The sequence below is a fragment of the Pseudomonas sp. AC193 genome, from assembly GCF_979258075.1.
This window is the reverse complement of record NZ_OZ409832.1, coordinates 4017450-4073170: the sequence shown is the minus strand read 5'-3', so window position 1 is coordinate 4073170 and position 55721 is coordinate 4017450. Positions and strand designations below refer to the sequence as shown.

Annotated in this window: 59 protein-coding genes and 3 pseudogenes (1 of these 62 only partly in view); 49 read left to right on the top strand and 13 right to left on the bottom strand. The window is 58.7% G+C overall.

What is annotated here, in order from left to right:
• The 8 genes from dnaE to ispD all read left to right on the top strand — a co-directional run.
• On the top strand, positions 1-844 hold the final stretch of the coding sequence (dnaE, locus tag ACZZ0D_RS18455; RefSeq protein ID WP_463553961.1) for a DNA polymerase III subunit alpha. 2678 nt of this gene lie to the left of the window's left edge; 844 of the gene's 3522 nt are visible here — the last part of the coding sequence; its start codon lies beyond the left edge, outside the window; it ends in the stop codon at positions 842-844.
• Between the two features lie 139 nt (positions 845-983).
• Positions 984-1931, top strand: a complete 948-nt coding sequence (locus tag ACZZ0D_RS18450; RefSeq protein ID WP_016985086.1) for an acetyl-CoA carboxylase carboxyltransferase subunit alpha — start codon at positions 984-986, stop codon at positions 1929-1931.
• Positions 1932-2063: 132 nt separating this feature from the next.
• Positions 2064-3392, top strand: coding sequence for a tRNA lysidine(34) synthetase TilS (tilS, locus tag ACZZ0D_RS18445; protein ID WP_463553960.1), 1329 nt, complete (start codon positions 2064-2066; stop codon positions 3390-3392).
• Positions 3393-3666: 274 nt separating this feature from the next.
• Positions 3667-5298 carry a CTP synthase gene (locus tag ACZZ0D_RS18440; RefSeq protein ID WP_053117648.1) on the top strand — a complete coding sequence of 544 codons (1632 nt, stop codon included), beginning with the start codon at positions 3667-3669 and terminating at the stop codon, positions 5296-5298.
• 5 nt (positions 5299-5303) lie between these two features.
• Complete coding sequence (gene kdsA, locus ACZZ0D_RS18435) at positions 5304-6149, top strand: 3-deoxy-8-phosphooctulonate synthase (protein ID WP_008081720.1); 846 nt, start codon at positions 5304-5306, stop codon at positions 6147-6149.
• A gap of 156 nt (positions 6150-6305) precedes the next feature.
• The gene (gene eno, locus ACZZ0D_RS18430; protein ID WP_007908839.1) at positions 6306-7595 is read left to right on the top strand and encodes a phosphopyruvate hydratase; all 1290 of its coding nucleotides are present in this window, start codon (positions 6306-6308) and stop codon (positions 7593-7595) included.
• Positions 7596-7766: 171 nt separating this feature from the next.
• A complete protein-coding gene (gene ftsB / locus ACZZ0D_RS18425) occupies positions 7767-8045 on the top strand; it encodes a cell division protein FtsB (RefSeq protein WP_003222158.1) in 279 nt (92 codons plus the stop codon).
• Positions 8042-8749 (top strand): 2-C-methyl-D-erythritol 4-phosphate cytidylyltransferase, encoded by a 708-nt coding sequence (ispD, locus tag ACZZ0D_RS18420; protein ID WP_053117650.1) that lies wholly within the window; start codon positions 8042-8044, stop codon positions 8747-8749. Before ftsB ends, ispD begins: the two co-directional genes overlap by 4 nt.
• A 131-nt stretch (positions 8750-8880) precedes the next feature.
• Here the strand turns inward: ispD and ACZZ0D_RS18415 are convergent, their stop codons facing one another.
• Positions 8881-9777: a LysR family transcriptional regulator gene (locus ACZZ0D_RS18415; protein WP_212549600.1), complete on the bottom strand. Its 897-nt coding sequence runs from the start codon at positions 9775-9777 to the stop codon at positions 8881-8883.
• Between the two features lie 116 nt (positions 9778-9893).
• Here ACZZ0D_RS18415 and ACZZ0D_RS18410 point away from each other — a divergent pair, with 116 nt between their 5' ends.
• The 9 genes and pseudogenes from ACZZ0D_RS18410 (at position 9894) to ACZZ0D_RS18370 (ending at position 17350) form a co-directional block, all read left to right on the top strand.
• Positions 9894-11006 carry an S-(hydroxymethyl)glutathione dehydrogenase/class III alcohol dehydrogenase gene (locus ACZZ0D_RS18410; RefSeq protein ID WP_463553959.1) on the top strand — a complete coding sequence of 371 codons (1113 nt, stop codon included), beginning with the start codon at positions 9894-9896 and terminating at the stop codon, positions 11004-11006.
• Positions 11007-11071: 65 nt separating this feature from the next.
• Positions 11072-11917 carry an S-formylglutathione hydrolase gene (fghA, locus tag ACZZ0D_RS18405; RefSeq protein WP_463553958.1) on the top strand — a complete coding sequence of 282 codons (846 nt, stop codon included), beginning with the start codon at positions 11072-11074 and terminating at the stop codon, positions 11915-11917.
• 44 nt (positions 11918-11961) lie between these two features.
• Entirely contained in the window at positions 11962-12435 is a 474-nt protein-coding gene (gene ispF / locus ACZZ0D_RS18400; protein WP_463553957.1) for a 2-C-methyl-D-erythritol 2,4-cyclodiphosphate synthase, read from the top strand.
• Positions 12432-13490, top strand: a complete 1059-nt coding sequence (gene truD, locus ACZZ0D_RS18395) for a tRNA pseudouridine(13) synthase TruD (protein WP_053117657.1) — start codon at positions 12432-12434, stop codon at positions 13488-13490. The genes ispF and truD overlap by 4 nt, the downstream gene beginning before the upstream one ends.
• Positions 13478-14228 (top strand): annotated as a pseudogene (gene surE / locus ACZZ0D_RS18390) (5'/3'-nucleotidase SurE). The gene truD and the pseudogene surE overlap by 13 nt, the downstream one beginning before the upstream one ends.
• A gap of 41 nt (positions 14229-14269) precedes the next feature.
• Positions 14270-14905 carry a protein-L-isoaspartate(D-aspartate) O-methyltransferase gene (locus ACZZ0D_RS18385; protein WP_172680082.1) on the top strand — a complete coding sequence of 212 codons (636 nt, stop codon included), beginning with the start codon at positions 14270-14272 and terminating at the stop codon, positions 14903-14905.
• Between the two features lie 212 nt (positions 14906-15117).
• Positions 15118-15987 carry a peptidoglycan DD-metalloendopeptidase family protein gene (locus ACZZ0D_RS18380; protein ID WP_053117660.1) on the top strand — a complete coding sequence of 290 codons (870 nt, stop codon included), beginning with the start codon at positions 15118-15120 and terminating at the stop codon, positions 15985-15987.
• A gap of 190 nt (positions 15988-16177) precedes the next feature.
• Positions 16178-17104 (top strand): RNA polymerase sigma factor RpoS, encoded by a 927-nt coding sequence (gene rpoS, locus ACZZ0D_RS18375; RefSeq protein WP_371925982.1) that lies wholly within the window; start codon positions 16178-16180, stop codon positions 17102-17104.
• Between the two features lie 48 nt (positions 17105-17152).
• Positions 17153-17350: a hypothetical protein gene (locus tag ACZZ0D_RS18370; RefSeq protein ID WP_463553956.1), complete on the top strand. Its 198-nt coding sequence runs from the start codon at positions 17153-17155 to the stop codon at positions 17348-17350.
• A 398-nt stretch (positions 17351-17748) separates the two neighbouring features.
• On the opposite strand, the gene fdxA is transcribed toward ACZZ0D_RS18370, so the two are convergent.
• Positions 17749-18072 carry a ferredoxin FdxA gene (gene fdxA / locus ACZZ0D_RS18365; RefSeq protein WP_008077096.1) on the bottom strand — a complete coding sequence of 108 codons (324 nt, stop codon included), beginning with the start codon at positions 18070-18072 and terminating at the stop codon, positions 17749-17751.
• Between the two features lie 163 nt (positions 18073-18235).
• Positions 18236-20806: a DNA mismatch repair protein MutS gene (mutS, locus tag ACZZ0D_RS18360; protein WP_212549791.1), complete on the bottom strand. Its 2571-nt coding sequence runs from the start codon at positions 20804-20806 to the stop codon at positions 18236-18238.
• A gap of 209 nt (positions 20807-21015) precedes the next feature.
• On the opposite strand from mutS, the gene ACZZ0D_RS18355 reads away from it, so the two are divergent.
• From ACZZ0D_RS18355 to recX, 26 genes and pseudogenes are all read left to right on the top strand, one after another.
• Positions 21016-21744, top strand: coding sequence for a winged helix-turn-helix domain-containing protein (locus ACZZ0D_RS18355; protein WP_053117666.1), 729 nt, complete (start codon positions 21016-21018; stop codon positions 21742-21744).
• Entirely contained in the window at positions 21711-22202 is a 492-nt protein-coding gene (locus tag ACZZ0D_RS18350) for a hypothetical protein (RefSeq protein WP_463553955.1), read from the top strand. Before ACZZ0D_RS18355 ends, ACZZ0D_RS18350 begins: the two co-directional genes overlap by 34 nt.
• Before the next feature lie 501 nt (positions 22203-22703).
• Positions 22704-23222 carry a DUF1090 domain-containing protein gene (locus ACZZ0D_RS18345; protein WP_463553954.1) on the top strand — a complete coding sequence of 173 codons (519 nt, stop codon included), beginning with the start codon at positions 22704-22706 and terminating at the stop codon, positions 23220-23222.
• A 51-nt stretch (positions 23223-23273) separates the two neighbouring features.
• On the top strand, positions 23274-23456 hold the full coding sequence (locus ACZZ0D_RS18340) for a hypothetical protein (protein WP_426618240.1): 183 nt from the start codon (positions 23274-23276) through the stop codon (positions 23454-23456).
• Between the two features lie 75 nt (positions 23457-23531).
• Complete coding sequence (locus ACZZ0D_RS18335) at positions 23532-24269, top strand: LexA family transcriptional regulator (protein WP_463553953.1); 738 nt, start codon at positions 23532-23534, stop codon at positions 24267-24269.
• 552 nt (positions 24270-24821) lie between these two features.
• Entirely contained in the window at positions 24822-25244 is a 423-nt protein-coding gene (locus tag ACZZ0D_RS18330) for a tail fiber assembly protein (protein WP_463553952.1), read from the top strand.
• Positions 25245-25386: 142 nt separating this feature from the next.
• Complete coding sequence (locus ACZZ0D_RS18325; protein ID WP_053117676.1) at positions 25387-25725, top strand: phage holin family protein; 339 nt, start codon at positions 25387-25389, stop codon at positions 25723-25725.
• 204 nt (positions 25726-25929) lie between these two features.
• Complete coding sequence (locus ACZZ0D_RS18320; protein ID WP_463553951.1) at positions 25930-26514, top strand: phage tail terminator protein; 585 nt, start codon at positions 25930-25932, stop codon at positions 26512-26514.
• A complete protein-coding gene (locus ACZZ0D_RS18315; RefSeq protein ID WP_053117680.1) occupies positions 26511-26690 on the top strand; it encodes a DUF2635 domain-containing protein in 180 nt (59 codons plus the stop codon). The genes ACZZ0D_RS18320 and ACZZ0D_RS18315 overlap by 4 nt, the downstream gene beginning before the upstream one ends.
• Positions 26690-28187 (top strand): annotated as a pseudogene (locus ACZZ0D_RS18310) (phage tail sheath subtilisin-like domain-containing protein). Before ACZZ0D_RS18315 ends, ACZZ0D_RS18310 begins: the two are co-directional and overlap by 1 nt.
• A gap of 67 nt (positions 28188-28254) precedes the next feature.
• A complete protein-coding gene (locus tag ACZZ0D_RS18305) occupies positions 28255-28602 on the top strand; it encodes a phage tail tube protein (RefSeq protein WP_053117683.1) in 348 nt (115 codons plus the stop codon).
• On the top strand, positions 28599-28895 hold the full coding sequence (locus ACZZ0D_RS18300; protein ID WP_007908778.1) for a phage tail assembly protein: 297 nt from the start codon (positions 28599-28601) through the stop codon (positions 28893-28895). The genes ACZZ0D_RS18305 and ACZZ0D_RS18300 overlap by 4 nt, the downstream gene beginning before the upstream one ends.
• A gap of 130 nt (positions 28896-29025) precedes the next feature.
• Entirely contained in the window at positions 29026-30924 is a 1899-nt protein-coding gene (locus ACZZ0D_RS18295; RefSeq protein WP_463553950.1) for a phage tail protein, read from the top strand.
• Entirely contained in the window at positions 30911-32149 is a 1239-nt protein-coding gene (locus tag ACZZ0D_RS18290) for a DNA circularization protein (RefSeq protein WP_463553949.1), read from the top strand. The genes ACZZ0D_RS18295 and ACZZ0D_RS18290 overlap by 14 nt, the downstream gene beginning before the upstream one ends.
• A gap of 3 nt (positions 32150-32152) precedes the next feature.
• Positions 32153-33202, top strand: coding sequence for a phage baseplate assembly protein (locus tag ACZZ0D_RS18285; RefSeq protein ID WP_463553948.1), 1050 nt, complete (start codon positions 32153-32155; stop codon positions 33200-33202).
• Between the two features lie 134 nt (positions 33203-33336).
• Positions 33337-33846, top strand: a complete 510-nt coding sequence (locus tag ACZZ0D_RS18280; RefSeq protein ID WP_463553947.1) for a phage baseplate assembly protein V — start codon at positions 33337-33339, stop codon at positions 33844-33846.
• Entirely contained in the window at positions 33846-34244 is a 399-nt protein-coding gene (locus ACZZ0D_RS18275) for a phage GP46 family protein (RefSeq protein WP_212545318.1), read from the top strand. Before ACZZ0D_RS18280 ends, ACZZ0D_RS18275 begins: the two co-directional genes overlap by 1 nt.
• Positions 34234-35277 (top strand): baseplate J/gp47 family protein, encoded by a 1044-nt coding sequence (locus tag ACZZ0D_RS18270; RefSeq protein ID WP_282357811.1) that lies wholly within the window; start codon positions 34234-34236, stop codon positions 35275-35277. Before ACZZ0D_RS18275 ends, ACZZ0D_RS18270 begins: the two co-directional genes overlap by 11 nt.
• Positions 35265-35866, top strand: a pseudogene (locus tag ACZZ0D_RS18265) (YmfQ family protein). Before ACZZ0D_RS18270 ends, ACZZ0D_RS18265 begins: the two are co-directional and overlap by 13 nt.
• A gap of 10 nt (positions 35867-35876) precedes the next feature.
• Entirely contained in the window at positions 35877-37430 is a 1554-nt protein-coding gene (locus ACZZ0D_RS18260; protein WP_463553946.1) for a phage tail protein, read from the top strand.
• Between the two features lie 2 nt (positions 37431-37432).
• The gene (locus ACZZ0D_RS18255) at positions 37433-37900 is read left to right on the top strand and encodes a tail fiber assembly protein (RefSeq protein ID WP_463553945.1); all 468 of its coding nucleotides are present in this window, start codon (positions 37433-37435) and stop codon (positions 37898-37900) included.
• Between the two features lie 96 nt (positions 37901-37996).
• Positions 37997-38563 carry a glycoside hydrolase family 19 protein gene (locus ACZZ0D_RS18250; RefSeq protein ID WP_463553944.1) on the top strand — a complete coding sequence of 189 codons (567 nt, stop codon included), beginning with the start codon at positions 37997-37999 and terminating at the stop codon, positions 38561-38563.
• A complete protein-coding gene (locus ACZZ0D_RS18245; protein WP_159813146.1) occupies positions 38542-39060 on the top strand; it encodes a lysis system i-spanin subunit Rz in 519 nt (172 codons plus the stop codon). Before ACZZ0D_RS18250 ends, ACZZ0D_RS18245 begins: the two co-directional genes overlap by 22 nt.
• A 67-nt stretch (positions 39061-39127) precedes the next feature.
• Positions 39128-39628: a CinA family protein gene (locus tag ACZZ0D_RS18240; protein WP_053117718.1), complete on the top strand. Its 501-nt coding sequence runs from the start codon at positions 39128-39130 to the stop codon at positions 39626-39628.
• Positions 39629-39711: 83 nt separating this feature from the next.
• Entirely contained in the window at positions 39712-40764 is a 1053-nt protein-coding gene (gene recA, locus ACZZ0D_RS18235; protein ID WP_159813148.1) for a recombinase RecA, read from the top strand.
• 8 nt (positions 40765-40772) lie between these two features.
• Positions 40773-41243: a recombination regulator RecX gene (gene recX, locus ACZZ0D_RS18230; protein ID WP_463553943.1), complete on the top strand. Its 471-nt coding sequence runs from the start codon at positions 40773-40775 to the stop codon at positions 41241-41243.
• A 53-nt stretch (positions 41244-41296) separates the two neighbouring features.
• Here recX and ACZZ0D_RS18225 read toward each other — a convergent pair whose 3' ends face one another.
• Positions 41297-42415, bottom strand: coding sequence for an LOG family protein (locus ACZZ0D_RS18225; RefSeq protein ID WP_463553942.1), 1119 nt, complete (start codon positions 42413-42415; stop codon positions 41297-41299).
• A gap of 349 nt (positions 42416-42764) precedes the next feature.
• Between ACZZ0D_RS18225 and ACZZ0D_RS18220 the strand changes: the two genes are divergently transcribed.
• On the top strand, positions 42765-42959 hold the full coding sequence (locus ACZZ0D_RS18220) for a hypothetical protein (RefSeq protein WP_053117727.1): 195 nt from the start codon (positions 42765-42767) through the stop codon (positions 42957-42959).
• Here ACZZ0D_RS18220 and ACZZ0D_RS18215 read toward each other — a convergent pair whose 3' ends face one another.
• Entirely contained in the window at positions 42960-43385 is a 426-nt protein-coding gene (locus ACZZ0D_RS18215; protein ID WP_053117728.1) for a PA3611 family quorum-sensing-regulated virulence factor, read from the bottom strand.
• Positions 43386-43574: 189 nt separating this feature from the next.
• On the opposite strand from ACZZ0D_RS18215, the gene ACZZ0D_RS18210 reads away from it, so the two are divergent.
• From ACZZ0D_RS18210 to ACZZ0D_RS18200, 3 genes are all read left to right on the top strand, one after another.
• Complete coding sequence (locus tag ACZZ0D_RS18210; protein WP_400754903.1) at positions 43575-44321, top strand: tRNA-uridine aminocarboxypropyltransferase; 747 nt, start codon at positions 43575-43577, stop codon at positions 44319-44321.
• A 223-nt stretch (positions 44322-44544) separates the two neighbouring features.
• Complete coding sequence (erdR, locus tag ACZZ0D_RS18205; protein ID WP_053117733.1) at positions 44545-45195, top strand: response regulator transcription factor ErdR; 651 nt, start codon at positions 44545-44547, stop codon at positions 45193-45195.
• Positions 45196-45269: 74 nt separating this feature from the next.
• Positions 45270-45632 (top strand): diacylglycerol kinase, encoded by a 363-nt coding sequence (locus ACZZ0D_RS18200; protein ID WP_463553941.1) that lies wholly within the window; start codon positions 45270-45272, stop codon positions 45630-45632.
• Here ACZZ0D_RS18200 and ACZZ0D_RS18195 read toward each other — a convergent pair.
• Positions 45629-46555 carry a LysR family transcriptional regulator gene (locus ACZZ0D_RS18195; RefSeq protein WP_053117737.1) on the bottom strand — a complete coding sequence of 309 codons (927 nt, stop codon included), beginning with the start codon at positions 46553-46555 and terminating at the stop codon, positions 45629-45631. The two genes, ACZZ0D_RS18200 and ACZZ0D_RS18195, sit on opposite strands and share 4 nt — an antisense overlap.
• A gap of 133 nt (positions 46556-46688) precedes the next feature.
• On the opposite strand from ACZZ0D_RS18195, the gene fpr reads away from it, so the two are divergent.
• Positions 46689-47468 carry a ferredoxin-NADP reductase gene (gene fpr / locus ACZZ0D_RS18190; protein WP_007908723.1) on the top strand — a complete coding sequence of 260 codons (780 nt, stop codon included), beginning with the start codon at positions 46689-46691 and terminating at the stop codon, positions 47466-47468.
• A gap of 174 nt (positions 47469-47642) precedes the next feature.
• Here fpr and tsaA read toward each other — a convergent pair whose 3' ends face one another.
• The 6 genes from tsaA to rimO form a co-directional block, all read right to left on the bottom strand.
• The gene (gene tsaA, locus ACZZ0D_RS18185; protein WP_178124181.1) at positions 47643-48341 is read right to left on the bottom strand and encodes a tRNA (N6-threonylcarbamoyladenosine(37)-N6)-methyltransferase TrmO; all 699 of its coding nucleotides are present in this window, start codon (positions 48339-48341) and stop codon (positions 47643-47645) included.
• Positions 48342-48523: 182 nt separating this feature from the next.
• A complete protein-coding gene (locus ACZZ0D_RS18180; RefSeq protein WP_159813158.1) occupies positions 48524-49294 on the bottom strand; it encodes an SDR family oxidoreductase in 771 nt (256 codons plus the stop codon).
• 168 nt (positions 49295-49462) lie between these two features.
• Complete coding sequence (locus tag ACZZ0D_RS18175; protein WP_463553940.1) at positions 49463-49930, bottom strand: YehS family protein; 468 nt, start codon at positions 49928-49930, stop codon at positions 49463-49465.
• A 72-nt stretch (positions 49931-50002) separates the two neighbouring features.
• The gene (locus tag ACZZ0D_RS18170; RefSeq protein WP_463553939.1) at positions 50003-50713 is read right to left on the bottom strand and encodes an rRNA pseudouridine synthase; all 711 of its coding nucleotides are present in this window, start codon (positions 50711-50713) and stop codon (positions 50003-50005) included.
• Positions 50714-50902: 189 nt separating this feature from the next.
• Positions 50903-51376, bottom strand: coding sequence for a GNAT family N-acetyltransferase (locus ACZZ0D_RS18165; RefSeq protein ID WP_463553938.1), 474 nt, complete (start codon positions 51374-51376; stop codon positions 50903-50905).
• Positions 51377-51599: 223 nt separating this feature from the next.
• The gene (gene rimO / locus ACZZ0D_RS18160) at positions 51600-52937 is read right to left on the bottom strand and encodes a 30S ribosomal protein S12 methylthiotransferase RimO (protein ID WP_463553937.1); all 1338 of its coding nucleotides are present in this window, start codon (positions 52935-52937) and stop codon (positions 51600-51602) included.
• 355 nt (positions 52938-53292) lie between these two features.
• Between rimO and ACZZ0D_RS18155 the strand changes: the two genes are divergently transcribed.
• Entirely contained in the window at positions 53293-55134 is a 1842-nt protein-coding gene (locus tag ACZZ0D_RS18155; RefSeq protein ID WP_400649148.1) for a potassium transporter Kup, read from the top strand.
• 161 nt (positions 55135-55295) lie between these two features.
• Here the strand turns inward: ACZZ0D_RS18155 and ACZZ0D_RS18150 are convergent, their stop codons facing one another.
• A complete protein-coding gene (locus ACZZ0D_RS18150; RefSeq protein ID WP_463553936.1) occupies positions 55296-55607 on the bottom strand; it encodes a DUF3077 domain-containing protein in 312 nt (103 codons plus the stop codon).
• Positions 55608-55721 lie beyond the last annotated feature (114 nt).

Here is a 55721-nt window from a genome sequence, read left to right as displayed (position 1 = left end):
CCCGTTCTTCCATGAAGAGCAAAAGGCTTATCAGGCCAACATCGACCGCAACCGCGCGGTGCTGCTGGCCGCGATGGAAGAAGCGATCAAATCCGCCGAGCAGACGGCGCGCACCCACGACAGCGGCCACGCCGACCTGTTTGGCGGCTTGTTCGTCGAGGAAGACGCCGACGTTTACGCGGTGCATCGCAAAGCCAAAGAGCTGACCCTCAAGGAACGCCTCAAGGGTGAAAAAGACACCCTGGGCCTGTACCTGACCGGTCACCCGATCGACGAATACGAAGGTGAGATCCGCCGTTTCGCCCGTCAGCGCATCATTGACCTGAAACCGGCGCGTGACACGCAGACCGTGGCCGGGATGATCATTGCCCTACGGGTGATGAAGAACAAAAAGGGCGACAAGATGGGCTTCATCACCCTCGACGACCGTTCGGGGCGAATCGAGGCGTCGCTGTTCGCCGATGCGTTCCACTCCGCGCAGTCGCTGTTGCAGACCGACGCGATGGTGGTGGTTGAAGGCGAGGTCAGCAACGATGACTTCTCCGGTGGCCTGCGCCTGCGGGTCAAGCGTGTGATGAGCATGGAAGATGCGCGCACCAACCTTGCCGAGAGCCTGCGCCTGAAGCTGCAAACCCAGGATCTGAAAGGCGATCAGCTACGCTGGTTGGGTGATTTGCTCAAGCGCCATCGCGGCGCGTGCCCGGTGACCATGGAGTACACCAGCCCTGATGCGAAGACCTTGCTGCAGTTTGGCGAGACGTGGCGAATCGACCCGGCGGATGCCTTGATTCAGGCTCTGCGTGACCAGTTCGGGCGAGACAACGTCTTCCTCCAATACCGTTGACCGGCGAGCGCCATCATTGCACTTGCCCGAAACCTGAATTTTTAATCTCGACCTCAGCGCGCCTCTCCCTTAAGGTAGGGCGCGAATAGACAACCGGCCGGCCCAAGCTTATTTGGGACTCGACCCAAGACGGACGCCTATGAACCCGAATTTTCTAGATTTCGAACAGCCGATCGCCGACCTGCAAGCCAAGATCGAAGAGTTGCGCTTGGTCGGTAATGACAATTCGCTGAATATCGGCGATGAGATCTCCCGCCTGCAGGACAAGAGCAAAACGCTGACCGAGGACATCTTCGGCAAGCTGACCAGCTGGCAGATCGCACGCCTGGCGCGTCACCCGAAACGCCCGTACACCCTCGACTACATCGAGCACATCTTCACCGAGTTCGACGAACTGCACGGCGACCGTCACTTCTCTGACGACGCCGCTATCGTTGGCGGTATCGCCCGTCTGGACGACCAGCCGGTGATGATCATCGGCCACCAGAAAGGCCGCGAAGTGCGCGAGAAGGTTCGCCGCAACTTCGGCATGCCGCGACCGGAAGGCTACCGCAAGGCGTGCCGTCTGATGGAGATGGCCGAGCGTTTCAAAATGCCGATCCTGACCTTCATCGACACCCCGGGTGCTTACCCTGGGATCGACGCTGAAGAGCGCAACCAGAGCGAAGCGATCGCCTGGAACCTGCGCGTGATGTCGCGCCTGAAAACCCCGATCATCGCCACCGTTATCGGTGAGGGTGGTTCCGGCGGTGCGTTGGCGATCGGTGTCTGCGATCAGTTGAACATGCTGCAGTACTCGACCTACGCGGTGATCTCGCCGGAAGGTTGCGCATCGATTCTGTGGAAAACCGCCGAAAAAGCGCCGGATGCTGCCGAAGCGATGGGCATCACCGCTGAGCGTCTGAAAGGCCTGGGCATTGTCGACAAGGTGATTGGCGAGCCTCTGGGCGGCGCCCACCGTGATCCGGCGACTGCCGCTGCTTCGATCCGTGCCGAGCTGAGCTCGCAACTGGCGATGCTGAAGAAGTTCGATAACGAAGCGCTGTTGAAGCGCCGTTATGATCGACTGATGAGCTACGGCCTCTAAGTCGAACGCGGTACCCCTGTAGGAGTGAGCCTGCTCGCGATGAGGGCGTAACATTCAACCAATGTGTTGGCTGTCACACCGCTATCGCGAGCAGGCTCACTCCTACATTTGTTTTGGGGCAAAGAGTTGAATATGCGCCAGTCCATGATTGATTTGCCTTCACGGCTTCTGGTGAATCTTGAGCCCTGGCGCAATGCCGCTCATTGGCGTATCGCCTTCTCTGGTGGTCTTGATTCCACCGTCCTGCTGCATCTGCTGGCCTCTCTGGCAAAATCCGATTCCTTCCCGCCGCTAAGCGCTGTCCATATCCATCACGGCCTCCAGGCTGCGGCTGATGCTTGGCCACAACATTGCCAAGCCGTTTGCGATGCGATGGGTGTGCCCCTGCTGATCGAGCAGGTTACGGTGCAACCGGGTGCGAGTCTGGAGCGAGCAGCACGGGATGCGCGTTACGCGATGTTCAGTGCGCTGACGCAGACCAATGATCTGTTGCTGACCGGGCAGCATCGCGATGATCAGGCGGAAACGCTGTTGTTCCGCTTATTGCGCGGCGCCGGTGTACGCGGATTGTCCGCGATGCCGGCGCAGCGGCCAGTAGGGCAGGGCACGCTGGTTCGGCCGCTGCTGGACATCTCCCGCGCCGAACTGGAAGCGTACGCGCAGACACATCAATTAACCTGGATCGAAGACCCGTCCAATCAGGATCGGCAATTCTCGCGCAACTATCTGCGCCATCAGGTCATGCCGCTGCTGACCGGGCGCTGGCCGCAAGCGCAGGCGAGCATGGCCCGCAGCGCCGCGCATCTGCGAGAGGCGCAGGGGCTGCTTGATGAACTGGCGCAAATCGATCTGACACAGGCGAACACCCCGCACGATTTCGAATGGCTGGGTTTGCCGTCGCTGGAACTGGCGCCACTCGCCGCACTGTCTGCCGCCCGTCAACGCAACGCGATCAGTCATTGGCTCGAAGCCTTCACCCAACTGCCGGATAGCGACCATTGGTCGGGTTGGACGGATCTTTGCGAAGCGGCTTCCGATGCTTCGCCTATCTGGCGTCTGGCCAATGGCGAATTGCATCGCAGCGCCGGACGTGTGTGGTGGCTCAGCGGCCACTGGTTGCGCACGCCGATGATCGGCGCCGACTGGCAAGTGCCGTCTTCACCGCTACGCTTGGCCGATAATGGTCGTGTCATGTTCGACGTGCAGACGCCTTGCGGATCATTGCGTATCGCCTATCGTCAGGGCGGCGAAGTGATGCATCTGGCGGATCGCGGTCATCGTGATCTCAAACGCCTGCTCAATGAGCGCGCGGTGCCGGGTTTTGTGCGTGGCAGATTGCCGCTGCTGTTTCGCGGTGACGAATTGCTCGCGGTGGCGAACCTGCCGGGGCTTGATGGCAATGGGCAGTACGGCTGGAAATTGCATTGGCAGCCATCAGGCGAAGATCTGGGTTTGAGCTGAAAGGAGCATTCCGGTAGACTACGCTCCCTTCTTGATACAACTTCTGTGGATTCGCCTGAATTGCAGGAGTTGCCGATTACCAAGCAGTCTTTGCTGGGCGATTCCAAAAAATGTGTAGCGAGCAACGTACCGGTGTTTCATCTGCCGGTCTGTCCCAACGCGGCGGTTTTTTTGAAAGGTGCACTGTGATTAATGCAGGTGATCGGGGGCTTCGGCCTTCCTTCGCTTCCCCCGGCGGCTCGGACCGCTTTAACGCAGACTTCTAGGGTTTTTCATGACGCGCTACATATTCGTCACGGGCGGTGTTGTTTCTTCTTTGGGGAAAGGCATTGCATCGGCTTCATTGGCAGCCATCCTGGAGGCGCGGGGACTTAAGGTCACCATGCTGAAGCTGGATCCGTACATCAACGTTGACCCGGGCACCATGAGCCCGTTCCAGCACGGCGAAGTGTTCGTCACCCACGACGGCGCCGAGACCGACCTGGACCTGGGCCACTACGAGCGGTTCATCCGCACGACCATGACCCAGAACAACAACTTCACCACTGGCCGTGTTTACGAACACGTGCTGCGCAAAGAGCGCCGTGGTGATTACCTGGGTGCAACCATCCAGGTGATTCCGCACATCACCGACGAAATCAAGCGCCGCATCATCAAGGGTGCTGGCGACGCTGACGTGGCGATGGTTGAAATCGGTGGCACCGTCGGTGACATCGAGTCGCAACCGTTCCTCGAAGCGATCCGCCAACTGCGTTTCGAAGTCGGCGCCAAGCGCGCGATGCTGATGCACCTGACCTTGGTGCCGTACATCGCCACTGCCGGCGAGACCAAAACCAAGCCAACCCAGCACTCGGTGAAAGAGCTGCGTTCGATCGGCCTGCAGCCAGACGTGCTGGTGTGCCGTTCCGATCACCCGATCGACATCTCGTCGCGTCGCAAGATCGCTCAGTTCACCAACGTTGAAGAACGTGCGGTGATCGCGCTGGAAGACGCCGATACCATCTACAAGATCCCGGGCATCCTGCACTCGCAGGGTCTGGACGATTTCGTCGTTGAGCGTTTCGGTCTGCAGTGCGGCAGCGCTGATCTGTCCGAGTGGGAAGCGGTGGTTGACGCCAAGCTGAACCCGGAACACGAAGTGACCATCGCCATGGTCGGCAAGTACATGGAGCTGCTGGACGCCTACAAGTCGCTGATCGAAGCGATGAGTCATGCCGGCATCAGCAACCGCACCAAGGTCAATCTGCGTTACATCGATTCCGAAGACATCGAAAACCAGGGCACCGCGCTGCTCGAAGGTGTCGACGCGATCCTCGTACCGGGCGGCTTCGGTCTGCGTGGCGTGGAAGGCAAGATCACCGCCGTTCAGTACGCTCGTGAGAACAAGGTTCCATACCTGGGCATCTGCCTCGGCATGCAAGTGGCGGTCATCGAGTTCGCCCGTAACGTGATGGGCTGGAAAGACGCCAACTCCACCGAGTTCGACCGCGCCAGCGGCCACCCGGTTGTGGGTCTGATCACCGAATGGGAAGACGCGACCGGCGCTGTTGAAGTGCGTACCGAAGCGTCCGATCTGGGCGGCACCATGCGCCTCGGCGCTCAGGAATGCCTGCTTGAAGCCGGCTCCAAGGTGCACGACTGCTACGCCAAGGATGTGATCGTCGAGCGTCACCGTCACCGTTACGAAGTGAACAACAAGCTGCTGCCACAACTGATCGAAGCCGGCCTGAAAATCTCCGGTCGCTCGGCTGACGCAGCGCTGGTTGAAGTGGTAGAAGCGGCCGATCACCCATGGTTCGTTGCTTGCCAGTTCCACCCAGAGTTCACCTCGACACCACGCGATGGCCACCCGCTGTTCAGCGGTTTCGTCAAAGCAGCGTTGGCTCAACACCAGAAGAAGGCGTAACCCCGATGGCACAGAAGATCATCCGCGTCGGCGACATCGAGATTGCCAACGACAAACCCATGGTGCTGTTCGGCGGCATGAACGTGCTGGAAAGCCGTGACATGGCCATGCAGGTTTGCGAAGAGTACGTAAAGGTCACCGAAAAACTCGGTATCCCTTACGTGTTCAAGGCTAGTTTCGACAAGGCCAACCGGTCTTCTGTGCATTCGTATCGTGGCCCTGGCCTGGAAGAAGGCATGCGCATCTTCCAGGACATCAAACAAGCCTTCGGCGTACCGATCATCACCGACGTCCACGAGCCTGATCAGGCTGCGGTCGTCGCTGAGGTCTGCGACATCATTCAACTGCCGGCCTTCCTGTCGCGCCAGACCGATCTGGTCGTCGCGATGGCCAAGACCAACGCAGTGATCAATATCAAGAAAGCCCAGTTCCTCGCGCCTCAGGAAATGAAACACATCCTGAGCAAGTGCGTGGAAGCGGGTAACGACCAACTGATCCTCTGCGAGCGTGGTTCGAGCTTCGGCTACAACAACCTCGTGGTCGACATGCTCGGCTTCGGCATTATGAAGCAGTTCGAGTATCCGGTTTTCTTCGACGTGACCCACGCGCTGCAAATGCCTGGCGGTCGTTCCGACTCCGCTGGCGGTCGCCGTGCGCAGGTGCTGGATCTGGCCAAGGCCGGCATGAGCCAGTCGCTGGCGGGTCTGTTCCTCGAAGCGCATCCGGATCCGGACAACGCCAAATGCGACGGCCCTTGCGCCTTGCGTCTGGACAAACTGGAGCCATTTCTGGCCCAGCTCAAAGCTTTGGACGAACTGGTGAAGAGTTTTCCGACGGTAGAAACCGCGTAACACTCAATTCTCCGGTAAAGTACCGCACGATTTGTCGCACATGCCCTCGGGCATGTGCGTTGTCGTCTGCAAGCTGCCCGCTGCACACCACTTGCCGACGGTAAAAAGATTTCCTCTAGCTGCGTCGTTTTCGTCAACTTTGGAGTGTTTACAACAATGGCAAAAATCGTCGACATCAAAGGTCGTGAAGTTCTCGACTCCCGTGGCAATCCCACCGTGGAAGCGGATGTGCTTCTCGACAACGGCATCATCGGCAGCGCTTGCGCGCCGTCCGGTGCATCCACTGGCTCGCGTGAAGCGCTCGAGCTGCGTGATGGCGACAAGAGCCGTTATCTGGGCAAAGGCGTACTGAAAGCAGTCGCCAACATCAACGGCCCGATCCGCGATCTGCTGCTGGGCACCGACCCAAGCGACCAGAAAGCGCTGGATCACGCGATGATCAAGCTCGACGGTACCGAAAACAAAGCGACCCTGGGCGCCAACGCCATCCTCGCCGTGTCCCTGGCTGCGGCCAAGGCTGCTGCACAGGATCAGGATCTGCCGTTGTACGCACACATCGCCAACCTCAACGGCACTCCGGGTGTTTACTCGATGCCGGTGCCGATGATGAACATCATCAACGGTGGCGAGCACGCCGATAACAACGTCGACATCCAGGAATTCATGGTGCAGCCGGTTGGCGCCAAGTCTTTCTCGGAAGGTCTGCGCATGGGCACCGAGATTTTCCATCACTTGAAAGCTGTGCTGAAGGCCCGTGGCCTGAGCACTGCCGTTGGCGACGAAGGCGGTTTCGCACCGAACCTGGCCTCGAACGAAGACGCGCTGAAAGTGATCTCCGAAGCAGTTGCCAATGCAGGTTACAAGCTGGGCACTGACGTGACCCTGGCGCTGGACTGCGCGGCGAGCGAATTCTACGAAGATGGCAAGTACAACCTGTCCGGCGAAGGCCAGGTGTTCACCGCTGAAGGTTTCGCTGATTACCTGAAGGGCCTGACCGAACGTTATCCGATCATCTCGATCGAAGACGGTCTGGACGAGTCCGACTGGGCTGGCTGGAAAATCCTCACCGACAAGATCGGCGAGAAGGTGCAACTGGTAGGCGACGACCTGTTCGTCACCAACACCAAGATCCTGAAAGAGGGCATCGATAAAAACATCGCCAACTCGATCCTGATCAAGTTCAACCAGATCGGCACCCTGACCGAAACGCTGGAAGCCATCCAGATGGCCAAGGCTGCCGGTTACACTGCTGTGATCTCGCACCGTTCGGGCGAAACCGAAGATTCGACCATCGCCGACCTGGCTGTGGGCACCTCGGCTGGCCAGATCAAAACCGGTTCGCTGTGCCGTTCCGACCGTGTTTCCAAGTACAACCAACTGCTGCGTATCGAAGAGCAGTTGAATGGCAAAGCCAAGTACAACGGTCGCTCCGAGTTTCGCGGTTAAGCCGTAGATGGTAAAAAGACACCGGATTGTGTCGGAAAAGTCGTGACAGCGATGGATTTGCCACTAATCTGATGCCTTATATGCACAAGCCTGGATCTTCCAGGCTTCGTGCTATCAGATGCTTCAAAGTTTTGGCATGGCTGTCTTTTTTCACTGGATACCTGATATTCGATGCGCAGTCCCTACTGGTTGTTTCTCGTTTTGCTCTTGCTGCTGGCCGGTCTGCAGTACCGCCTGTGGGTGGGCAATGGCAGTCTGGCGCAAGTCGCCGAGCTGAATCAGCAGATTGCTGATCAACACGCCGAGAACGAAGCCCTGCTGGAGCGCAATCGGGTGATGGACGCTGAAGTCAGCGAGCTGAAGAAAGGCATGGAGACCGTTGAAGAACGTGCTCGCCATGAGTTGGGCATGGTCAAGGACGGCGAAACCCTTTACCAGTTGGCCCAATGATCAATTCCCTGCCGGCCTTCTGGGCCGTGATTCCTGCCGCGGGCGTCGGTGCCCGAATGGCCGCGGATCGTCCCAAGCAATACCTGCAACTGGGCGGACGCACAATTCTCGAACACAGCCTCGGCTGTTTCCTCGATCACCCAAGCCTGCAAGGGTTGGTGGTCAGTCTTGCTGTTGATGATCCTTACTGGCCGAACCTGGCGTGCGCAAGCGACTCGCGAATTCAGCGGGTTGACGGCGGGGCCGAGCGATCGGCTTCGGTGCTCAATGCCTTGCTGCACTTGCATGCGCAGGGTGCCGATGATGACGATTGGGTGCTGGTGCACGATGCGGCGCGGCCGAATCTGAGTCGCGATGATCTCGACAAGTTACTTGCTGAACTGATGGATGACCCGGTCGGCGGTTTGCTCGCCGTGCCGGCACGCGACACGTTGAAGCGGGTCGACAAGCACGGTCGTGTGCTTGAAACCGTCGATCGCAGCGTGATTTGGCAGGCGTATACGCCGCAGATGTTTCGTCTTGGGGCGTTGCATCGGGCGCTGGCGGACAGCTTGGTCGCAGATGCCGTGATTACTGATGAAGCATCGGCGATGGAGTGGGCGGGGCTGAAGCCGCGACTGATCGAAGGGCGGGCGGATAACCTCAAGGTGACGCGGCCGGAAGATCTGGAGTGGTTGCGGCAGCGTTGGGCGAATCGCCGCTGAGTGTTGTGGCGTTTGTCAGATTGCCTTCGCGAGCAAGCCCGCTCCCACATTTGACTGTGTTCGACAGGTAACTGCGATCAAATGTGGGAGCGGGCTTGCTCGCGAAAGCGATAGCCCAAGCGACGCATAACTCAGCTGCGATACTCCGGCCGCTCAGCCAACCCCTCCTTCAAAAAATCCACCAACTTGCGCACCTTCGGCGACAAATGCCGCTGCTGCGGATACAGCGCCCACACCGCCGTATTCGGCGGCTGATGCGCCTCCAGCAGCGAAATCAACGCGCCACTGTGCAAGTGCTCCAGCACGTAATAATCCGGCAACTGACACAACCCGACGCCCTGCAACGCCGCGTCCAGCACCGCTTGCCCACTGTTGCAGCGCCAGTTTCCCTGCACCCGCTGAGAAAATTCCCGCCCGTTCTGTTCCAGTTGCCAGATGTCCGAGCTGCCGATCAGGCAATTATGCCGACTCAATTCCGACAAACTGTGTGGGCGTCCATACCGTTCGAGGTAGGACGGGGATGCACATAGGTACATGCGCCGGGGTGCCAGCCGTGCGGCGACCAAGCGCGAGTCCTGTAACCGACCCAACCGAATCGCCAGATCCAGCCCTTCATGCACCAGATCAAGTTGGCGATTGCTCAGTTCGATATCAATGCGCAACTGCGGATACAGCCCCATAAACCGCGTCACCAGCGGCACGATAAAGCGTTCGCCGTATGCCACCGCGCAGGTCATGCGCAGCATGCCTTTCGGTTCGCTGGTCAGGTCGCCGACCGCGCGCAATGCTTCCTCACGACCATCCTGCAAACGTTGGCAATGCTGGAGGAACGTCTGCCCGGCCTCGGTCAGCGTCACCCGGCGGGTACTGCGATAGAGCAGACGCGTCTGCAAACGCTCTTCCAGTCGTACGATTTGTCGACTGACGTGGGAGGAAGAAACCCCAAGGCGTTCGGCCGCAGCGGTGAATTGGCTGCACTCGGCGACGGCGACGAACTCGTCGATGCCTTCCCAGCGGTTCTCGGACATTGGATTATCCCTGTACGGCAATAATATTTTGCATTTGTCCGGATTATTCATCAGCCAGCGCTGAACTACACTCGCTGTCTGGTTTTTTTATTCATTGGATTCACTGGAGAGTCAGCATGATCAAGTCGCGCGCCGCCGTTGCCTTCGAGGCCAAAAAGCCGCTGGAAATCGTAGAAGTCGATGTCGCCATGCCCAAGGCCGGTGAAGTATTGCTGCGCGTCGTCGCCTCCGGTGTTTGCCACACTGACGCCTACACCCTGTCCGGTGCTGATCCGGAAGGCATCTTCCCGTCGATCCTTGGCCACGAAGGTGGTGCCATCGTTGAAGCGATCGGCGAGGGCGTGACCTCGGTTGCCGTTGGCGATCACGTGATTCCGCTGTACACCCCGGAATGCGGTCAGTGCAAATTCTGTAAGTCGGGCAAGACCAACCTGTGTCAGGCGATTCGCGCAACTCAGGGCAAAGGTCTGATGCCGGACGGCACTTCGCGTTTTTCCTACAAGGGCGAAACGATTTTCCACTACATGGGTACTTCGACATTCTCGGAATACACCGTACTGCCGGAGATCTCCGTAGCAAAAATTTCTAAAGATGCACCGCTGGAAAAGGTTTGCCTGCTCGGTTGCGGCGTCACCACCGGCATTGGCGCAGTGCTCAACACTGCCAAGGTGAAACCGGGTGACACCGTGGCCATCTTCGGTCTGGGCGGTATTGGTCTGTCTGCGGTGATCGGCGCTGTGAAAGCCAAGGCTGCGCGCATCATCGCCATCGACATCAACCCGGCCAAGTTCGAGATCGCCAAGCAACTCGGTGCCACCGACTGCGTGAACCCGAAAGATTTCGATCGCCCGATTCAGGAAGTGATCGTCGACATGACCGATGGCGGCGTCGACTTCTCCTTCGAATGCATCGGCAACGTGCAACTGATGCGCGCCGCGCTTGAGTGCTGCCACAAAGGTTGGGGCGAGTCGGTAATCATCGGTGTCGCCGGTGCCGGCCAGGAAATCGCTACCCGTCCATTTCAGTTGGTGACCGGTCGCGTCTGGCGCGGTTCGGCATTCGGCGGCGTGCGCGGCCGTACCGAGTTGCCAAGCTATGTCGACATGGCGCAAAACGGCGAGATCCCGCTGGATACTTTCATCACCCACACCATGGGCCTGGAAGACATCAACAAAGCGTTCGACCTGATGCACGAAGGCAAGAGCATCCGTACCGTCATTCATTTCTGATCAATCGCCGGGATATGGCGACACGTCGTTGAGGCGTGTTGCCGTGACCGCGTAGGAGTCTTTACATGAGCCTGGAAAACATCTCCTGTCAGAAAAGTTTTGGCGGCTGGCACAAGCGTTACCGCCATCGCTCCGATGTGCTCGGTTGCGACATGGTGTTCGCCGTGTACCTGCCGCCGCAAGCGGAGCAGGGCGGCAAATTGCCGGTGCTGTACTGGCTGTCCGGCCTGACCTGCACCGACGAGAACTTTATGCACAAGGCCGGCGCCCAGCGCATGGCCGCTGAGCTTGGTCTGATCATCGTCGCGCCCGACACCAGTCCGCGTGGCCCGGATGTGCCGGGCGATCCGGATGGCGCCTGGGATTTCGGTCTCGGTGCCGGCTTCTATCTGAATGCCACGCAGGAACCTTGGTCGCGTCACTATCGGATGCATGACTATGTCGTGCAGGAGTTGCCTTCACTGGTTGAAGCGCATTTCCCCGCGTCGGACAAACGCAGCATCAGCGGCCACTCCATGGGCGGCCACGGTGCGTTGGTTTGTGCGTTGCGCAACCCGGGACGTTACCAATCGGTGTCAGCCTTTTCGCCGATCAATAACCCGATGGATTGCCCGTGGGGGCAGAAAGCATTCTCGCGTTATCTGGGCGAAGACCGTTCGAAGTGGAAGGAGTGGGATGCCTGCGCACTGATCGCTGAAGCGGATGAACAATTGCCGCTGCTGGTTGATCAAGGTGATCGCGACGACTTCCTTGAAAAACAGCTGAAACCCGAAGCCCTGCAACAAGCGGCAAAACAAGCGAGCCATCCGCTGACATTGCGTCTGCAACCGGGCTACGACCACAGCTATTTCTTCATCGCGAGCTTCATTGACGACCACTTGCAACATCATGCACGCGCCCTCAAGGGCTAATGCGGGTAGAATCACGCCCTGACAAAAATCGGGGCGTTTTTTTTATGCGTATTGGCCACGGCTATGATGTGCATCGTTTCGCTGAAGGCGATTTCATTACTCTGGGCGGCGTGCGCATTGCACACAGCTTCGGGCTGCTCGCTCATTCCGACGGTGACGTCCTGCTGCACGCCTTGAGCGATGCCTTGCTCGGTGCTGCGGCGCTGGGTGATATCGGCAAACACTTCCCGGACACCGACCCGCAATTCAAGGGCGCCGACAGCCGAGCGCTGCTGCGGCATGTGGTCGCGCTGATCCACGCCAAAGGCTGGAAGGTCGGCAACGTCGACAACACCATCGTTGCCCAGGCGCCAAAAATGGCCCCGCATATCGAATCGATGCGCGCGCTGATCGCCGCGGATCTTCAAGTTGAGTTGGATCAAGTGAACGTGAAAGCTACCACCACCGAAAAGCTTGGCTTTGTCGGTCGCGAAGAAGGCATCGCTGTGCACTCCGTTACCTTGTTGCTGCGCGCATGAATGAACTGCAACTGCTCGGCCCGCGAGCCTATGGCGAACCCCTCGGCACGGCGGTACTGAAAGCCATCGCTGAAGATTTTCAGGTCGATGAAGTCCTCGACATCCCGTTCAGCGGCGACGGTGAACACCTGTGGATCTGGGTGGAAAAGCGTGGCCTCAACACTGAAGAAGCCGCACGGCGTATCGCCAAGGCTGCCGGCGTGCCGTTGCGCACCGTCAGCTATGCCGGCCTCAAGGATCGGCAGGCGCTGACCCGTCAGTGGTTCAGCGTGCAATTGCCCGGCAAGGCTGATCCGGATCTGTCGGCGGCGGAAAACGACACGCTGAAGATCCTCAAGACCACGCGCCACAAGCGCAAGCTGCAACGCGGCGCACACTCGGCCAACGGTTTCACCTTGCGCCTGACCCAGTTCGCTGGCGACAAAGACGCGATCGAACAACGTTTGCAACTGATCGCCAAGCAAGGCATTCCCAATTATTTCGGCGCCCAGCGTTTCGGCCATGACGGCGGTAACGTCGTTGATGCGCGTGGATGGGCGGCGCGCAAAGCCTTGCCGGAGCAGCGCAACGTGCGTTCGCGTCTGCTGTCGACCGCGCGCAGTTTTCTGTTCAATCAGGTGTTGGCGGCGCGTGTGGCCGATGGCACCTGGCAGCAAGCGCAAGTCGGTGATCTGCTCGCGTTCACCGACAGTCGCAGCTTTTTCCCCGCCGGTGAAGCTGAATGCAGCGACCCGCGTCTGGCGATTCTCGATCTGCATCCGACCGGCCCGCAGTGGGGCGAAGGTGACTCGCCGACCGCTGGCGTTGTCCATGAACTGGAGCAGGGGATTGCCGCGCGCGAAGCGGAGCTGCGCGATTGGTTGATTCACGCCGGCATGAGCCACGAGCGTCGCATCCTGCGGCTGCCCATTGGCGGGTTGACGTGGCATTATCCCCAGCCTGACATTCTGCAACTGGAATTCGTCCTCCCGGCCGGATGCTTTGCCACCGTATTGGTGCGCGAGCTCGTTGATCTGGTGCCGGTGGGGCAGACGGACAGCCCATGCGTATTCTGATTTCTAACGACGATGGGGTAACCGCACCCGGTCTCGCCGCACTTTATGCTGCGCTGGCGGATTACACCGAATGCGTGGTTATCGCCCCGGAGCAGGACAAAAGCGGCGCCAGCAGTTCGCTGACGCTCGACCGTCCGTTGCACCCGCAATACCTGGCCAACGGCTTTATCAGCCTCAACGGCACCCCGACCGACTGCGTGCACCTGGGCCTCAATGGCTTGCTGGAACGCCAGCCGGACATGGTCGTGTCGGGCATCAATCTCGGCGCCAATCTGGGCGACGATGTGCTGTATTCCGGAACCGTGGCAGCGGCCCTTGAAGGGCGCTTCCTCGAACGTTCGTCGTTCGCTTTTTCGCTGGTCTCGCGTCAGGTGGATAATCTGCCGACAGCGGCGTACTTCGCGCGCAAACTGGTCGAGGCCCACGCCGGGCTGGATCTGCCGCCGCGCACGGTGCTCAACGTGAACATTCCCAACCTGCCAATCGATCACATTCGCGGCATTCAGCTGACCCGTCTCGGCCATCGCGCCCGTGCAGCGGCGCCGATGAAAGTGGTCGATCCGCGTGGCAAGGCCGGTTACTGGATTGCTGCCGCCGGCGACGCCGAAGACGGCGGTGCCAGGCACCGACTTCCATGCGGTGATGCAGGGCTACGTTTCCATCACCCCGTTGCAGCTCGATCGCACCTTCAACGATGCCTTCAGAAGTCTCGACGGCTGGCTGGAGGGACTGCGCTGATGGCTCGCGAACACGACGACAGACTGCGCAGCGGCATCGGCATGACCTCCCAGCGCACGCGGGAACGCCTGATCCAGCGTCTGTATGAAGAAGGCGTGTCGAACGCCAAGGTACTCGAAGTGATTCGCCGCACGCCGCGCCATCTGTTCGTCGATGAAGCGCTGGCGCATCGCGCATACGAAGACACGGCACTGCCGATCGGCCACAACCAGACCATTTCCCAGCCTTATATGGTGGCGCGCATGAGCGAGCTGCTGCTCGAGGCCGGGCCGCTGGATAAAGTGATGGAGATCGGCACCGGTTCCGGTTACCAGACGGCGGTGTTGTCGCAACTGGTTGAGCGAGTTTTTTCGGTTGAGCGGATCAAGGTTTTGCAGGATCGGGCCAAGGAACGTCTAGTCGAGCTGAACCTGCGCAACGTGGTGTTTCGTTGGGGCGATGGCTGGGAAGGCTGGCCGGCGCTGGCGCCGTACAACGGCATCATCGTAACCGCCGTGGCCACCGATGTGCCGCAAGCCTTGCTGGACCAATTGGCCCCGGGCGGACGCATGGTGATTCCGGTCGGCTCCGGCGAAGTTCAGCAATTGCTGTTGATCGTGCGTGAAGAAAACGGTTTTTCCCGTCACGTTCTGGGGGCGGTGCGCTTCGTTCCATTGCTCAATGGGCCGTTGGCCTGAGCATTTGTTCGCCGCTGTTGAATTCCTTTCAACGGCTCCGGTCTTACTCCGGCGATAGCGGATTAAACGTAGCGTATTGCCAGCTGGCAAACGTGTGCGTGAAGCGATTTCGCTTCATTAAGGGTAAAGCCGAATCTGCCCGTTATACTTGCGACAGTTCATGCCGAAATCCGGCATTCCAAATTTTTCAGCCACCACAAAGGGAGCGGCGGGTGAGTCTCACAGTCATTGCGCAGCGTATGGGTAACACGAGCTTTCAGCGCCTGGTGACTGGCCTTGTCTTGAGCACCTTGCTGGTCGGTTGCTCCAGCACCAAATCGAGCAACGTGAGTGTCGTCGATCGCAACAAGGCGGTCGCCCAGCGTCCGACAGTGACGACCGGGCAGTACGTAGTCCGTCCGGGCGATACGATGTTTTCGATCGCTTTTCGCTACGGCTGGGACTACAAAGCCCTCGCGGCCCGGAACAATATTCCTACGCCGTATACGATCCATCCGGGTCAGACAATTCGCTTTGACGGGCGCACCGGTTCAACGTCGAGCGCGGTGGTAAGCAACTCGAGTTCTTCGCCTTCTTCGTCGAGCAAAACCACGGTAATCCGGCGCCAGGCGAATGGCACGACGACCACCACAACCACCGGTTCTACGGGCGCTGCACCGTCCGTCGCGAATAAGCAAACCCCCGCTCCGATGCCTCCTGCAGGCCCGGCCCCGACCGGCTGGGGATGGCCATCTAATGGCATTCTCATTGGAAAATTCTCTTCAAACGGTAGTTTGAATAAAGGAATTGATATCGCCGGGGATTTGGGACAGCCTGTTTTAGCTGCGTCTGATGGGACGGTGGTTTACGCCGGGAGTGGCTTAAGGGGCTACGGCGAATTAGTCATCATCAAACACAGCGAAACCTACGTCAGTGCTTACGGTCACAACCGCAGGCTGTTGGTTCGGGAGGGTCAGCAGGTCAAGGTCGGACAGACAATTGCCGAAATGGGGTCAACGGGTACAGACCGGGTGAAACTGCATTTTGAGATTCGCCGCCAAGGTAAACCTGTAGATCCACTGCAGTTCCTGCCACGACGTTGATTTGTCATCCAGCCTGTTCCGTCGCGTAGAGGGGACAGGCTCCAGCGTTGCCAAGGATAAAGGCGTCGCTTGAGCTTGGGGTCGAACTCACCAAAGGACTATAACAATGGCTCTCAGTAAAGAAGTGCCGGAGTTTGACATCGACGATGAGGTTCTCCTTATGGAGGCCGGCATCGATCCGGATTCTTCGATGTCGAATGATGAAGGGGCTGCACCGCCTTCCGTTCGTTCCAAATCCAGACAATCTGCGACACTCAAACAGCATAAGTACATCGACTACACGCGGGCACTCGATGCCACGCAGTTGTATCTCAACGAAATCGGCTTTTCCCCATTGCTCTCTCCGGAAGAAGAAGTTCATTTTGCGCGCTTGTCGCAAAGTGGCGACCCTGCCGGACGCAAGCGCATGATCGAAAGTAACCTGCGGCTGGTGGTTAAAATCGCCCGGCGTTACGTCAATCGGGGGCTGTCGCTGCTGGATCTGATCGAAGAGGGCAACCTCGGATTGATCCGCGCGGTGGAAAAGTTCGACCCCGAGCGCGGCTTCCGCTTCTCGACCTACGCCACTTGGTGGATTCGTCAAACCATCGAGCGCGCCATCATGAATCAGACCCGGACCATCCGGTTGCCGATTCATGTGGTCAAGGAGCTCAACGTGTACCTGCGGGCTGCACGGGAGCTGACGCAAAAACTCGACCACGAACCTTCACCCGAAGAAATCGCCAACCTGCTGGAAAAACCGGTGGGCGAGGTCAAGCGCATGCTGGGCCTCAATGAACGGGTTTCTTCGGTCGACGTCTCGCTGGGTCCGGATTCGGATAAAACCCTGCTGGACACCCTGACGGATGATCGTCCGACCGATCCATGTGAACTGCTGCAGGATGACGACCTGTCGCAGAGCATTGATCAATGGCTCTCGGAACTGACCGACAAGCAACGCGAGGTAGTGATTCGCCGCTTCGGCCTGCGCGGCCATGAGAGCAGTACGCTGGAAGATGTAGGCCTGGAGATCGGCCTGACGCGCGAGCGGGTGCGGCAGATCCAGGTAGAGGGCCTCAAGCGCCTTCGCGAAATCCTCGAGAAGAATGGCCTGTCGAGCGAGTCGCTGTTCCAGTAAGCGCCTCACACGACCGCCCGCAAAAAGCCCCGACTGGTTCGGGGCTTTTTGTTGCCGGCAGCTTTTGAAGTTGTTGCTGTTGCTGTTGCTGTTGCTGTTGCTGTTGCTGTTGCTGTTGCTGTTGCTGTTGCTGTTGCTGTTGCTTTTGTAGGAGCTGCCGAAGGCTGCGATCTTTTGACCTTGATTTTAAAAAGCAGAATCAAAAGATCGCAGCCTTCGGCAGCTCCTACACGGGAGGGTTTGTAGTTTGCTGCTGTAAGCCTTGGCTTACTCTTTCGTAGGTGTTCGTTATTTTTACACTTCGGCAGACGCCCATTCAGTCAGTCGACGATCACTAACCTGCTGACTAATAAGCTTATTTTGAAATATGAAGCGGTTATGACAAACGATTTCAGCACGGAAGGCCGATTGCCCCCGCCGCAGAACTCTCTAGTATTCAGGTTGTGTCGACGGACAGACACACCCTTCAAGGAAGAAGGGAATGGACATCGCAGGATGCGATTCATCAGGACGATGAAAAGGAATACAGGGATTAGGGAAAAAATGTGGGCGGGTCAAACCGCCCCTTTTTTTGTCCGCAGAAAAGTAAAACCCGGAAAAACAAAAAGGCCCGCAACGGGCCTTTTATTCGAGCGCGTGACAGATCAGCGTTCGAGGTCTTTGATCTTGCCTTTGACGCCATCCCACTCTTCGGCATCCGGCAGCGATTCTTTCTTCTCGGTGATGTTTGGCCAGATTTCAGCCAGATCAACGTTCAGCTGGATGAACTCCTGCATCTCTTCCGGAACTTCGTCCTCGGAGAAAATGGCCACGGCCGGGCATTCTGGTTCGCACAGGGCGCAGTCGATGCACTCATCCGGGTGAATCACCAGGAAGTTCGGGCCTTCGTAAAAGCAGTCCACCGGACAGACTTCTACGCAGTCGGTGTACTTGCACTTGATGCAGTTGTCGGTGACGACGAAGGTCATTTCTAATTTTCTCCTCAGGCGGCGGCAGCGTTGCCCCTTCACGGTTGGGGTCGCCAGGTTCGGGAGCGATACCTGCTGGCCAGGCTATTAGCCAGCAGCATCCCAAACCGCGCGAGATTCTAACAGCTTGAAGCCGTTTGCGTTATATCCGCTTCTTCAGTGCTTATATCCGGTTCTTCAGGGCATAGAGCATTTCGAGCGCACGGCGTGGTGTCAGGTCGTCCAGATCCAGTTTAGCCAGCTCATCGAGAACCGGGTGCGGCAGGCTGGCAAACATATCGCTTTGCTGCGGCGTCGCCGGTTTGCCCTTGGCCGCCGGTTTCGGCGCTTCATGGGGCAACGCGGTCTCTTCCAGTCGGCTCAGGTGCTCGCGGGCCCGCACGATCACTTCGCTTGGCACACCGGCCAATTGCGCCACCGCCAGGCCGTAGCTCTGGCTGGCAGGCCCCGGCAGCACGTGGTGCAGGAACACGATGCGTTCGTTGTGCTCGGTCGCGTTGAGGTGAACGTTGGCCACCAACGGCTCGGCTTCCGGCAGCACGGTCAGTTCAAAGTAGTGAGTGGCGAACAGCGTGTACGCGCGTAGATGCGCCAGACGCTCAGCCGCTGCCCATGCCAGCGACAGACCGTCGAAGGTGCTGGTGCCGCGACCGACTTCGTCCATCAGCACCAGACTGCGTTCGGTGGCGTTGTGCAGAATGTTGGCGGTTTCGCTCATTTCGACCATGAAAGTCGAACGACCACCGGCCAGGTCATCGCTGGAACCGATCCGGGTGAAGATGCGGTCGACCAGCGACAGTTCACAACTGGCCGCTGGCACGAAGCTGCCAATGTGCGCCAACAGCACGATCAAAGCGGTTTGTCGCATGTAAGTGGATTTACCGCCCATGTTCGGGCCGGTGATCACCAGCATGCGCGTGTTGTCATCGAGGCTCAGATCGTTGGCCACGAACGGCGTGGTCAGCACTTGCTCGACCACCGGGTGACGACCCTGAGTAATGCGCATGCACGGCTCGCTGACGAAACGCGGGCAGTTCAGATCGAGGTTCAGCGCACGCTCAGCGAGGTTGCTCAGCACGTCCAGTTCGGCCAGCGCCGCAGCGGTGTCCTGCAACGGTGGCAACTGGCTGATCAAATCTTCCAGCAACGCTTCGTAGAGCATTTTCTCGCGGGCGAGGGCGCGGCTCTTGGCCGACAGCGCCTTGTCTTCAAACTCTTTCAGCTCAGGCGTGATGAAACGCTCGGCGCCTTTCAGGGTTTGCCGGCGAATGTAATCCGCTGGCGCCGACTCGGCCTGCTTGCTCGGCAATTCGATGAAGTAGCCGTGAATGCGGTTGTAGCCGACTTTCAGGTGGCTCAGGCCGGTACGGGCCTTCTCGCGGGCTTCCAGATCGATAAGGAACTGGCCGGCGTTTTCGCTCAGCGATTGCAGCTCGTCGAGTTCGCTGTCGTAACCGGTTTTCAACACGCCGCCGTCACGGATCACCGCCGGCGGGTTGTCGATGATGGCTTTAGCCAGCAGCGCCGCCAGTTCCGGGTAAGTGCTGGTGGTGGTCGCCAGACCTTGCAGGTGCGGCGCTTCCAGATCGGTCATCGCCACTTGCAGTTCAGGCAGGGCGCCGAGGGCGTCGCGCAGACGCGCGAGGTCACGAGGACGGGCATTGCGCAGGCCGATTCGCGCAAGAATCCGCTCGATGTCGCCAATTTCCTTGAGCTGTGGCTGCAGCTTTTCGAAACGGTAGCGATCGAGCAGGCAAGTGATCGAGGTCTGGCGCGCCAGCAACACGGTCAGGTCGCGCAACGGACGATTCAACCAACGCGTCAGCAGACGGCTGCCCATCGCGGTCTGGCAACGATCAACCACCGATTGCAAAGTGTTGTCGCGGCCACCGGCCAGGTTAGTGTCGAGCTCGAGGTTGCGACGGCTCGCGCCGTCGAGCACCACGGTGTCATCAAGACGTTCGTGACGCAGGCTGCGCAAATGGGGCAGGGCGGTGCGCTGGGTTTCTTTGGCGTAGGCCAGCAGGCAACCGGCAGCGCCGATGGCCAGCGTCAGGTTCTCGCAACCGAAGCCTTTCAGATCCTGAGTGGAAAACTGTTGGCAGAGACTTTTCAGCGCCGAATCACGCTCAAAATCCCACGGCGCACGGCGGCTGACGCCACGGCGTTTTTCCGCTGGCAGGTCGCGTGGCCAGTCGTCCGGGATCAACAACTCAACCGGGTTGACGCGCTCCAGTTCCGCCAGCAGGTTTTCCCAACCTTTGATTTCCAGCACGCTGAAGTTGCCGCTGGTGATGTCCAGCACGGCCAGACCAAACAGACGCTCGTCCCCCAACAGCGCGGCGATCAGGTTGTCGCGGCGCTCATCGAGCAGCGCCTCGTCGCTGACCGTACCCGGCGTGAGAATCCGCACGACCTGACGATCAACCGGGCCTTTGCTGGTCGCCGGGTCGCCGACCTGCTCGCAAATCACCACGGATTCGCCGAGCTTGACCAGTTTCGCCAGATAACCTTCCGCCGCGTGGTAAGGAATCCCACACATCGGAATCGCCTGCCCCGCCGACTGCCCGCGCGCGGTCAGGGTGATGTCGAGCAACTTGGCAGCCTTCTTCGCGTCTTCGTAGAAGATCTCGTAGAAGTCGCCCATGCGGTAGAACATCAGCTGATCCGGGTGCTGATTCTTCAGCCGCCAGTACTGCTGCATCATCGGAGTGTGGGAGGACAGATCTGAAATTGCTTTATTCATCAGAGGTTTAGCTATACCGAGAAAATGTGTCGGGGCAGAGGTGCAGGCCCCTGAGTTGATTCAGTGGGCGGAGTATGAAGTTTTTTTGAGGTGGATGCAGCAACGCGCCGCCGCTCGGGTTGGCATTGTGTCCTATAGTGCCGAAAAGCTATCGAATCATTGGAGTTGGTGGGTTGAAGGTCAGTTGAGGAAGCGGCGTGGAACAGTCTGAAGGCATCGGCTCGGGATCGTCATCGAGCGATTGTTACTACGATGCAGAAAAAATGACCCTCACTCGGGCGCAGCAGTCGGTCATTCTGGGCAGTAATGAGAGTGATCTGTTGCTGGCGTTGATTGCCGGGGTGACGGACAAGGAGCAGCTGATTTCGCGGGTCTGGGGTGAGCGCGGGCTGGTGATTTCCGACAGCAGTTATTACAAGACGCTGCACATGCTGCGCACGCATTTTGCTGATGTCGGTTTGCCGCGTGACAGTCTCAAGACGTTGCCGCGCCGGGGCGTGGTGCTGTTGTGTGAGATCCGTTTGATCAGCGCAGAGGTGCCTGAGTCCGTACCGGCAGCGCCGGCGGTCATCTCGGTGACGAAGCCACCGCGCCGCTACTGGCGTTTTCTGCTGCCTGCATTGGTTGTACCGGCTATCGCGCTTCCTTTGTTTTACGCCTACCTGATGTTTAAAAAACCAGCCGACCTGGAAGAGTGGAAACTCATCTGGCAAGACGGTGATGCGCAGTTGTATGTGGAAGAAAGTGAAAAGATGTCCAAGGACGAGATTGTAAAAGCCCTCGGCGAGTTTGAACCGCCCATTGTGTTATCCGACATTAATTATTATGTAAGAAAGCCGCTCTCCCAGTTATTGATCAAGTGCGTCAAGCCTGAAAGTAAAGGGGAGGCCATATGCGTGAATTACCAGCTCGTTGGAAAAAAATAATCGCATTGATGGCAGTAGCCTCTGTGTTGGTTTTCGGTGGGCTGGTGGTCAGGTATTTCTACGTGATCAATCGTGATATTCCACGTGCACCGTGTTTTGCTTCTATTGACTTCGTTCATACCCATGATCACAAAGTCCGCTGGCATGGTGTCGGTGATATGACGATTGATCCAAAGGAAGGCGCTCTCTATGTGTATTACGTAGTGAAAACGCCAGAGGGGAAAGTTTATACCTATGATCGAAAGTTCGGTATTGCGCTAACGCATCTGGATACTTCAAGGTTTCTGTTCAAAACCCTTTCAGTAGTGAAATTCGATGCCGATACCGCTGGAGATGAACTGCCGTTTATGGAGCGAGGCTTTCAAGGCGGCATGGTCACCTTCAATTATTTCTCCGATGCCGAGTACTACTACAACATCAACAACCTGATCAATGGTGTCTGTCACGTCCCTCGCTGACTCAGCCCCCGGCGCGACTAAGTAAGACTGAGTAAGACGCCAGTAAGGCCACGACAGCCCCACATTGTTAATGTCATTCCCCGTAGGAGCTGCCGAAGGCTGCGATCTTTTGATCTTGCTTTAAGAAGATCAGGATCAAAAGATCGCAGCCTTCGGCAGCTCCTACAAAGGAAGCGATTCAAGCCAACAGCCTCTGCGACGGCACCGGAGAGTCCGCGCAGTCCGGCTGTTTTTATTGCCTTGAAGAATGTGACGATGTTTAGAGTGTTGAGGGGTTTTATACATGCTCTGGTTTTGTGTGCGCAGTGCATATGGCGTTCAGGCTCCAGTCTGGAAACGATCAATTGCGATAAACAGACAAGGCACTGTGTTTGTTGCGGCGGCGGTGGGTGGGAAAGAAAAAGAGGTGAGTATTTCCACACTGTCAGAACGGATCCCGGTATTGCTCTGTTTTGATCATGTTTATGTGCCGATGGCGTGGATGGTTGAACACTTTCCGATGTGCAAGGCACGTTGTCGCGACATGGTCATGGCAGCATTAACTGCGATACAAAGAAACTTGAATTGTCGCGATGCCTGGTCTCGCGTCAGCTATTTCGGTGGGCATTATGGCGAGAAAAGTTACTTGGGGTCTGCCTCATGAAACTGAGTCTTTTCTGCAGTCTGTCCCTCGCAGTCAGCGGCGTATTTATCATTGAAAACTCATTCGCCGACTCGCGACAAAGTTGCGCCGAGCGCCGCGCTGAACTTATTCGCCAAATAGACCGTGCAGAAGCGGCGGATAACGTTTATCGCCAGGCCGGACTTGAGCAGGCGCTGGCCAATGTCGAGCGTTATTGCCGAGAGCCCTCTGCCGAGGATGATCATTCAAGAGCGATTCGCAAGGCCGAAGCCGAAGTGCGGCGCCGTCAAAACCATCTGAAAGCAGCGCGTCAGTACGGTGATGTGAAAGTCATCAAGAAGCACGAAGCCAGGCTCGAACGCGCCGAGGAAAAATTGCAGCGGCTTGTGGATGAGTGACAGCCGCCGTTGTGAATGACGTATGAGTCAATGACATCAGGAAACCTTCCAATGAAAACCGCAGTGATCTTCGCTTCAATCTTTACCTCAGCCATTTTGCTCACCGGCTGCACCGCCACCGATTGGGTACACGCCGCCGGTGGCATCATGGGCGCCAAAGACGATTACGACAAAAAGGCGCGCAATGATCGGATCAAACGCGCCAACGCGGCGGCTCGACGCGTCAAATCTTGATTTATGCGTTTTGTATGCGCATTTTATGCAATTCGGCATTTGTCTTGAGATAAAACTTCAAGCACTATGCGCGTTATGCAAAAACGCAACGTAGCAACCGTCTTAAGAGCACTGCTTGATCAGCACGGGATCTCCCCCACGGAGCTTCACCGTCGCACCGGCGTGCCGCAATCCACTCTCTCGCGAATTCTCAGCGGGAAGATCGTCGATCCCTCGGATAAACATATCTCGAAGATCGCCGAGTACTTCGCCGTGAGCACCGACTTGTTGCGCGGTCGCGCGGATGCGCCGCCGGCGAGCGCTGGCGCGCGCAACACCGATGTGCACGCGGAACTCAAGGACATAAGCCTGTGGGACGACGACACACCGGTCGATGATGACGAGGTGTCGGTACCGTTTCTTCGCGAGGTTGAATTGGCGGCTGGATCAGGAAGATTCATCGTGGAAGAGAGCGAGCGCTCTAGTCTGCGCTTCGGCAAGCGCAGCTTGCGCCATAACGGTGTGCAATTCGACCAGGCCAAATGCGTGACCGTGCGCGGCAACAGCATGTTGCCGGTGCTGCGTGACGGCGCCACCGTCGGTGTCAACGCCGGCAAATGCGGCATTGGCGACATCATCGATGGCGACCTTTATGCAATCAACCACAACGGTCAATTGCGGGTGAAGCAACTCTATCGCCTGCCCACCGGTATCCGTTTGCGCAGCTTCAATCGTGACGAACATCCGGACGAGGACTACAGCTTCCAGGAAATCCAGGAAGAGCAGATCGTCATCATTGGTCACGTCTTCTGGTGGGGCATGTACGCCCGATAAGCAGATCGCCGTCAGATAAAACCCGCCTCTCGGCGGGTTTTTTTCGCCTCGAAAAGCCACCAGCGCCTTTAACCACGCGGCTTATCATGCATTAACGCATTTCTAGCGCATAAATAAATGCATTTATGCATTGACTGTATATGCATCCATGCATATTCTTGCCACCAAGCCGCTCGACAAAGCGGCTGGCAAGACAAGCTCTTTAGTTCGACAAGAACAGGCAGCGATGAACCGGCCTCAACGGTTCAGAGGGTTGGCAACTGACCCGGGTGTGCAGCGTAAAGCACCAGAAGCAGTTATCCGGCGGGCAGGGACAGCGGTCGGAAAAACAATCTGAATGGACTCGTACCGCGCCAGTAGCGCCGAAAAGTCAGCTTCCTTCCGGGTTTCAGGAATTGAAGGGAGGCGTAGGAGCGCATTACTGAAACGCCTGGCGGGTGACTGCCGGGCTTTTTGGAATGCCTGCCTGGTAAACATCGTCTGGCCGGTATCGCCGTACTCAAAAACATACGCAAGTCATTTCGCTCAAGATCTAACTAAAAGGAAATTTGAATGAATCGTTATGCACTCACAATTACTGCCATGGGTTACACCGTGGTTCTGCAGGTAGTGGACATTGATAGCGAGGCACCAGCCGTACCGGTAAGTGAACCAAGTGCCTCATGGCGCGATGTCACCGGTAACGACACTGTTCAACCGGGAATGAAGCTGGTGTGGGGGCCTTCTGGAAATGAATTCGCCGAAACTACGATCCAAGAGCAGCAGTTGATTACTACTGGTCGCATAGAACTTCGGTTAAACGACGCAACACGCTGGCTGATGTTCAACCCCCTGCAATACAAGTCGGATCTGGGTATCGCTACAGCAACAGATGAAGCAGCGTTAGTAGCCTTCAAGCAATACTTTATCGCTGTCGGCGAAGTGAAAAACCAGAACACCTTTCCAACCATCAACTGGCCTGTTGCGCCTTTTTGATTGCAGGAATTTCAGGATTGCACTTCAGGAGCGCATTACTGAAAAGCCCGGCCTCAGCGCCGGGCTTTTTGGAATGCCTGCCTCAAGAGAAATCGTTTGAATCCAACTCACATCACTCATCAAATCCTCAAGGAGGCGTGACATGACAAACGAGCAACAAGCATTGGCAGACATGCCGATCTGGCTGGTCATCCTCCTTGCCGTGGTGGGTGGGGTGTCCGGCGAAATGTGGCGCGCTGACAAAGAGGGCGCCCGTGGCTGGTCGCTGATGCGCCGCCTGGCCCTGCGCTCCGGCGCCTGCATGATCTGCGGTGTGTCGGCGATCATGCTGCTGTATGCCGCTGGCATGTCGATCTGGGCGGCTGGCGCTTTTGGTTGCCTGACTGCGATGGCCGGGGCCGATGTGGCGATCGGACTTTATGAACGCTGGGCGGCCAAGCGGATTGGCGTCTGCGAAATTCCGCCGCGCGATCCGCAGTAATTCTGCATTTTCTGCCGCCCTTCAATACTGAAGCTGCTGCCAAAAATTCCACAGCGGAGCAATTCCCGGTGGGAGCGGGCTTGCTCGCGAAAGGGCGGGCACATTCAAAATTGATGGTGACTGACACGGCGCCTTCGCGAGCAAGCCCGCTCCCACAGTGGATCTGCGTTTTTCCCCAATTGCACTCAACTCTGGAACACCCCCATGAAGATCACCCCGATCCTCACGCAATTGCGTGCGCAATGCCCCAGCCTGGCCGATCACATTTCGGCGGGGGTCGATCTGGCGTTGTTGCAGGGCAATTCCGCTCTGCCGACACCTTCGGCCCACGTGCTGCCGCTGGCTGATCTGGCCAGCAATAGCACGGCACAAAACCTCACCACCCAACCGATCCGCGACCGCTTTGAAATCGTCCTGGCACTTGATGCCAGCGACCCTACAAAAGCGCTGGATCTGTTGCACGACCTGCGCGCCGAACTGTGGCGTGCGCTGGTGGGTTTCAAGCCCGATACCGACTACAGCGCCATCGTCTACGACGGCGGTGAACTGCTGTCGATCAACAGCAGCCGGGCGTTTTACCGGCTGCGTTTTTTTGCCGAGTTCCAGCTTGGCCGCAATCTGCCGAGTCAGCCTGCGGAGAGTTGGCACGAACGCGAACTGGACGGCTTGTCGTCCTTCACCGGGGCCACCGTGCGGGTCGATGCGATCGACCCGGCCGACCCCAATCTGAAACGCCCGGGCCCCGATGGGCGCGTGGAAATGACTTTCTCTGGAGACGTAACCCCATGAGCAATCGCATCACCGTACTGCCGGCCGCCGGCCGCGTCGTACCTGACCCGGAGGCGGGCGATCTGCTGCCGCTGGAAGGCCGTGAAGTGCTGGACAGCGCCTGGTGGCGCCGACGTCTGGCCGACGGCGATATCACCCTCAAAACCGCAACCGCTAAACAAAAGGGAGCCAAATAATGGCGATCGGATTCAGTAACATCCCCGCGGACATTCGTGTACCGCTGTTCTATGCCGAAATGGACAATTCGGCCGCCAATAGCGCGAGCTCGACCCTGCGTCGCTTGATCGTCGCTCAGGTCAACGACAACATTGCGCCGACCGAGGTCGGCAAACTGGTGTTGGTCTCCAGCGTTGCGCTGGCCAAAAGCATCGGCGGTCAGGGCTCGATGCTCGCCGCGATGTACGAGACCTTCCGCAAGGCTGACCCGATCGGCGAGATCTGGTGCCTGCCGCTGCACAACGCTGAAGGCGCGGTCGCCAAAGGCGTGCTGACCCTGACCGGCGCCGCCACTCAGGCTGGCGTGTTGAATCTGTATGTCGGCGGTGTGCGAGTGCAAGCCACCGTGGTCAACGGTGCTACCGCAGCACAAGCGGCCACCGCGCTGGCGCAGAAAATCAACGCCACCGCCGATCTGCCGGTGAGCGCTGCCGCTGCCGAAGGTGTGGTCACCCTGAACGCCAAATGGACGGGCGACAGCGGCAACGACATCAGCCTGCAATTCAATCGTCTGGGCAAGAGTAACGGCGAAGAAACTCCGGCCGGTCTGACCGCCGCAATCACCGCCATGACCGGCGGCGCCGGTGTGCCGGATCAGGTCGAAGCCATCGCCGCACTGGGTGATGAGCCGTTCGAATTCATCGCGCTGCCATGGTCCGATCTGTCGACGCTCAATACCTGGCAAGCGGTCATGGATGACAGCACCGGTCGCTGGTCGTGGGCCAAGCAATTGTTCGGTCACGTCTACAGCGCCAAGCGGGGCACCGTTGGCACATTGGTTGCCGCTGGCCAGGCGCGCAACGACCAGCACATGACCATTCAGGCGCTGGAGCCGGGCGTTCCGCAACCGTTCTGGGTACAAGCCGCTGCATTGGCTGCACGCACCGCCGTATTCATCTCCGCCGACGCCAGCCGTCCGACGCAAAGCGGCAGTCTGCCGGGTGTCGACCCTGCGCCGGCGAGTGAGCGTTTCACCCTGACCGAGCGTCAGTCGCTGCTCAACTACGGCATCGCCACCGCGTACTACGAAGGCGGCTACGTGCGCATCCAGCGCTCGATCACCACCTACCAGAAAAATGCTTACGGCCAGGCCGACAACTCCTATCTAGACAGCGAAACCATGCACCAGTCGGCGTTCATCGTGCGCCGTCTGCAAAGCGTGATCACCAGCAAATACGGTCGGCACAAACTGGCCTCCGACGGCACCCGTTTCGGCGCCGGCCAGCCAATCGTCACCCCGAGCACCATTCGCGGTGAGCTGATTGCGCAGTACGCCAAGCTTGAACTGGAAGGCCATGTCGAGAACGCCGAGCTGTTCGCAGAGCACCTGATCGTCGAGCGCGACGTGCAGGACCCCGAGCCGCGTGAACGTGCTGTTCCCGCCGGATTACATCAACGGTCTGCGCGTGTTCGCACTGCTCAACCAATTCCGTCTGCAGTACGACGACGCGGCTTGATCCGCGCGTTTGACGGCAAGCATTCAGCCCACCTCGCGTGGGCTTTTTTATTCAAGGGAGTAACACCATGGGTCAACTGATTGCAGGCACCTGCTACGTCAAAGTCGACGGCGCACAACTGACGATCAACGGCGGCTGCGAAGCCCCGCTGATGTCCACCAAACGCGAAACCATCGTGCCGGGTTTTTACAAGGAAACCGACGTGGCAGCGTCGTTCAAAGTGACCGCGCTGCACACCCCGGACTTCCCGCTCAAGCAACTGATCGAAGGCGTCGACATGACCGTCACCTGCGAATTCAGCAACGGCAAAGTCTACGTGCTGGCCGGTGCGTATCTGGTTGAAGAGCCAGTCTCCAAAGGCGATGACGCCGCTATCGAACTGAAATTCGAAGGCATCAAAGGAACCTGGCAATGAGCGGCGCCGTGAAGCTTCAAGTCGCGATCGAAGCTCACGGCGAGCCCCTGACCGAACTCGTTCTGCGCCGCCCGACGGTGCAGGAAGTGCGAGCGATCAAGGCGCTGCCGTACAAGATCGACAAGAGCGAAGAAGTCAGCCTCGACATGGACGTGGCGGCCAAATACATCGCCGTGTGCGCCGGCATTCCGCCGTCGTCGGTCAACCAGCTGGATCTGGCTGACCTCAACGCGCTGAGCTGGGCCGTTGCGAGTTTTTTCATGAGTGCGGCGTCGGCGCCATCACCGACCTGATCGCAGTCGCCTATGACCTGGCCTGGTTCTGGAAGGTTGACCCCGAACAGATGATGGCCAGGCCACTGGATGTGCTCCGCGAATCGCTGGAGCACGCGCAACGGATCAATGCGATGCAGCAGGTGCAGTGATGGCAGACACAGAAAGCAAACCCAAAACATCGGTGCTGATCACTGGCATCGATGAGCTGTCGCCCAAGCTCGGTGCGCTTCGCGAGAAAGTCGACAGCTTCAAGAAAAACCTCGAACAGACCGGCCTCGGCAAACTCGACATCAGTGGCCTGTTCAAGGGCGGCAGCGTGATCACGCCGTTCGTGGACGGAATCAAATCGGCAGCGGCATTTCAGGGCAAATTGACTGAAGTCAGCGCGACGGCAAAAACCGTCGACCTGCCCGCTGCACCGAAAGCCGCTGCACAGAACATGAACGTGTTCAGTGCGTCGATGGAAAAGGTCTCGGCCGCCATCGACGCTGCATTGGTGCCGGCAGTCGGTGCCGTGGTGATCGGGCTTGAGCCGATGATGACGCAGTTCGGCAGCCTGCTCGCCGACAATCCGAAACTGGTCGAAGGGCTGGCCGCGGGGGCCATCGCCTTCTCGGCGATGCAAACCGCTGTCACCGGTGCCACACAGGTGTTCGATGTCATGAGCATGGTGCTCAAGACCAACCCGATCATGCTGATCGCCATGGGCATTGCCGTGGCGGCCGGTTTGATTGTCGCCAACTGGACGCCGATCAGTGCGTTCTTCAAGGGCATGTGGGAAAGCGTGAAAAATGCCGGAGCCAGTGCAATGGCGATCTTGCGCTCGGTGCTCGACTGGCGACCGCTCGATACGTTGGCAGCGCTTTGGCAACCGGTCACGGGATTCTTCTCGGGGATCTGGGACAAAGTCAAAGCGGTGACTAGTCCGTTGATCGACTTCTTCAAGAGCGTTTTTTCATGGACGCCGTACGGCATGATCCTGGACAACTGGGGGCCGCTGACTGGCCTGTTTTCGGCAATCTGGGAATTGCTCAAGGCCTTGAGTGTGCCGGTGATGTCGTTCCTGAGAAACCTCTTCGATTTCTCGCCGATGCAGATGATCCGCAGTGCCTGGGGCGGAGTGGTGACGTACTTCGAACCGATGTTCACCGGGCTGCGAAAAATGGCGCAGTCCACCAAGGATTTCCTGGCGGATGCGTTCGACTTCTCGCCGATGCAGATGATCAACAGTGCATGGGGCGGCGTTGTCACGTACTTCGAACCGACGTGGACAGCGCTGCAGTCCGCCGTGCAGAAAACCCGTGAAGCTTTCCAGACGCTGTTCGACTTCTTTCCAATGGATATGATCAGCAGCGCATGGGGCGGTGTCGTCGGGTTTTTTCAACCGATTTGGGCCGCTTTGCAAACGTCGGTGCAACAGGTCAAAGGCTTTTTCACAGACCTGTTCGACTGGTCGCCGCTGGAGCAGATTGCGCAATTCTGGCAACCGATCGGTGAAGTCTTTTCGGCGCTGTGGGGCGTGGTGCTGGCGGTGTCCGCGCCCGTCGTGGATTTTCTGCACACGCTGTTCGAATGGAAACCGCTGGATCAGATCATCGAGAGCTGGGGGCCGATCACCGAGTGGTTCGGCGAGTTGTGGCAAAAGCTGCAAACCGTCATCGCACCGATCAAGGAGCTGTTTGACGGTGGCTTCGCCGGGTTGATCGCCAAGGTCACCGGCAAGGTTGAAACCCTGACTAAAGCGCAGCGCCAGACCAATGCCGAAGGCAAGGGTGAGCTGGCGCCGGCGTTCTTTGGTGCAAGCCCGCAAGCTTCGGCGGACGGCGCGTTGTCGGCGGGTTCGCTGCCACAATCCTCCAGCGCCCTGATCCAGCAAAGCGCAATCAACAACCGCACGCAACTCGAAGGTGGCCTGACCGTCAGCTTCGTCAACGCGCCGCCGGGGCTGCGCACCGATCAACCACAAACCAATCAACCGGGCCTGGCGCTGTCGTCGCGCATCGGTTATCGCTCGCTGTCGGCCGGAGGTTCCAATGAACTGGCGTGACCGTTTATTGCCGGCATCCTTTCGCGGTGTCGGTTTCTGGATCGATCAGGCGAAAACCCCGGTCGGTCGCAAGGGGCAGTTGCACGAATACCCGCAACGCGACCTGCCGTTTTTCGAAGACCTCGGCCAACAAGCCAAGACCCACGACATCACCGCGTTCATCATCGGCGCCGATTGCCTGGAGCAACGTGACAAGTTGCTCAAAGCGTTGGAGGCGGGCAGCGGTGAGCTGGTGCATCCGTGGCTCGGACGCCTGCAAGTCAAGGTCGGCGAATGCGACATGACCCACACCCGCCAGGACGGCGGTATGGTCACGTTCACGCTGAAGTTTTATCCCGATCAGCCGCTGCCGTTTCCGACGGCGACCGTCAGCACGCAGAAAGTCTTGTTGGTGAAAGCCGACTCGCTGCTCGGTTCTGCGGTGGCGCGTTTCGAACAGGCGATGACGCTGATCAAGGCTGCGCGGATCGGCATCGCCAATCTGCGCAACAGCCTCATCGGGGTTTACGAGGTGATCAAAGAGCAGCTGAAACCGCTGATCGCGCAATACAAGCAGATCACTGAACTGGTGAAAGCGGTCAAGGAATTGCCCAAGGAAGTGGCAGCGGAATTCAAAGGCTTGCTCGGCGATATCAAGGAGCTGAAAGCGTTCGCGAAGGAGGGCTACCGTGGCGTGATTGCCGACGTCTCCCAACAACTTGAAGCGATCCGCAAAGCCGATGCGCCGAAGATCACCACCGGCAAAGACACCAACGCGGCGGCGCAAGCCATGGCCGATCTGGTGCAGGACACGCTGCTGGTCAAAGTCGCGCAATGGGTGGCGTCGATGCCGGTGGCGACCACGCCGGTGAAGCTGCAATCCACACCGTCGGTGGGCCAACAGGCGACCACGCCGGTGACCCGTCAGGAAGTGCCCGTCAGTGATGACATGCAGGCCCTGCGCGAAGCGGTGAGCGCGGCCATCGATCCGATGCTGGACAAGGCCGGTGCCGCACATTTTCAGGCGATCAATGATGTGAAGGAGGCGTTGATCAATCACCTCAAAGCGGTGGCGTCCTCCGGTGTGCGGCAGGTCAGCAAGTCGTTTCAGGAAAGTTTGCCGGCACTGGTGGTGGCCTACAAACAGTTTGCCGATGCCACCCGCGTCACCGAAGTGATCCAACGCAACGGTACTGTTCATCCGTTGTACCTGCCGCCCAACGACGTGAAAGTTTCCAGGGAGTAAGCCATGAGCGAGATGGATAATCGCGTCACGCTGACGGTTAATGACATGGAGTACGGCGGCTGGAAAAGCGTCGAAATCAGCGCCGATCTGGAGCGTCAGTTTCGCACCTTCAAACTGGATATCACTTGGCAGTGGCCGGGACAAACTGTGGATCAGCGGATCAAACCCGGTGACCCCTGCGAAGTGAAAATCGGTAAGGATCTGGTGCTCACCGGTTATGTGTTCAAAGCGCCTATCAGTTATGACGGACGTCAGATTAGCCTGAGCATCGAAGGCAGTTCCAAGACACAGGATCTGGTCGATTGTGCAGCCGCCAACCGGCCGAATCAATGGCAGGATCAACCCTTGCTGAGTATCGTCGAGGCGTTGGCGAGTGAGTATTCGCTGAAGGTGGTCAACGAAATTCCCGAGACGTCGCGGCTGGCCAAACACACGATCGTGCCGGGCGAAACGGTGTTCCAGTCGATCGACCGTTTGCTCTCGTTGTTGCGGGTTTTTTCCACCGATGACGAGCAGGGCCGGCTGGTGCTGGCCAAGCCCGGCAGCGGCGGTCGTGCCAGTGATGCGCTGGAACTGGGCAAGAATATTTTGTCTGCCAATGCGCCGATGGATCAGAGCCAGGTGTTCTCCGAATACCGGGTGATCGGTCAGCAAAAAGGCTCGGACACCCAGAGCGGGGCGGCGGTCAGCGAAGTTGAATCGACGGCGGCTGATCTGACCTTCAAACGTCGGCGCACCACGGTGATCAACGAGGGCACGCAACTGACCTTTGAGTTGGCGCAGCAGCGTGCCCAATGGGAAAGTGCCACCCGCCTGGGCCGCGCGCAAACCACCACGTATCAGGTGCAGGGCTGGCGTCAGGCCAATGGCGATTTGTGGCGTCACAACACGCTGGTGCGAGTGAAAGATCCGGTGCTTGGTTTTGACGGCGACATGCTCATTTCAAAAGTGACGTATTCATTGTCGGCACAAGGCTCGGTGACCACGCTGCAAGTGGCCCCGCCGCATACCTTTGACGCCAACCCAACACCCCCGAAAAAATCCCCGACCTGACACCGCCCCCTGTGGGAGCGGGCTTGCTCGCGAAGACGTCGGCAGCTGCAACATCACATTGCCTGACCCACCGCCTTCGCGAGCAAGCCCGCTCCCACATTGATCGCGTGACTGTCAACTTTGAAGGACACCCCATGAGCCTGATGACACGCCTGCTGGCGCGCGGCACTGTCGTGCTCGCCAATTCGGCCGCCAAGCTGCAATCGCTGCAAATGCGCCTCACCGCCGGTGAAGTCAACGACGACCTCGAACACTTCGAACCGTACGGTTTCACCAGCCATCCACTGGCCGGCGCCGAGGGCGTCGTCACCTTCATCGGCGGCGACCGTTCCCACGCCATCGCTTTAGTCATCGCCGACCGCCGCTACCGCCTGCAAGCGCTGGCCGCCGGCGAAGTGGCGATCTACACCGACGAAGGCGACAAGATCCATTTCAAGCGCGGACGGATCATCGACATCGAAACCGCCACGCTGAACATCCGCGCCAGCAGCGCGGTGAACTTCGACACGCCGGTGATCAATCAGAGCGGAAAAATCGTCTCCACCGGTGATCAGCTCGCTGGCGGTATCAGCCAGATCAAACACGTCCACGTCGGCGTACAAGCCGGCAGCGGCCAGACCGGTGTGCCGGCAGGAGGCAAGTGATGTTTATCAGCCAGAACCTCCACGCCGCACTGACCCGCGCCGTGCTTATCAGCCTGTTCACCTGGCGCCGCGCTGCCGATGACGACGCACTCGACGATGAAGAACGATTCGGCTGGTGGGGCGACAGTTTTCCTACCGTCGCTGACGATCGCATCGGCTCGCGGCTGTGGCTGTTGCGCCGGGTCAAGCTGACCCGACAAACCCAGATGGACGCCGAGTTCTATGCCCGCGAAGCCTTGCAATGGCTGATCGACGACGGCCACTGCAGCGCCATCGACATCCTCAGCGAACGCCTCGATGCCCAGCGTCTGAACCTGCGCACGGTGCTGACCCTGGCCGACGGCGAACGTCTGGACATCAACCCCGATAACAGTTGGCAGGTGATCTATGCCGTTTGAAACCCCTTCGCTGCCGGTGCTGATCAAACGCACCCAAAGCGACCTGGCCGGCGATTCGCTGCGCCAGTCCGATGCGCAAGTGCTGGCCCGCACCCTCGGCGGCGCCGCGTTTGGTCTGTACGGTTATCTCGACTGGATTGCCGAGCAGATCCTCCCCGACAAAGCCGATGAGTCGACCCTGGAACGCATCGCCGCGTTGCGTCTGAACCAGCCGCGCAAACCCGCGCAGGTGGCCACGGGCAGCGTCAGCTTCAGCGCTACGGCCGGTGCGATTCTGGACGTCGATACGTTGCTGCAAACCAATGATGGCCGTACTTACAAAGTCACCACTGCGCGGGTCACGGCCAACGGTGTCAACAGCACCACCATCGCCGCGCTTGACGCCGGCAGCCTCGGTAATGCCGATGCGGGCCTCGTATTGACGCCGGTGCAGCCGGTTGCCGGCATTGTCGGTAGTAGTTTTGTGGTGCAGGCGCCGGGACTCAGCGGTGGTGTCGCGCGGGAGAGTCTGGAGTCGCTGCGTTCGCGAGTGATTCGTTCCTATCGCGTGATCCCTCACGGTGGCTCGGCCAGTGATTATGAAACCTGGGCGCTGGAAGTGCCGGGTGTGACGCGGGCGTGGTGCCGTGCAAGCGATGTCGGCTATGGAATTGTCTATTTGTTCGTCATGCGCGATGACGATTTGCAGCCTATTCCCAACGCAGAACGGTTGGCCGAAATCCAGGCCTATATCGAACCCCTGCGTCCGGTCACAGCCGAGTTGCACGTGCTGGCGCCGCAACAAGTTTCGGTTACCTACAAACTACGTTTGAACCCTGATACCAGTGCGGTACGAGCTGCGGTCGAAGAGCAATTGCGCGACCTGCATAACCGAGAGGCAGGCATGGGCGATACGTTGCTGCTCAGTCACATCCGCGAAGCGATCAGCAGTGCAGCCGGTGAATACGACCACAGTCTGATTGAGCCAATCGGCGATGTTGAGGCTGCGGACAACCAGTTGCTCACCTACGGGGGGTGTGTATGGGTGGCATAAGGACGCCTGCTCAATATCAATCCCAGCTCCGCACTCTGCTGCCGAGCGGGTCGCTGCCTGGGATCCTGAACGAGTGCCGGAACTGGAGGCAGTTCTTGAAGGCATTTCGCAGGAGTTATCGCGTCTGGACGCGCGTGCGGTTGACCTGCAAAACGAGATGGATCCGGCTGGCGTCAGTGAACTTGTACCGGATTGGGAGCGGGTCATGAACTTGCCCGACCCCTGCCTTGGTCAGAAGCCATTGTTTGACGATCGTCGCCTGGCGGTACGTCGGCGCCTGCTCGCGGTAGGCAGCCAAACCATCGGTTACTTCATAGAAATCGCCCAGACCCAAGGCTATCCCAACGCCACCGTCACCGAGATGCAGGCACCCCGAATGGGGCGCTCACGTTTTGGCAGTGCGCACTTCGGCAGTTGGCGGGCGCAGTTCATGTGGACACTCAATACCGGTGGGCGGCAGTTCACCGGCCGCCGTTTCGGCGCCAGTTACTGGGGCGAGCGTTTCGGCGTGAATCCGGGCAGTGCTCTGGAATGCCTTATCCATCGCAGTGCGCCGGCGCATACCCGTGTGTACATCAATTATGACTAGAGGTTAGAAAATGGATTTCCCAAAAAATACGCCCGGCGTCGGCCTGGTGAACGGACAGTTTGCGGACGAAAATCCGGTGGCTGGAACTCCGGGTTCTTTGATTCCGGCAACGTGGGGCAACGCTGTCACGCAAGAAATTCTGAATGTGATTAGAGCAGCCGGGTTAGTCCCCAAAGAAGATGCTTCCACGCAATTGCTGGAGGCTATCCAGAGTTTCGCTGCCCACGATTTCAAGAACTCGGCCCGTGTTGCGACAACAGGCTCGATTGCCCTGAGCGGCTTGCAAAAAATCGACGGTGTGCAGCTCGCTGCAGCTGATCGAGTGCTGGTGAAGGATCAACCCAATGCATCGCAAAACGGTGTGTACGTGGTGGCTGCGGGGTCCTGGTCGCGAGCGGTGGATGCAACGCAAGACTATCAAGTAACCAGTAGTTTCATCATCGCGACCGATGAGGGCGTGGTGAACAAATCTCGCATTTGGCAGTTGACCACTCCGGGCCCGATCAAGGTCGGCACTACCGGTCTGACCTTCGAAATGTTTGCCGGCTACACCGGTGTGGCGTCTGGCGAATACCGCAAGGTCATGGTCAACGCGCGCGGGCAAGTAACCGCTGGCTCCAACCCGACCACGCTTGATGGCTATGGCATAACTGATGCCTACACAAAAGTGGCAGCGAACAATGCGTTCGTGAAGCAGGGCGGTGGCGCCGGACAGCTGGGCAACTCGGTGTCGATTGGCTGGGATGGTAAAAACATCCTTATCCAGGTGGACGCCACCAGTTTTGGCAACCTGTGGTGCTCTGCCAACTTTGACCCGGGCACCAAGGCCAACGTCGCCGATGTTTATTCAAAGACCGCGACGGACAGTTTTCTCGACAACAAGATCAGCGGCGATGCCTGTGCTATCGCGGGTTTCGCCAGCGGCAACTCCGCTGCGCCGTACATGCGAAACAGGAACAACAACGAAGTTGTCGTGCTGGCCAGAACCGCGACGACCTTGGGTGGCTATGGCATTACCGATGCGATGCCCCGCGCTGAAGCCAACAGTGCGATCAATGCTCGTGTGCTGAGTGACGGAATTACCTACGCAGGTTTCGCCAGTAACGATCTGTCCCAGCCTTATTTTCGTCGCGCCTCCGACAGCACTCTTCTGCTGCTACAGCCTCGACTTGGGTTTGTGCCGGTTCGTCAGGGCGGTGGCAATTTCCAGTCCACCAATACAGTCATGATCGGTTGGGCGGCGGACGGAACGTCGTTGCGGGCGCAAGTCGATGCCACGGATCTGGGCAGTATCTCGACCGACGGCATCGGCAATGTCAAAGCGATTTACGCGCAGTCAACGGCAGAAACCGGGATGGTCGGTTCGTATGCCTTGCTGGTGGTCGGTGGTGGTGGCGCGACGGGGCCGGGGGCACTCGCCGCAGGTGTCAATTGCCGCTTCACCGCCACCGATGGCTCTGCCTGGGGCGGCGCACCTGCCGGTACCTGGCGATTGATGGGTGCTATTCGTAACGCGGACGGCGCCAGTCCCGATTCCACCACCGTATGCCTGAGGGTTTCTTGAACATGATGAAAGTATTGAGTGCACGTAAGCCACGCTGGAATGACGTCGAACACACCTCGTTGAACCTGTTGGTCACCTTCGAAGAGTCCAAAGATACATTGGGGGAAATGCCATTTACGGCCTCTCCGAAAGATCCGGAATCGCACGGCCGTGAACTGTTTGAACGGGCGACGGCACTGGAGTACGGCGACATCGCCGAGCCCAGCGACGAGACTTTGAAAAATACACAGCGCATGAAATGCTCAGGCCTTTCAGCGTTGGCATCGTCGACGATCACAAAGTTGCAGGGCGACTTGAGTACGTTGCGGGACTCTATCGCCCTGGAAATGGCGACAGAGGAAGAGCTCGCTCATGTGCCAGTGGTTCAGGCGCAGCTGGATCTTTGGAGAAAGTACCGGGTATTGCTTTCAAGAGTAGAAACCCAGGCCGCTTTTCCTCGCACGATCGATTGGCCGCAGCAACCTGATTGATTGCTGATGTAAGCGCGGGAGCGTCGGTTCATGACGCTCCCGCCAGTCTGCGGTTTCTTGCTGATGAAGGTTCTTCTAAAGAGTGGTTGGATTGAAATGTCCGTTACCCAAGACCAACTGGTCAACATCCTCCCCAACGCCCGCACCCAAGCGGGCGTTTTTGTTTCTGCGCTCAATGCTGCCATGGAGCGCTTTCGTATCAATACCCCCAAACGCATCGCCGCGTTTCTTGCGCAAGTCGGTCACGAGTCCGGGCAATTGCGATACGTGCGCGAACTGGGCAACAACCAATACCTGAGCAAATACGACACCGGCACCCTGGCCTTGCGCTTGGGCAACACGCCCGAAGCTGACGGCGACGGGCAAAAATACCGCGGGCGCGGGCTCATCCAGATCACCGGGCGCAGCAACTATCGCCAGTGCAGCCTCGGTCTGTTTGGCGATGAACGCCTGCTGTCGCTGCCAGAACTGCTCGAACAACCGCAATGGGCGGCCGAATCTGCCGCTTGGTTCTGGGAGCAGAACGGCCTCAACGAACTGGCTGATCGCGACCAGTTCAACACCATCACCCGGCGAATAAACGGCGGGTTGAACGGCTTGCAGGATCGCCTGGAAATCTGGGCGCGGGCGAGGGCGGTGCTATGCCAATCCCCTGGCGAATGATTGGCTTACTCTTATTGGCCGTCGGCGCTTTTGTGGCGGCCTGGCAGTTTCAGGACTGGCGCTACGGCCGCCAACTCGCCGAGCAATCGCGTTTAAACACCGAAACGTTGAATCAACAGAATCTCGCCGCCGCCTCGGCGCAACAGGCCGAGCAGGATAAACGCCTGGCGCTCGAGCAACGGCTCGCGACCAGTGAACAAACTCACTATCGAGCACTGAGCGATGCCCAACGTGATCAGGATCGCCTGCGCGATCGCCTTGCCACTGCTGATGTGCGCCTGTCAGTCCTCCTCGACGCAGGCGATGTTGTCCACGGCTGCAACGTGCCAGCCACCGCCGGCCCCGGCGGCGTGGATCATGCAGCCGTTCGCGCCCGACTTGACCCGGCGCATGCTCAACGAATTATCGCCATCACCGACACCGGCGACCGCGGACTGATTGCCTTGCAGGCGTGTCAGGCCTATGTCAGAGCGCTCGCGCCCGAACATTTTGAATGACTCTGTGTCTTGAAAGCGCAACCGGCTCGTGTACGGTGGAGGCATTCCACACGATCCGGAGTGCGCCGTGAAAGAGATCACCCAATTGGCTGCTGAACTGGGCCGACGCCTGCAAGTGCTCAATGCCCATGTCACCACTGCGGAGTCGTGTACCGGTGGCGGCATCGCCGAAGCGATCACGCGGATTCCCGGCAGCTCGGCCTGGTTTGAAGCGGGTTACGTGACGTACTCCAACCGGCAGAAAACCCAGCAACTGAATGTGCCGACCGGGTTGTTCGAGACGGTAGGCGCGGTCAGTGCCGAGGTGGTTGAGGCGATGGTGCGTGGCGCGCAGGACAAAAGTCTGGCGCGATTTGCCGTGGCGGTCAGCGGTGTGGCGGGGCCGGACGGTGGTTCACCAAACAAACCGGTCGGCACCGTGTGGCTGGCCTGGGGCGTTGGCGAGACGGTCACCAGTGAGGTTCAACACTTCCCCGGTAACCGCGACGAAGTCCGCCGACAAACGGTGAAGGCCGCGCTAGAGGGGCTCCTGCGACTAGCGGCACGAGAAATCGAAAATCAGGGGTAGGCGATCCGCGAACGCTGTGGAATAATACTGGCTACTTATACAGGTGTTGGCCGTCAGGCCTTATTGATTACGTGAGGACTTTAATGGACGACAACAAGAAGAAAGCCTTGGCTGCGGCCCTGGGTCAGATCGAACGTCAATTCGGCAAGGGTGCCGTAATGCGTATGGGCGATCAGGACCGTCAGGCGATCCCGGCTATCTCCACTGGCTCTCTGGGTCTGGACATCGCGCTCGGCATTGGCGGTCTGCCAAAAGGCCGTATCGTTGAAATCTACGGTCCTGAATCCTCCGGTAAAACCACACTGACTCTGTCCGTGATTGCCCAGGCTCAGAAAGCTGGCGCGACCTGCGCATTCGTCGATGCCGAACACGCCCTCGACCCTGAGTACGCCGGCAAACTGGGCGTCAACGTCGACGACCTACTGGTGTCCCAGCCGGACACCGGTGAACAGGCACTGGAAATCACCGATATGCTGGTGCGCTCCAACGCCGTTGACGTGATCATCGTCGACTCCGTGGCAGCCCTGGTACCGAAGGCTGAGATCGAAGGCGAAATGGGTGACATGCACGTGGGCCTGCAAGCCCGTCTGATGTCCCAGGCGCTGCGTAAAATCACCGGTAACATCAAGAACGCCAACTGCCTGGTGATCTTCATCAACCAGATCCGTATGAAGATCGGTGTGATGTTCGGTAGCCCGGAAACCACTACCGGTGGTAACGCGCTGAAGTTCTACGCGTCGGTTCGTCTCGACATCCGCCGTACCGGCGCGGTGAAAGAAGGCGACGAAGTGGTCGGTAGCGAAACCCGCGTCAAGGTTGTGAAGAACAAGGTGGCTTCGCCGTTCCGTCAGGCCGAGTTCCAGATTCTTTACGGCAAGGGCATCTACCTCAACGGCGAGATGATCGACCTGGGCGTGCTGCACGGTTTCGTCGAGAAGTCTGGCGCCTGGTACGCGTACGAAGGCACCAAGATCGGTCAGGGCAAGGCCAACTCGGCCAAGTTCCTGGCGGACAACCCGGAAATCGCGAAAAAGCTTGAGAAGCAACTGCGTGACAAGCTGCTGACCCCAGCGGCCGACACCAAGGCTTCGCCGGTCAAAGAGACCGAAGACGACCTGGCCGACGCTGATATCTGATCGCAACGATGAGCGCCGTCGTACTCGAAACCCTCGTCGCGGTGCGGCGAACCGCCATGGATCTGCTTGCACGTCGCGAGCACGGTCGAGTCGAGCTGACGCGCAAACTGCGACAGCGCGGCGCTGAGGCGGAGATGATCGAAACAGCCCTCGACCGTTTGACGGAAGAGGGCCTGCTTTCCGAAGCCCGTTACCTTGAAAGCTTTGTTTCCTACCGTGCCCGCTCCGGCTATGGCCCATTGCGGATTCGAGAAGAACTGAGTCAGCGCGGCTTGCAACGCGCTGATATCGAACTCGCCCTGCGCGAAAGCGGTATCAGTTGGCAGGAGCAACTTCAGGAAACGTGGCAGCGCAAGTTCTCCGGGCATTTGCCGATAGATGCGAAAGAGCGGGCCAAGCAAGGCCGATTCCTTGCGTATCGGGGTTTCTCGATGGAGATGATCAACCGCTTGTTCAGCGGTCGAGGGATGGACGATTAAGACGCCTCAATAAAAACGGCCCGCTATGGAAATAGCGGGCCGTTTTTTTGCCTTTAAATTGCCTTTGACGGCTCACGCGTACGTTGCGCCGCTTGCGGTTTGGACTGCGCCCAGTTTTCCGGCAGGTTGATGTAGTCGATCAGTTCCCTCAAACGCCCTTGATTACGCGCATTGAAGGCGAAAGCCAGTCGCGCCAGATGGCTGTATTGCGCGTCATCATGTTCCTCGCCGCTGTAAGCGTGTTGATGGAATTGGTCGCTGAGGCACAAATCGGCAAAGGCCTCCTGCATATGCTCAAGCGCCTGATCGCTGAGTTTGTGATTCATGCGAATGACAAACTGCCGCTTGAGCCAGCGGCTGGAGTGGAAGTTGCTGTAGAACTGGTTGATCTGCTCCACCGCCTCTTCGACCGTGTACACCAGACGCATCAGTTTCATGTCGGTCGGCAGGATGTAGTGATTTTCCTCCAGTTGCTGGCGAATGAAATCCATCGCGCCCTGCCAGAACGTGCCGCCCGGCACATCCAGCAACACCACCGGCACCAGCGGACTTTTCCCAGTCTGAATCAACGTCAGCACTTCCAGTGCTTCATCCAGCGTGCCGAAACCGCCGGGGCACAGCACCAGCGCGTCGGCCTCTTTGACGAAGAACAATTTACGGGTGAAGAAGAAGTGGAACGGCAGCAAATTGCCGGTGCCGTCGACGGTCGGGTTCGCATGCTGTTCGAAGGGCAGGGTGATATTGAAGCCGAGGCTGTGATCGAGACCGGCACCTTCGTGCGCAGCGGCCATGATGCCGCCACCGGCACCAGTGATGACCATCATGTCGGAGCGTGCCAATTGCGCGCCGAGTTCTCGGGCCAGCGCATACAGCGGATGTTCGACCGGCGTGCGTGCCGAGCCGAACACGGTGACTTTACGTCGGCCCTTGAATTGCTCCAGCACGCGAAACGCTTGCTCCAGTTCGCGCAGGGCTTGCAGGGTGATCTTGGCGTTCCAGCGGTTGTGGTCTTCCTGAGCCATGCGCAGCACGGTCAGGATCATGTCGCGGTAAATGGGAAGGTTCGGGCTGTTGGGGGAAACACGGCTGAGTTGTGCTTCGACCTGACTGATGAGGTCGGGGCCGCTTTCCTGAAAATGACGACTCAACAGGTCATTCGGTTGGTAAGGCATTCAACGTCTCCTTCTGCACAGAGCGGGTGGCCCTGACGAGCGGCGTCAGGGCCGCGCTGCAAAAACACACACGATCGGCAGTTCCATTTCTGCCGTTAACAGATGATCGGGAATACTTTGAATTTAGACCCTTGCGTGCAATTGCGCTGACTCGATCATTGCGCCGCAATGTTCTGGCTGGCAACCGCTTGTTGATATTCAGGGATCGGCACACCGCTCGTCTGAACGTGCTACGCGCGCTAAACCCTCTGATTAACTAACTTACAGGCGCCGTACGACAGCGTTGCGGCAATAACCGTACGCAAGGTGCACGTTTTTGAAGGATTTGCGGGTAGCCAGGAGGCGGGACATGACCAGAGTGGTTCTGGAGATCGATGCACAGTTGTATCGAATGTTGAAAGCATCTGCCGAGACCCATCAGGTCAGTCTCGAAGAGGAATGCTGCCGGCGTTTGGCGGGTGGTGAGCATCCGTCGCAGTATCTTCAGGCCTTGCTGGCCGAACTGCGCGCCGAGGATGAACAGCGGCGCGCCAATTCGCGATGATTACTTCTTCTTCGCCGGGGCAGTTTTCGGGCAATCCGAATCCTGATAGCTGGCGGAGCCGATCGCCTTGTTGGTTTTCACTTCGGTGAAGTCGTAACGCATGACCGCGCCCTTGGCCATTAGCTTGCGAAAGGCCGGGTTGTTGCACACCGAAGCGCCCAGTTGAAAGTACACAGCCTTGGGATCAGCACGCATTTTCTGCGCATGACTGGCCTGCACGCTCAGGTGGTTGATCAGCGTGGTGCCTTCAACGGTGAAACCCTGATCAAGAATGTCTTCACTGATGGCGCGTGGCGTGCCGACGCTGCTCTGGGCGGCGACGTTGCGCAGCTCGCGGTTCAGATTCTGCTCACTCAAGGATGCAGCCTGAGCGGTGAAGGACGACGCCAGCAGAATGGCAGCGGTGGGAACAATAAGGCGCAGCATGAAACTCTCCTGATTCGGTGACTGGTGGTTCGACCAGCCTCGGGGCTGTGCGTTCAGTGGCGCCGAATTATAGGGGAGCCGGTCGGGAGGGTACAGGCTTGTCCCCGTTGCTCTGGTAAACTGCCGGCCTTTATTGCCCTGCCGAGTGCTGTTCGTGTCGAGTTTCCCTGTCTGCCGGCGTTGCCCGCGATGAACCATGCCCCCAATGCCGTCGCCCGTTTGCGCGACCAGCGCGAAGATGAAGGCATCAAGCCGATTCAGGCCCGTGGCTTTCGCTCCGAGCGTTGCCGCGATTGCCGGGTGATCATCAGCCATTGCCTGTGTGCGTGGCGACCAAGCGTCGACACGCGTTCGGGCGTGTGCCTGATCATGACCGGCAAGGAAGTGTTCAAACCAAGCAACACCGGTTGGCTGATTGCCGACGTGGTGCGCGATAACCATGCGTTCATCTGGTCTCGCACCGAGCCCGATCCGCAGATGCTGGCGCTGCTCAACGACCCGCAATGGCAGCCGTATCTGGTGTTTCCCGGCGAATACGTCGAGCCGTCGCGGGTGACCAACACGGTCGCGCCCGATAGCAGCAAGCGCCCGCTGTTTATTCTGCTGGATGCGACGTGGACGGAAGCGCGGAAGATTTTCCGCAAGAGCCCGTATTTCGATCGCTTGCCGATCCTGAGCCTGCTGCCCGACAAACTCTCGCGTTATCGCCTGCGCCGTTCCACCCGCAGCGAACATCTGTGCACCGCCGAAGTCGCGGCGCTGTGCCTGGAGCTGGCCGGCGACTCGGATGCCGCCTCGGCGCTGGACGCCTATTTCGATGTGTTCAGCCAGCATTACCTCGGCGCCAAGCAACAGCTCGACATGAATGAATCCACGCCCGCGCACGCCGAGTTGCTGCCCTATATACGAAAGCCGCAGCCGGAGTTGGCGCAATAGTGGCCCATACTGTAGCTACCGGCGGCCTTGCTGCTTGACCACCCAGTCTTCGCTGGGCATGCTTGGCGCCGATTAGGGTGCGGCCAAGGTTTGAAACGCCGTCTTTGCTGGTTATTGGCGTTGAACGTGCCCCTGTGGATACCGCTTGCAAGCGGCATCTTGAGTTGCTTTGGCCAGACCCGACTGCATCGGGTCTGCCATCAAAAACAGGATCATTTGAAAAATGGCCACATACGACATCCTGATTGCCGATGATCACCCCCTGTTTCGTAGCGCCCTGCATCAAGCGGTGACGCTGGGTCTTGGCCCCGATGTGCGACTGGTGGAGGTGGCGAGCATCGCCGAACTGGAAGCGCGCCTGACCGAAAAATCTGACTGGGATCTGGTGCTGCTGGATCTGAACATGCCCGGCGCTTTCGGGTTTTCCGGGTTGGTCATGCTACGCGGACAGTACCCGCAGATACCGGTGGTGATGGTTTCGGCTCAGGAAGAAGCCTCTGTGGTGGTCAAGTCCCGTGAATTCGGTGCCAGTGGCTTTATTCCCAAGTCCAGCGACCTCAGCGTGATCCAGCAAGCTGTGCGCAAAGTGCTCGATGGCGATGTGTTCTGGCCGCCGCAAGCGTTCGAAGCAGTCGCCGTGTCCGACGAAGCCAAAGCCGCCAGCGATGGCCTCGCTAGCCTGACGCCGCAGCAGTTCCGCGTGCTGACCATGGTCTGCGAAGGCCTGTTGAACAAGCAGATTGCCTATGAGTTGAGTGTGTCGGAAGCGACCATCAAGGCCCACGTCACGGCGATCTTCCGCAAGCTGAATGTGCGCACCCGCACGCAGGCTGCGTTGCTTCTGCAACAACTTGAGTCAATTCCGAGTCAATAAAGCCTGGCGCCTTCACGCTTTTTTGACTTTTGTTGATCTAGCTTTCTCACTCCTTTTTGGTTGGTCTCAACGTTATGTCACCTTTCAAGGGCCAGACCGGCCTGAAACGCATCCTTAATGCCTCCGGTTACTCGCTGGACGGTCTGCGCGCAGCCTTCACCGGTGAAGCGGCGTTCCGCCAACTGGTGCTGCTTAATGTGATCCTGATTCCGGTGACGTTCTTTCTGAATGTCAGCCGTGTTGAACAGGCGCTGTTGATCGCGGTGTGCCTGCTGGCGCTGATCGTCGAGCTGCTGAATTCGGCGGTCGAAGCGGCCATCGACCGCATCTCGCTGGAACTGCACCCACTGTCGAAGAACGCCAAGGACATGGGCAGCGCCGCGCAATTCATCGCGCTGAGCATGATCGGTCTGGTGTGGGCAGTGATTCTGCTTTAAGCGATCGTTGGCAAGACGATCTCGTCGCTGCGCTGAACCCCGGCGGTGAAAGCGCGGCACAGTTCGAGAAACTCGCGCATCGCCGAGGTCTGGTATTTCTGTTTGTGCCAGATGAAGTAGAACTGCCGCGCCAGATCCAGATCCGGCGTTTCCACCGGCACCAGACTGCCGCGTCGGAACGCATCACGCAGCGCCAGTCGCGAGATGCAGCCAATCCCCAGCCCTGATTCCACCGCGCGTTTGATCGCTTCGGTGTGTTCCAGCTCCAGACGGATATTCAGCGCGCTGCGATGATGACGCATGGCCTGATCGAAGGTCAGCCGCGTGCCGGAACCCTGTTCGCGAAGAATCCACGCCTCGTGCGTCAGCTCTTCCATGGTTGCGGTGCCGCGTTTGGCCAAAGGATGCTGCGGCGCGCAAAACACTACCAGCTCATCCTCAACCCAACTCTGCACTTCGATGTCCGGGTGGCTGCAATCGCCTTCGATTAGACCCAGATCAATTTCGTAGTGGGCAACTTGTTGCACGATATTGGCAGTGTTCTGCACGTGCAGCTTCACCTGGCTTTCCGGGTGGCGCTGCATGAAACTGCCGATCAACAGGGTCGCCAGGTAATTGCCGATGGTCAGCGTCGCGCCGACCGACAGCGAGCCGAAACCGGATTTGCCGTTGAGCAGGTCTTCGATTTCCTTGGCCTGATCGAGGAGGGCCACCGCCTGTGGCAGTAGCTGTTTGCCGAGGGCGTTAAGGCTCAGCCGTTTGCCGGCGCGGTCGAACAGCTGGCAGCTGGATTGGCGCTCAAGCTCGGTGATCGAAGTGCTGGCAGCCGACTGCGAGAGGTTGAGCAGACCCGCAGCACGGGATACGCTTTCCTGCTGGGCGACGGCGACGAAGACTTGCAGTTGACGGAGAGTAAATCGCATATCGATATAACCGATAACCCTTATCTTAATAATCCAGTTAACAGATATTGTCGTCGCTATTAGAATGCGATGCAATTGCGCACCGTCGCCTTCAAAAGCCAGCGCAGACCCAATCTCCAGGAGTCAAACGTACATGAGCAACATGAACCACGAGCGTGTCCTCAGTGTTCATCACTGGAACGACACTCTGTTCAGCTTCAAGTGCACCCGCGATCCGGGCCTGCGCTTCGAGAACGGTCAGTTCGTGATGATCGGCCTGCAACAGCCTAACGGCCGCCCGCTTATGCGCGCTTACTCGATCGCCAGCCCGAACTGGGAAGAGCATCTGGAGTTCTTCAGCATCAAGGTGCAGGACGGCCCGCTGACCTCGCAGCTGCAGCATTTGAAGGAAGGCGACGAGATCATCATCTCGAAGAAGCCTACCGGCACCCTGGTTCTCGATGACCTGAACCCGGGCAAGCACCTGTACCTGCTGAGCACCGGCACCGGTCTGGCGCCGTTCATGAGCGTGATTCAGGATCCGGAAACCTACGAGCGCTTTGAAAAAGTGATCCTGGTTCACGGCGTACGCTACGTCAACGAAGTCGCCTACCGCGAATTCATCACCGAGCACCTGCCGCAGAACGAGTTCTTCGGCGAAGCGCTGCGTGACAAGCTGATCTACTACCCGACCGTGACCCGCGAGCCGTTCGAGAATCAGGGCCGTCTGACTGACCTGATGCGCAGCGGTAAACTGTTCAGCGACATCGGGCTGCCACCGATCAACCCGCAGGACGACCGTGCAATGATCTGCGGCAGCCCGAGCATGCTCGACGAGACCAGTGAAGTGCTTGATAGCTTCGGCCTGAAGATCTCGGCGCGGATGCGCGAGCCGGGTGATTACCTGATCGAGCGTGCGTTCGTCGAGAAGTAATCTCCAGACCCCTGTGGGAGCGGGCTTGCTCGCGAAAGCGGTGTATCAGACACATTTCAATTGACTGGTACGGCGCTTTCGCGAGCAAGCCCGCTCCCAAAATTGGTTTTGTGGTGTGACAGTAAAAGCCCGCGTTGCCTGAGAAGGCAGCGCGGGCTTTTTCGTTTCCGGGGGTTACGCTTCGGCAGGAATGACTTCGAGCACGCGAATCTGCTCAGGCGTCGGGTAATGCCAGCGTACGTCCAGATCCCAGAACTGCGCGCCGTATTCACGCTCAGGTACCGGGGTTTGGTACGCCGGACGCGGATCCTGGGCCAGACACTGTTCAATCAACGCAACCAACGGCTCATCAAGGCGCTGAGCGTGTGTGTGTGCTTGTTTCAGCGCCGAGTCCGTCCACTGCACGTCAATTAGCTGCGGTGCTGCACTGGCGATGCTGTTAGAGGCTTCGGGGATGATATCGGCATAGGGCACGTAGGGTTTGACGTCGAGAACCGGCGTGCCGTCGAGCAAATCGATGCCCGAGATGAACAGGCGATTGGCTTCGACCTTGTCCAGTTTCACCACAGACTGACCGATGCCGTTGGGTCGGTGAGTCGCGCGGGTGGCGAACACGCCCATGGACTTGTTGCCGCCCAAGCGGGGTGGGCGGACTTTCAGGCGTGGTTTTTCTTCGAGTGCTTGATGGAACAGGAACAGCAACCAGACGTGACTGACCTGTTCCAGGCCTTGCACGGCGTCACCCTGATCGAACGGCGCCACCAGTTCCAGCACGCCACGGGCTGCGGGAGCCAGTTGCGGTTGGCGCGGGATGGCGAATTTCTCCTTGAAGCAGGAGCGCACGAAGCCGATGGGGGAGACGCTGTAAGTCATGGTTTGCATTCGAAGCGGGGCAGGGTGGGCATGATAACCCGTCCCATCCCAAGTCTGGTGGTGACTGGGCGGACGCCATCGCGAGCAGGCTCACTCCTACAGGGTTGTGGGTGTACACAGAATTTGTGTTCGCTGGAAATCCCTGCAGGAGTGAGCCTGCTCGCGATAGCTTCACCGTCGACCTAGAGGCTAAACCCACCATCCAGCGGAATAATATTCCCGGTCATATAGGCCCCGGCGGTACTCGCCAGGCTGATCGCCAACGCCGCCATCTCTTCCTCACGCCCCCAACGCTTCATCGGGATCACCGCCGTGTCCTCCGCCAGCGCCTTCTCATCATTGCCAATATGCTGAGTCATCTTGCTCGGAAACCTTCCCGGTGCGATCACATTGACATTGATGTGCTGGCTCACCAGCTCCCGCGCAAGAATCCGTGACAATTGGTGCAGGGCAGCCTTACTCGGCCCGTAGGCATAAGCCTGCTCCCCAAACGAAGAAATCCCCGCCACTGAACCAATATTGATAATCCGCGCCGGATTCGCCGCTGAGCCTGCCTTGCGCAACAGCGGCAGAAACTGCTGGATGCAGGTGAACACCGACGTCACGTTGAGCTGCATGACCTTCTCCCAGCCCTTGACCGGGTAACTCTCCAGCGGCGCGCCCCACGTGGTGCCGGCATTGTTTACCAGAATATCCAGATGGGTGATTTGCTCGCCCAGACGCGCGGCCAGTTCCTGCACGCCTTCTTCAGTCGCCAGATTCGCTGCCATGCCGTAGCAAGTACCCAAAGCGCTGAGTTCTTCCGCGGTTTGATGACAGGCTTCGGCGTCGCGCGAGCAGACATAGACACGCGCGCCAGCCTCGACGAAGGCTTTGGCGATCATTTTGCCGATACCACGGGTGCCGCCGGTCACCAGAGCGGTGCGGCCTTGCAGGGAGAAATACGGGTGCATGGCGAGTCCTGAGTGCTAGGGATCAATACACCCTAGTCGTCAGCCGCGAAAAGCGGAGCCACTATTTTCGAAAGGAATGGGGGGCCATGCGGCCAGCTTCGAGTGGCAAGCTGCAAGCTACAAGTTAACGCGGTGCGGCAACTTGCAGCTTGCAGCTTGTAGCTGCTTTTAAGCTCTCACGCGCAGCGTGAGCCCTTTGAGGAAGTTGCGCAGCAACTGGTCGCCGCACGGGCGGTAGTTGGTGTGGCCAACCTTGCGGAACAACGCGCTCAGCTCAGGCTTGGACACCGGGAACTCGGCAGCCTTGAGGATCGCGTGCATGTCGTCTTCTTTCAATTCGAAGGCCACGCGCAGCTTTTTCAGGATGATGTTGTTGGTCACCGGCACTTCGATCGGCTGCGGCGGACGGCTTTCATCCTTGCCGCGCTTGAAGATCACCAGACCGTCGAGGAAGTGTGCGATGACTTCGTCCGGGCAGCGCACGAAACCTTCTTCGTCTTCTTCTTTCTTGTCGAGCCAGGTCAGCACGTCAGCGAGTGCTACGTCCATGCCGCCGAGTTTGATGATTTCGACAACTTTCTTGTCACTGATGTCGAGCATGTAGCGCACGCTGCGCAATACGTCGTTATGAATCATGTGAGTAATCCTGATAAGCGTTGTGGGCAGCACGCGGGCGCGCTGCCGGAATGTGTGGCGGCAGTGGAAGTCTTAGAACTTCTCTTTGCCGGACAGGTAGCGCCATTGGCCGACCGGGACTTTGCCGATCGAGACGCCGCCGATGCGGATGCGGCGGATGCCGATGACCTTCAGGCCCACCGCTTCGCAGAACTGGGCGATGATCCCCGGCTGCGGGTTTTTCATGGCGAAGCGCAGGCGGTTTTCGTTCTGCCAGCTGGCCTTGACCGGCGGCAACTCCTTGCCCTTGTGCGTCAGGCCGTGCTGCAAGCGATTGAGGCCGTGGGCGACCATGTCACCTTCAACTTCGACTACATATTCCTGCTCGATCTTCGCGGCGTCGGCGGTGAGCTTGCGCAGGATTTTCCAGTCCTGGGTGAACACCAGCAGGCCGCTGGCCTTGGCTTGCAGGTCAGCGCTGGCGGTCAGGCGCAGGAAGTGCCCGCGCAACGGGCGTTTGCCATAGCGGTGTTCTTCGCTGAGGGTGTCTATGCTCAGCGAATGCATGGCGCTTTCGACGTCCATGCCGGCCGGCGCGTTGAGCAGGATAGTCACCGGCTCCGGCGCGGTGGCCTGGGCGTCCTTGTCGAGCTCGACCTTCTGGTCGCCGACCTTGAACTGCGGTTCGTCGATGACTTCGCCGTCCACGGTGACCCAGCCGCCCTCGATGAACAGCTCGGCCTCCCGGCGGGAGCAACCGACCAGTTCAATGAGGCGTTTGGAGAGGCGAATCGGGTCAGTCATGACAGGGCCGTAACAAAAAAGGGGTGGGCATTGTACCTGTGTGGCGCCGGTTAAGCCCGGTTCCATTTTCACGGTGTGGCTTTTTGTAGGAGTGAGCCTGCTCGCGATAGCCATCTGACATTCGACATTGATGTTGGCTGATCTGGCGCTATCGCGAGCAGGCTCACTCCTACATTGGTTTGTGGTGTTTCAGGCGTGGCTTGAGCGTGTTTGGGTTTGCCGCAAACGCATATGCAGCAACGGATACGGCTGGCCCATGCCATCCACCTCCGAGCGGCCGATCACCTCAAAACCCTGCTTGAAGTAAAACCCCAGTGCCTGCGGGTTCTGTTCGTTGACGTCCAGCTCGTCGGCGTTCAAATGCTGCATCGCATAGTTGAGCAGCTTCTTGCCCAAACCTTGACCGCGAAAATCGGGATCAACGAACAGCATCTCAATCTTGCCCGCCGCGACCCCGGCAAATCCGGTGATGCGCTGGTCGGCGTCCTTGGTGCAGATCAGCATCACCGCATCCAGATAGCGGGTCAGCACCAAATTACGCAGCAGCTCGATGTAGCTGTCCGGCAGAAAATCATGGGTGGCGCGAACCGAGGCCTCCCAGACCCGGGTCAGTTCCTGATAATCGCTGAGTTTCGGCGTGTGGATAACCGAGTGGTGACGCATGCCTGTTGGCCTCTTGTTCGTTCAAGGGAGTCCGTCCCCCGATAAACGATAGCCGTAAAAAAGCCCCGCATCTTGGAAAAAGAGCGGGGCTTTTGAATTCAGAGCTGTCCCGAATCCCTGTAGGAGCTGACGAGTGAAACGAGGCTGCGATCTTTTGATCTTGTTTATCGAGATCAAGATCAACAGATCGCAGCCTTCGGCAGCTCCTACAGGGTATTCGGTGTTAGATCTGCTCAGCCCACAGGTCGTATTCGTCGGCGTCGGTGACTTTGCACCAGACCTTGTCGCCCGGCTTCAGGTTGCTGCCGTTATCAATAAACACGTTGCCATCGATTTCCGGGGCATCGAAGAAGCAGCGGCCAACCGCGCCTTGCTCGTCGACTTCGTCCACCAGCACTTCGATTTCACGGCCGATGCGCATTTGCAGACGTGCCGAGCTGATCGCTTGCTGGTGCGCCATGAAGCGATCCCAACGATCCTGCTTGACCTCGCCCGGAACGATCTCCAGATCCAGATCATTGGCCGGAGCGCCTTCCACCGGCGAGTACTGGAAGCAGCCGACGCGGTCGAGCTGGGCTTCGGTCAGCCAGTTGAGCAGGTACTGGAAGTCTTCTTCGGTTTCGCCCGGGAAGCCGACGATGAAGGTCGAGCGGATGATCAAATCCGGGCAGATCTCGCGCCAGTTCTTGATCCGCGCCAGGGTCTTGTCTTCGAACGCCGGGCGTTTCATCGACTTCAAGACTTTCGGGCTGGCGTGCTGGAACGGAATGTCGAGGTACGGCAGGATCTTGCCGGCGGCCATCAGCGGGATCAGCTCGTCAACGTGCGGGTACGGGTAAACGTAGTGCAGACGTACCCAGACGCCGAGGGTGCTCAGCGCTTCACAGAGTTCGGTCATGCGGGTTTTCACCGGCGCGCCGTTCCAGAAACCGGTGCGGTATTTCACGTCAACGCCGTAAGCGCTGGTGTCTTGCGAAATAACCAGCAACTCTTTAACGCCGGATTTGACCAGGCGTTGAGCTTCGTCGAGCACATCGCCGACTGGACGGCTGACCAGTTTGCCGCGCATCGACGGGATGATGCAGAACGAGCAGCTATGGTTGCAGCCTTCGGAAATCTTCAGGTAAGCGTAGTGACGCGGGGTCAACTTGATGCCTTGCGGCGGCACCAGGTCGATCAGCGGGTTGTGATCTTTACGCGGCGGCACGACTTCGTGCACGGCGTTGACCACTTGCTCGTACTGCTGCGGCCCGGTCACGGCCAGCACGCTCGGGTGCACGTTGCGGATGTTGCCTTCTTCCACGCCCATGCAGCCGGTGACGATCACCTTGCCGTTTTCCTTGATCGCTTCGCCGATCACTTCCAGCGACTCAGCCTTGGCCGAATCGATGAAACCGCAGGTGTTGACGACTACAACGTCGGCGTCCTGATAGGTGGACACCACGTCATAACCTTCCATGCGCAGCTGGGTCAGGATGCGCTCGGAGTCGACCAGTGCTTTCGGGCAACCCAGAGATACAAAGCCAACCTTTGGATTGGCCGGCGCAGGAGTGGTGGACATGTCTAACCTCGGTATTTTGTGACGCCGCTTGCGCAGTGCGGAAGCCGACGGATGGGCGCTTAGGGTGCGCCTCTGATCAAAAAGTGCGCAATTCTAGCGGCGAGAAGCGCACTTGACCAGCTTTATGCCGGGAAATACGACGAGTGCTGCGCTATGCTTCGCGCCGTTGGGCTTTACCAATTTTTTACAGTCAACAAATCGTCTGTAACAACAGGTAAATCAGCGCATCATGCTGCACGACAAAGCATAGTGCTTCATTGAAAAGAAGCCGGTTCCGGTAAGTCAGGAGTGTTGGATGGGTCAGGCAAGTAGTCATGCGGCAGGCGCCGAGGGTTCGGCAACCAAGCCGCTGAGTATGCTGGTCGCGGCGGTCGGGGTGGTTTACGGCGACATCGGCACGAGCCCGTTGTACACCCTTAAAGAAGTGTTTTCCGGCGGCTACGGTGTGCCCGTCAATCACGACGGCGTGCTGGGCATTCTGTCGTTGATCTTCTGGTCGCTGATCTGGGTGGTTTCGATCAAATACATGATGTTCGTGCTGCGCGCCGACAACCAGGGCGAGGGCGGCATTATGGCGCTCACCGCACTGGCACGGCGAGCGGCCGGGCATCGCAAGAAGCTGCGTTCATTATTGGTGGTCTGCGGACTGATCGGCGCGGCGCTGTTTTACGGCGACAGCATGATCACCCCGGCGATTTCCGTACTCTCGGCGATTGAAGGTCTGGGGCTGGCATTCGATGGCATTGATCATTGGGTGGTGCCGCTGTCGCTGGTCGTTCTGGTCGGGTTGTTCCTGATCCAGCGTCACGGTACCGCGCGGATCGGCATTTTGTTCGGGCCGATCATGGTCACCTGGTTCCTCGTCCTCGGCGCGCTTGGTGTGTATGGCATCAGCCACACGCCAGAAGTGCTGCATGCGATGAACCCGATGTGGGCGGTGAATTTCTTCGTCGTTCATCCGGGCATGGGCGTGGCGATCCTCGGTGCCGTGGTGCTGGCGCTGACCGGTGCCGAAGCGCTGTACGCCGACATGGGCCACTTCGGTCGCAAACCGATTGCCCGCGCGTGGTTCATTCTGGTGTTGCCGGCGCTGGTGCTCAACTACTTCGGTCAGGGCGCTTTGCTGCTGGACAACCCGGAAGCGGCGCGTAACCCGTTCTACCTGCTGGCGCCGAGCTGGGCGTTGATTCCGCTGGTCGGTCTGTCGACCATGGCCACGGTGATCGCCTCGCAAGCGGTGATTTCCGGCGCGTTCTCCCTGACCCGTCAGGCGATTCAGCTCGGCTACATTCCGCGCATGTACATCCAGCACACCTCCAGCGCCGAGCAGGGCCAGATCTACATCGGCGCGGTGAACTGGGCGCTGATGGTTGGCGTGGTGTTGTTGGTACTCGGCTTCGAATCGTCTGGCGCACTGGCCTCGGCCTACGGCGTGGCGGTGACGGGCACCATGCTGATGACCACCATTTTGGTGTCGGCAGTGATGCTGCTGCTGTGGAAATGGCCACCAATCCTTGCCGTGCCGGTGTTGATCGGCTTCCTGCTGGTGGACGGCCTCTACTTCGCCGCCAACGTGCCGAAGATCGTTCAGGGCGGTGCGTTCCCGGTGATCGCCGGTATTGCGCTGTTCGTGCTGATGACCACCTGGAAACGCGGCAAGCAGTTGCTCGTCGATCGCCTCGACGAAGGCGCGCTGCCGCTTCCGATCTTCATCAGCAGCATCCGCGTACAACCGCCGCATCGCGTGCAGGGCACTGCGGTGTTCCTCACCGCGCGCTCCGACGCCGTGCCGCATGCGTTGTTGCACAACCTGCTGCACAACCAAGTGCTGCATGAGCAAGTGGTGTTGCTGACGGTGGTTTACGAAGACATCCCGCGCGTACCACCGTCGCGGCGTTTTGAAGTGGAAGCGCACGGCGAGGGCTTCTTCCGGGTGATCCTGCACTTCGGCTTCACCGATGAGCCAGACGTACCGCAAGCGCTGAAGCTGTGTCATCTGGATGATCTGGACTTCAGCCCGATGCGCACCACCTACTTCCTCAGCCGCGAAACGGTGATTGCCTCGAAGCTGGAAGGCATGGCGCGTTGGCGTGAGGCGCTGTTTGCGTTCATGTTGAAGAATGCCAATGGGAACTTGCGGTTCTTCAATCTTCCGTTGAACCGGGTGATTGAGTTGGGGACGCAGGTGGAGATGTAACTTCGCGTTATAGAAAGAGCCCCCGTCAGCCTTGTGGTTGGCGGGGGCTTTTTTGTGGGCGGCAACTTCAGATCAAAAGATCGCAGCCTTCGGCAGCTCCTACAGGTTTCGCATTCCATGTAGGAGCTGCCGAAGGCTGCGATCTTTTGATCTTCAAACCTCTACAAGCCTTCAGGCATCTCTGCTTCAGACTCGGTCTTCGTCCTTGCGGGGCGTGGCATCAGTGTCTGTATCACGTCATCAATCAAGGCTTTGCCCATCACCGTCAGGTAATGCGCAGCCCAAGCGTGGCGATCGGTGTCTCTGATGAAGGCCGCATCCTCGACGAAGGATTTGGCGAGGGTCAGCAGTTCGGAGGATTGGGACAAAGCATCAATGATCGGGATGCCGGAGCGGACGTTGAAGAACGCTTGATCCGAGTTGTAGAGGAAAGGGGTGAAGCCGATGGTTTTAAGATCAGATGGATTGTTCATGTTCAGTTCCCTTGATTTCGAGAGCTGCCGCATCCGATACCAAGCGAATGGGTGGCAGCTGTGCGCAGGTTGGTAAACCGGGGAATCAAGGAAACCGGCACGCCCGAAAGCGTC

Excerpts from the sequence above, each read along its gene's own strand:
- ACZZ0D_RS18450 (WP_016985086.1), top strand. The coding sequence starts at position 984 with ATGAACCCGAATTTTCTAGATTTCGAACAGCCGATCGCCGACCTGCAA.
- tilS (WP_463553960.1), top strand. The coding sequence starts at position 2,064 with ATGCGCCAGTCCATGATTGATTTGCCTTCACGGCTTCTGGTGAATCTT.
- ACZZ0D_RS18440 (WP_053117648.1), top strand. The coding sequence starts at position 3,667 with ATGACGCGCTACATATTCGTCACGGGCGGTGTTGTTTCTTCTTTGGGG.
- kdsA (WP_008081720.1), top strand. The coding sequence starts at position 5,304 with ATGGCACAGAAGATCATCCGCGTCGGCGACATCGAGATTGCCAACGAC.
- eno (WP_007908839.1), top strand. The coding sequence starts at position 6,306 with ATGGCAAAAATCGTCGACATCAAAGGTCGTGAAGTTCTCGACTCCCGT.
- ftsB (WP_003222158.1), top strand. The coding sequence starts at position 7,767 with ATGCGCAGTCCCTACTGGTTGTTTCTCGTTTTGCTCTTGCTGCTGGCC.
- ispD (WP_053117650.1), top strand. The coding sequence starts at position 8,042 with ATGATCAATTCCCTGCCGGCCTTCTGGGCCGTGATTCCTGCCGCGGGC.
- ACZZ0D_RS18415 (WP_212549600.1), bottom strand. The coding sequence starts at position 9,777 with ATGTCCGAGAACCGCTGGGAAGGCATCGACGAGTTCGTCGCCGTCGCC.
- ACZZ0D_RS18410 (WP_463553959.1), top strand. The coding sequence starts at position 9,894 with ATGATCAAGTCGCGCGCCGCCGTTGCCTTCGAGGCCAAAAAGCCGCTG.
- fghA (WP_463553958.1), top strand. The coding sequence starts at position 11,072 with ATGAGCCTGGAAAACATCTCCTGTCAGAAAAGTTTTGGCGGCTGGCAC.
- ispF (WP_463553957.1), top strand. The coding sequence starts at position 11,962 with ATGCGTATTGGCCACGGCTATGATGTGCATCGTTTCGCTGAAGGCGAT.
- truD (WP_053117657.1), top strand. The coding sequence starts at position 12,432 with ATGAATGAACTGCAACTGCTCGGCCCGCGAGCCTATGGCGAACCCCTC.
- ACZZ0D_RS18385 (WP_172680082.1), top strand. The coding sequence starts at position 14,270 with ATGACCTCCCAGCGCACGCGGGAACGCCTGATCCAGCGTCTGTATGAA.
- rpoS (WP_371925982.1), top strand. The coding sequence starts at position 16,178 with ATGTCGAATGATGAAGGGGCTGCACCGCCTTCCGTTCGTTCCAAATCC.
- fdxA (WP_008077096.1), bottom strand. The coding sequence starts at position 18,072 with ATGACCTTCGTCGTCACCGACAACTGCATCAAGTGCAAGTACACCGAC.
- ACZZ0D_RS18350 (WP_463553955.1), top strand. The coding sequence starts at position 21,711 with ATGCGTGAATTACCAGCTCGTTGGAAAAAAATAATCGCATTGATGGCA.
- ACZZ0D_RS18340 (WP_426618240.1), top strand. The coding sequence starts at position 23,274 with ATGAAAACCGCAGTGATCTTCGCTTCAATCTTTACCTCAGCCATTTTG.
- ACZZ0D_RS18335 (WP_463553953.1), top strand. The coding sequence starts at position 23,532 with ATGCAAAAACGCAACGTAGCAACCGTCTTAAGAGCACTGCTTGATCAG.
- ACZZ0D_RS18330 (WP_463553952.1), top strand. The coding sequence starts at position 24,822 with ATGAATCGTTATGCACTCACAATTACTGCCATGGGTTACACCGTGGTT.
- ACZZ0D_RS18325 (WP_053117676.1), top strand. The coding sequence starts at position 25,387 with ATGACAAACGAGCAACAAGCATTGGCAGACATGCCGATCTGGCTGGTC.
- ACZZ0D_RS18320 (WP_463553951.1), top strand. The coding sequence starts at position 25,930 with ATGAAGATCACCCCGATCCTCACGCAATTGCGTGCGCAATGCCCCAGC.
- ACZZ0D_RS18315 (WP_053117680.1), top strand. The coding sequence starts at position 26,511 with ATGAGCAATCGCATCACCGTACTGCCGGCCGCCGGCCGCGTCGTACCT.
- ACZZ0D_RS18305 (WP_053117683.1), top strand. The coding sequence starts at position 28,255 with ATGGGTCAACTGATTGCAGGCACCTGCTACGTCAAAGTCGACGGCGCA.
- ACZZ0D_RS18300 (WP_007908778.1), top strand. The coding sequence starts at position 28,599 with ATGAGCGGCGCCGTGAAGCTTCAAGTCGCGATCGAAGCTCACGGCGAG.
- ACZZ0D_RS18295 (WP_463553950.1), top strand. The coding sequence starts at position 29,026 with ATGGCAGACACAGAAAGCAAACCCAAAACATCGGTGCTGATCACTGGC.
- ACZZ0D_RS18290 (WP_463553949.1), top strand. The coding sequence starts at position 30,911 with ATGAACTGGCGTGACCGTTTATTGCCGGCATCCTTTCGCGGTGTCGGT.
- ACZZ0D_RS18285 (WP_463553948.1), top strand. The coding sequence starts at position 32,153 with ATGAGCGAGATGGATAATCGCGTCACGCTGACGGTTAATGACATGGAG.
- ACZZ0D_RS18280 (WP_463553947.1), top strand. The coding sequence starts at position 33,337 with ATGAGCCTGATGACACGCCTGCTGGCGCGCGGCACTGTCGTGCTCGCC.
- ACZZ0D_RS18275 (WP_212545318.1), top strand. The coding sequence starts at position 33,846 with ATGTTTATCAGCCAGAACCTCCACGCCGCACTGACCCGCGCCGTGCTT.
- ACZZ0D_RS18270 (WP_282357811.1), top strand. The coding sequence starts at position 34,234 with ATGCCGTTTGAAACCCCTTCGCTGCCGGTGCTGATCAAACGCACCCAA.
- ACZZ0D_RS18260 (WP_463553946.1), top strand. The coding sequence starts at position 35,877 with ATGGATTTCCCAAAAAATACGCCCGGCGTCGGCCTGGTGAACGGACAG.
- ACZZ0D_RS18255 (WP_463553945.1), top strand. The coding sequence starts at position 37,433 with ATGATGAAAGTATTGAGTGCACGTAAGCCACGCTGGAATGACGTCGAA.
- ACZZ0D_RS18250 (WP_463553944.1), top strand. The coding sequence starts at position 37,997 with ATGTCCGTTACCCAAGACCAACTGGTCAACATCCTCCCCAACGCCCGC.
- ACZZ0D_RS18245 (WP_159813146.1), top strand. The coding sequence starts at position 38,542 with ATGCCAATCCCCTGGCGAATGATTGGCTTACTCTTATTGGCCGTCGGC.
- recA (WP_159813148.1), top strand. The coding sequence starts at position 39,712 with ATGGACGACAACAAGAAGAAAGCCTTGGCTGCGGCCCTGGGTCAGATC.
- recX (WP_463553943.1), top strand. The coding sequence starts at position 40,773 with ATGAGCGCCGTCGTACTCGAAACCCTCGTCGCGGTGCGGCGAACCGCC.
- ACZZ0D_RS18225 (WP_463553942.1), bottom strand. The coding sequence starts at position 42,415 with ATGCCTTACCAACCGAATGACCTGTTGAGTCGTCATTTTCAGGAAAGC.
- ACZZ0D_RS18220 (WP_053117727.1), top strand. The coding sequence starts at position 42,765 with ATGACCAGAGTGGTTCTGGAGATCGATGCACAGTTGTATCGAATGTTG.
- ACZZ0D_RS18215 (WP_053117728.1), bottom strand. The coding sequence starts at position 43,385 with ATGCTGCGCCTTATTGTTCCCACCGCTGCCATTCTGCTGGCGTCGTCC.
- ACZZ0D_RS18210 (WP_400754903.1), top strand. The coding sequence starts at position 43,575 with ATGAACCATGCCCCCAATGCCGTCGCCCGTTTGCGCGACCAGCGCGAA.
- erdR (WP_053117733.1), top strand. The coding sequence starts at position 44,545 with ATGGCCACATACGACATCCTGATTGCCGATGATCACCCCCTGTTTCGT.
- ACZZ0D_RS18200 (WP_463553941.1), top strand. The coding sequence starts at position 45,270 with ATGTCACCTTTCAAGGGCCAGACCGGCCTGAAACGCATCCTTAATGCC.
- ACZZ0D_RS18195 (WP_053117737.1), bottom strand. The coding sequence starts at position 46,555 with ATGCGATTTACTCTCCGTCAACTGCAAGTCTTCGTCGCCGTCGCCCAG.
- fpr (WP_007908723.1), top strand. The coding sequence starts at position 46,689 with ATGAGCAACATGAACCACGAGCGTGTCCTCAGTGTTCATCACTGGAAC.
- tsaA (WP_178124181.1), bottom strand. The coding sequence starts at position 48,341 with ATGACTTACAGCGTCTCCCCCATCGGCTTCGTGCGCTCCTGCTTCAAG.
- ACZZ0D_RS18180 (WP_159813158.1), bottom strand. The coding sequence starts at position 49,294 with ATGCACCCGTATTTCTCCCTGCAAGGCCGCACCGCTCTGGTGACCGGC.
- ACZZ0D_RS18175 (WP_463553940.1), bottom strand. The coding sequence starts at position 49,930 with ATGATTCATAACGACGTATTGCGCAGCGTGCGCTACATGCTCGACATC.
- ACZZ0D_RS18170 (WP_463553939.1), bottom strand. The coding sequence starts at position 50,713 with ATGACTGACCCGATTCGCCTCTCCAAACGCCTCATTGAACTGGTCGGT.
- ACZZ0D_RS18165 (WP_463553938.1), bottom strand. The coding sequence starts at position 51,376 with ATGCGTCACCACTCGGTTATCCACACGCCGAAACTCAGCGATTATCAG.
- rimO (WP_463553937.1), bottom strand. The coding sequence starts at position 52,937 with ATGTCCACCACTCCTGCGCCGGCCAATCCAAAGGTTGGCTTTGTATCT.
- ACZZ0D_RS18155 (WP_400649148.1), top strand. The coding sequence starts at position 53,293 with ATGCTGGTCGCGGCGGTCGGGGTGGTTTACGGCGACATCGGCACGAGC.
- ACZZ0D_RS18150 (WP_463553936.1), bottom strand. The coding sequence starts at position 55,607 with ATGAACAATCCATCTGATCTTAAAACCATCGGCTTCACCCCTTTCCTC.